Annotated in this window: 54 protein-coding genes and 1 pseudogene (1 of these 55 running past the window's edge); 37 read left to right on the top strand and 18 right to left on the bottom strand. The window is 40.3% G+C overall.

All coding sequences use genetic code 11. The features are described from left to right. From Aru01_RS01445 to Aru01_RS01460, 4 genes and pseudogenes are all read right to left on the bottom strand, one after another. Positions 1 to 316: ATP-binding cassette domain-containing protein (locus Aru01_RS01445; protein WP_042111065.1), on the bottom strand; the 316-nt coding region annotated here is incomplete at its 3' end. 13 nt (positions 317 to 329) lie between these two features. Next, positions 330 to 1,008, bottom strand: a pseudogene (locus Aru01_RS01450) (amino acid ABC transporter permease). A 1-nt stretch (position 1,009) separates the two neighbouring features. Next, positions 1,010 to 1,852: an amino acid ABC transporter permease gene (locus tag Aru01_RS01455; protein ID WP_016657388.1), complete on the bottom strand. Its 843-nt coding sequence runs from the start codon at positions 1,850 to 1,852 to the stop codon at positions 1,010 to 1,012. A gap of 89 nt (positions 1,853 to 1,941) precedes the next feature. Next, positions 1,942 to 2,838, bottom strand: a complete 897-nt coding sequence (locus Aru01_RS01460) for an amino acid ABC transporter substrate-binding protein (protein ID WP_016657387.1) — start codon at positions 2,836 to 2,838, stop codon at positions 1,942 to 1,944. 518 nt (positions 2,839 to 3,356) lie between these two features. On the opposite strand from Aru01_RS01460, the gene Aru01_RS01465 reads away from it, so the two are divergent. The 7 genes from Aru01_RS01465 (at position 3,357) to hisC (ending at position 10,481) form a co-directional block, all read left to right on the top strand. Then, positions 3,357 to 4,808: an RNA polymerase factor sigma-54 gene (locus Aru01_RS01465; protein WP_016657386.1), complete on the top strand. Its 1,452-nt coding sequence runs from the start codon at positions 3,357 to 3,359 to the stop codon at positions 4,806 to 4,808. Positions 4,809 to 4,939: 131 nt separating this feature from the next. Beyond that, positions 4,940 to 5,275 carry a ribosome hibernation-promoting factor, HPF/YfiA family gene (gene hpf, locus Aru01_RS01470; protein WP_016657385.1) on the top strand — a complete coding sequence of 112 codons (336 nt, stop codon included), beginning with the start codon at positions 4,940 to 4,942 and terminating at the stop codon, positions 5,273 to 5,275. Positions 5,276 to 5,498: 223 nt separating this feature from the next. After that, positions 5,499 to 5,750 carry a BolA family iron metabolism protein IbaG gene (gene ibaG / locus Aru01_RS01475; protein WP_016657384.1) on the top strand — a complete coding sequence of 84 codons (252 nt, stop codon included), beginning with the start codon at positions 5,499 to 5,501 and terminating at the stop codon, positions 5,748 to 5,750. Positions 5,751 to 5,756: 6 nt separating this feature from the next. Continuing rightward, complete coding sequence (gene murA, locus Aru01_RS01480) at positions 5,757 to 7,016, top strand: UDP-N-acetylglucosamine 1-carboxyvinyltransferase (RefSeq protein WP_016657383.1); 1,260 nt, start codon at positions 5,757 to 5,759, stop codon at positions 7,014 to 7,016. Continuing rightward, the gene (gene hisG, locus Aru01_RS01485; protein ID WP_016657382.1) at positions 7,013 to 7,717 is read left to right on the top strand and encodes an ATP phosphoribosyltransferase; all 705 of its coding nucleotides are present in this window, start codon (positions 7,013 to 7,015) and stop codon (positions 7,715 to 7,717) included. Before murA ends, hisG begins: the two co-directional genes overlap by 4 nt. A 222-nt stretch (positions 7,718 to 7,939) precedes the next feature. Next, entirely contained in the window at positions 7,940 to 9,238 is a 1,299-nt protein-coding gene (gene hisD / locus Aru01_RS01490) for a histidinol dehydrogenase (protein ID WP_162183595.1), read from the top strand. Positions 9,239 to 9,389: 151 nt separating this feature from the next. Beyond that, positions 9,390 to 10,481 carry a histidinol-phosphate transaminase gene (hisC, locus tag Aru01_RS01495; protein WP_016657380.1) on the top strand — a complete coding sequence of 364 codons (1,092 nt, stop codon included), beginning with the start codon at positions 9,390 to 9,392 and terminating at the stop codon, positions 10,479 to 10,481. Here hisC and Aru01_RS01500 read toward each other — a convergent pair. Then, the gene (locus tag Aru01_RS01500) at positions 10,478 to 11,851 is read right to left on the bottom strand and encodes an anthranilate synthase component I family protein (protein WP_016657379.1); all 1,374 of its coding nucleotides are present in this window, start codon (positions 11,849 to 11,851) and stop codon (positions 10,478 to 10,480) included. The genes hisC and Aru01_RS01500 overlap by 4 nt on opposite strands. A 256-nt stretch (positions 11,852 to 12,107) precedes the next feature. On the opposite strand from Aru01_RS01500, the gene filA reads away from it, so the two are divergent. The 6 genes from filA (at position 12,108) to filF (ending at position 20,269) form a co-directional block, all read left to right on the top strand. Further along, positions 12,108 to 12,995: a putative pilus system protein FilA gene (gene filA / locus Aru01_RS01505; RefSeq protein WP_016657378.1), complete on the top strand. Its 888-nt coding sequence runs from the start codon at positions 12,108 to 12,110 to the stop codon at positions 12,993 to 12,995. Between the two features lie 293 nt (positions 12,996 to 13,288). Next, positions 13,289 to 14,122, top strand: coding sequence for a putative pilus system C39 family peptidase FilB (gene filB, locus Aru01_RS01510; protein WP_016657377.1), 834 nt, complete (start codon positions 13,289 to 13,291; stop codon positions 14,120 to 14,122). A 41-nt stretch (positions 14,123 to 14,163) separates the two neighbouring features. Next, positions 14,164 to 15,228, top strand: coding sequence for a putative pilus system protein FilC (gene filC / locus Aru01_RS01515; RefSeq protein WP_016657376.1), 1,065 nt, complete (start codon positions 14,164 to 14,166; stop codon positions 15,226 to 15,228). A 12-nt stretch (positions 15,229 to 15,240) separates the two neighbouring features. After that, positions 15,241 to 16,905, top strand: a complete 1,665-nt coding sequence (gene filD / locus Aru01_RS01520) for a putative pilus system OmpP1/FadL family transporter FilD (RefSeq protein ID WP_016657375.1) — start codon at positions 15,241 to 15,243, stop codon at positions 16,903 to 16,905. A gap of 2 nt (positions 16,906 to 16,907) precedes the next feature. Further along, complete coding sequence (filE, locus tag Aru01_RS01525; RefSeq protein WP_016657374.1) at positions 16,908 to 18,275, top strand: putative pilus assembly protein FilE; 1,368 nt, start codon at positions 16,908 to 16,910, stop codon at positions 18,273 to 18,275. Between the two features lie 17 nt (positions 18,276 to 18,292). Then, positions 18,293 to 20,269, top strand: a complete 1,977-nt coding sequence (filF, locus tag Aru01_RS01530; RefSeq protein ID WP_016657373.1) for a putative pilus system protein FilF — start codon at positions 18,293 to 18,295, stop codon at positions 20,267 to 20,269. 80 nt (positions 20,270 to 20,349) lie between these two features. Here filF and Aru01_RS01535 read toward each other — a convergent pair whose 3' ends face one another. After that, positions 20,350 to 20,898 (bottom strand): NUDIX hydrolase, encoded by a 549-nt coding sequence (locus Aru01_RS01535; protein ID WP_016657372.1) that lies wholly within the window; start codon positions 20,896 to 20,898, stop codon positions 20,350 to 20,352. A 130-nt stretch (positions 20,899 to 21,028) separates the two neighbouring features. Here Aru01_RS01535 and Aru01_RS01540 point away from each other — a divergent pair, with 130 nt between their 5' ends. The 9 genes from Aru01_RS01540 (at position 21,029) to Aru01_RS01580 (ending at position 29,270) form a co-directional block, all read left to right on the top strand. Next, complete coding sequence (locus Aru01_RS01540; RefSeq protein ID WP_016657371.1) at positions 21,029 to 21,664, top strand: CoA pyrophosphatase; 636 nt, start codon at positions 21,029 to 21,031, stop codon at positions 21,662 to 21,664. A gap of 37 nt (positions 21,665 to 21,701) precedes the next feature. Next, positions 21,702 to 22,253, top strand: a complete 552-nt coding sequence (locus Aru01_RS01545) for a gamma carbonic anhydrase family protein (protein ID WP_016657370.1) — start codon at positions 21,702 to 21,704, stop codon at positions 22,251 to 22,253. Between the two features lie 115 nt (positions 22,254 to 22,368). Further along, complete coding sequence (gene tsaB, locus Aru01_RS01550) at positions 22,369 to 23,037, top strand: tRNA (adenosine(37)-N6)-threonylcarbamoyltransferase complex dimerization subunit type 1 TsaB (protein WP_016657369.1); 669 nt, start codon at positions 22,369 to 22,371, stop codon at positions 23,035 to 23,037. Between the two features lie 8 nt (positions 23,038 to 23,045). Then, positions 23,046 to 23,870, top strand: coding sequence for an undecaprenyl-diphosphate phosphatase (locus Aru01_RS01555; RefSeq protein ID WP_016657368.1), 825 nt, complete (start codon positions 23,046 to 23,048; stop codon positions 23,868 to 23,870). Then, positions 23,864 to 24,661 carry a class I SAM-dependent methyltransferase gene (locus Aru01_RS01560; protein ID WP_016657367.1) on the top strand — a complete coding sequence of 266 codons (798 nt, stop codon included), beginning with the start codon at positions 23,864 to 23,866 and terminating at the stop codon, positions 24,659 to 24,661. The genes Aru01_RS01555 and Aru01_RS01560 overlap by 7 nt, the downstream gene beginning before the upstream one ends. 131 nt (positions 24,662 to 24,792) lie before the next feature. Next, positions 24,793 to 26,217, top strand: a complete 1,425-nt coding sequence (locus Aru01_RS01565) for a C13 family peptidase (RefSeq protein WP_016657366.1) — start codon at positions 24,793 to 24,795, stop codon at positions 26,215 to 26,217. Positions 26,218 to 26,229: 12 nt separating this feature from the next. After that, on the top strand, positions 26,230 to 27,060 hold the full coding sequence (fghA, locus tag Aru01_RS01570) for an S-formylglutathione hydrolase (RefSeq protein WP_016657365.1): 831 nt from the start codon (positions 26,230 to 26,232) through the stop codon (positions 27,058 to 27,060). A gap of 54 nt (positions 27,061 to 27,114) precedes the next feature. Next, the gene (locus Aru01_RS01575) at positions 27,115 to 28,215 is read left to right on the top strand and encodes a YjgN family protein (protein WP_016657364.1); all 1,101 of its coding nucleotides are present in this window, start codon (positions 27,115 to 27,117) and stop codon (positions 28,213 to 28,215) included. A 17-nt stretch (positions 28,216 to 28,232) separates the two neighbouring features. Beyond that, positions 28,233 to 29,270 (top strand): M48 family metallopeptidase, encoded by a 1,038-nt coding sequence (locus Aru01_RS01580; RefSeq protein ID WP_016657363.1) that lies wholly within the window; start codon positions 28,233 to 28,235, stop codon positions 29,268 to 29,270. A 63-nt stretch (positions 29,271 to 29,333) separates the two neighbouring features. On the opposite strand, the gene Aru01_RS01585 is transcribed toward Aru01_RS01580, so the two are convergent. Continuing rightward, positions 29,334 to 29,636, bottom strand: a complete 303-nt coding sequence (locus Aru01_RS01585; protein WP_016657362.1) for a DUF2218 domain-containing protein — start codon at positions 29,634 to 29,636, stop codon at positions 29,334 to 29,336. 161 nt (positions 29,637 to 29,797) lie between these two features. Between Aru01_RS01585 and rpe the strand changes: the two genes are divergently transcribed. From rpe to Aru01_RS01620, 7 genes are all read left to right on the top strand, one after another. Beyond that, a complete protein-coding gene (rpe, locus tag Aru01_RS01590; RefSeq protein ID WP_016657361.1) occupies positions 29,798 to 30,484 on the top strand; it encodes a ribulose-phosphate 3-epimerase in 687 nt (228 codons plus the stop codon). A gap of 344 nt (positions 30,485 to 30,828) precedes the next feature. Continuing rightward, positions 30,829 to 31,302, top strand: coding sequence for a hypothetical protein (locus tag Aru01_RS01595; protein ID WP_016657360.1), 474 nt, complete (start codon positions 30,829 to 30,831; stop codon positions 31,300 to 31,302). Between the two features lie 49 nt (positions 31,303 to 31,351). Continuing rightward, positions 31,352 to 33,193 carry a copper resistance system multicopper oxidase gene (locus Aru01_RS01600; protein ID WP_016657359.1) on the top strand — a complete coding sequence of 614 codons (1,842 nt, stop codon included), beginning with the start codon at positions 31,352 to 31,354 and terminating at the stop codon, positions 33,191 to 33,193. After that, positions 33,183 to 33,998, top strand: coding sequence for a copper resistance protein B (locus tag Aru01_RS01605; protein ID WP_016657358.1), 816 nt, complete (start codon positions 33,183 to 33,185; stop codon positions 33,996 to 33,998). The genes Aru01_RS01600 and Aru01_RS01605 overlap by 11 nt, the downstream gene beginning before the upstream one ends. 193 nt (positions 33,999 to 34,191) lie before the next feature. Then, complete coding sequence (gene sugE, locus Aru01_RS01610; protein WP_016657357.1) at positions 34,192 to 34,509, top strand: quaternary ammonium compound efflux SMR transporter SugE; 318 nt, start codon at positions 34,192 to 34,194, stop codon at positions 34,507 to 34,509. A 30-nt stretch (positions 34,510 to 34,539) separates the two neighbouring features. Further along, positions 34,540 to 35,019: a methylated-DNA--[protein]-cysteine S-methyltransferase gene (locus Aru01_RS01615; protein WP_016657356.1), complete on the top strand. Its 480-nt coding sequence runs from the start codon at positions 34,540 to 34,542 to the stop codon at positions 35,017 to 35,019. A 235-nt stretch (positions 35,020 to 35,254) separates the two neighbouring features. Further along, positions 35,255 to 36,976, top strand: coding sequence for a ubiquinone-dependent pyruvate dehydrogenase (locus Aru01_RS01620; protein ID WP_016657355.1), 1,722 nt, complete (start codon positions 35,255 to 35,257; stop codon positions 36,974 to 36,976). A gap of 74 nt (positions 36,977 to 37,050) precedes the next feature. Here Aru01_RS01620 and Aru01_RS01625 read toward each other — a convergent pair whose 3' ends face one another. Beyond that, positions 37,051 to 37,818 (bottom strand): hydroxymethylpyrimidine/phosphomethylpyrimidine kinase, encoded by a 768-nt coding sequence (locus Aru01_RS01625; protein ID WP_040331403.1) that lies wholly within the window; start codon positions 37,816 to 37,818, stop codon positions 37,051 to 37,053. Between the two features lie 87 nt (positions 37,819 to 37,905). On the opposite strand from Aru01_RS01625, the gene Aru01_RS01630 reads away from it, so the two are divergent. The 4 genes from Aru01_RS01630 (at position 37,906) to Aru01_RS01645 (ending at position 42,597) form a co-directional block, all read left to right on the top strand. Further along, positions 37,906 to 38,550, top strand: coding sequence for an HAD-IA family hydrolase (locus Aru01_RS01630; RefSeq protein ID WP_016657353.1), 645 nt, complete (start codon positions 37,906 to 37,908; stop codon positions 38,548 to 38,550). A 205-nt stretch (positions 38,551 to 38,755) separates the two neighbouring features. Then, complete coding sequence (locus tag Aru01_RS01635) at positions 38,756 to 39,232, top strand: copper resistance protein NlpE N-terminal domain-containing protein (RefSeq protein WP_016657352.1); 477 nt, start codon at positions 38,756 to 38,758, stop codon at positions 39,230 to 39,232. 212 nt (positions 39,233 to 39,444) lie between these two features. After that, positions 39,445 to 40,545 carry an acyltransferase family protein gene (locus Aru01_RS01640; protein ID WP_016657351.1) on the top strand — a complete coding sequence of 367 codons (1,101 nt, stop codon included), beginning with the start codon at positions 39,445 to 39,447 and terminating at the stop codon, positions 40,543 to 40,545. Positions 40,546 to 41,262: 717 nt separating this feature from the next. Next, complete coding sequence (locus Aru01_RS01645) at positions 41,263 to 42,597, top strand: MFS transporter (RefSeq protein ID WP_016657350.1); 1,335 nt, start codon at positions 41,263 to 41,265, stop codon at positions 42,595 to 42,597. A 105-nt stretch (positions 42,598 to 42,702) separates the two neighbouring features. Here the strand turns inward: Aru01_RS01645 and Aru01_RS01650 are convergent, their stop codons facing one another. The 3 genes from Aru01_RS01650 to Aru01_RS01660 are packed head-to-tail and all read right to left on the bottom strand — an operon-like array spanning position 42,703 to position 43,419. Beyond that, positions 42,703 to 42,858, bottom strand: a complete 156-nt coding sequence (locus tag Aru01_RS01650; RefSeq protein WP_081407208.1) for a tautomerase family protein — start codon at positions 42,856 to 42,858, stop codon at positions 42,703 to 42,705. A 16-nt stretch (positions 42,859 to 42,874) separates the two neighbouring features. Beyond that, positions 42,875 to 43,111 (bottom strand): tautomerase family protein, encoded by a 237-nt coding sequence (locus tag Aru01_RS01655; RefSeq protein WP_016657349.1) that lies wholly within the window; start codon positions 43,109 to 43,111, stop codon positions 42,875 to 42,877. Beyond that, the gene (locus Aru01_RS01660; RefSeq protein ID WP_016657348.1) at positions 43,102 to 43,419 is read right to left on the bottom strand and encodes a carboxymuconolactone decarboxylase family protein; all 318 of its coding nucleotides are present in this window, start codon (positions 43,417 to 43,419) and stop codon (positions 43,102 to 43,104) included. Before Aru01_RS01660 ends, Aru01_RS01655 begins: the two co-directional genes overlap by 10 nt. A gap of 92 nt (positions 43,420 to 43,511) precedes the next feature. Between Aru01_RS01660 and Aru01_RS01665 the strand changes: the two genes are divergently transcribed. From Aru01_RS01665 to Aru01_RS01675, 3 genes are all read left to right on the top strand, one after another. Beyond that, the gene (locus Aru01_RS01665; RefSeq protein ID WP_016657347.1) at positions 43,512 to 44,402 is read left to right on the top strand and encodes a LysR substrate-binding domain-containing protein; all 891 of its coding nucleotides are present in this window, start codon (positions 43,512 to 43,514) and stop codon (positions 44,400 to 44,402) included. Between the two features lie 168 nt (positions 44,403 to 44,570). Then, on the top strand, positions 44,571 to 45,068 hold the full coding sequence (locus Aru01_RS01670) for a GNAT family N-acetyltransferase (RefSeq protein ID WP_016657346.1): 498 nt from the start codon (positions 44,571 to 44,573) through the stop codon (positions 45,066 to 45,068). 90 nt (positions 45,069 to 45,158) lie between these two features. Beyond that, positions 45,159 to 45,791, top strand: a complete 633-nt coding sequence (locus Aru01_RS01675; protein WP_155757991.1) for a hypothetical protein — start codon at positions 45,159 to 45,161, stop codon at positions 45,789 to 45,791. 185 nt (positions 45,792 to 45,976) lie between these two features. On the opposite strand, the gene hemJ is transcribed toward Aru01_RS01675, so the two are convergent. The 3 genes from hemJ to Aru01_RS01690 all read right to left on the bottom strand — a co-directional run bounded on the left by hemJ (position 45,977) and on the right by Aru01_RS01690 (position 48,677). Beyond that, positions 45,977 to 46,423 (bottom strand): protoporphyrinogen oxidase HemJ, encoded by a 447-nt coding sequence (hemJ, locus tag Aru01_RS01680; RefSeq protein ID WP_016657344.1) that lies wholly within the window; start codon positions 46,421 to 46,423, stop codon positions 45,977 to 45,979. A gap of 29 nt (positions 46,424 to 46,452) precedes the next feature. Further along, positions 46,453 to 47,688 (bottom strand): beta-ketoacyl synthase N-terminal-like domain-containing protein, encoded by a 1,236-nt coding sequence (locus Aru01_RS01685; protein ID WP_016657343.1) that lies wholly within the window; start codon positions 47,686 to 47,688, stop codon positions 46,453 to 46,455. 203 nt (positions 47,689 to 47,891) lie between these two features. Beyond that, positions 47,892 to 48,677 carry an AraC family transcriptional regulator gene (locus tag Aru01_RS01690; RefSeq protein WP_016657342.1) on the bottom strand — a complete coding sequence of 262 codons (786 nt, stop codon included), beginning with the start codon at positions 48,675 to 48,677 and terminating at the stop codon, positions 47,892 to 47,894. A 105-nt stretch (positions 48,678 to 48,782) separates the two neighbouring features. Here Aru01_RS01690 and Aru01_RS01695 point away from each other — a divergent pair, with 105 nt between their 5' ends. Continuing rightward, positions 48,783 to 49,919: an MFS transporter gene (locus tag Aru01_RS01695; RefSeq protein ID WP_016657341.1), complete on the top strand. Its 1,137-nt coding sequence runs from the start codon at positions 48,783 to 48,785 to the stop codon at positions 49,917 to 49,919. Between the two features lie 9 nt (positions 49,920 to 49,928). On the opposite strand, the gene Aru01_RS01700 is transcribed toward Aru01_RS01695, so the two are convergent. From Aru01_RS01700 to Aru01_RS01715, 4 genes are all read right to left on the bottom strand, one after another. Next, positions 49,929 to 53,678: a DUF4132 domain-containing protein gene (locus Aru01_RS01700; RefSeq protein ID WP_016657340.1), complete on the bottom strand. Its 3,750-nt coding sequence runs from the start codon at positions 53,676 to 53,678 to the stop codon at positions 49,929 to 49,931. Positions 53,679 to 53,775: 97 nt separating this feature from the next. Then, entirely contained in the window at positions 53,776 to 55,950 is a 2,175-nt protein-coding gene (locus Aru01_RS01705; protein ID WP_016657339.1) for a hypothetical protein, read from the bottom strand. Further along, the gene (locus Aru01_RS01710; RefSeq protein ID WP_042111073.1) at positions 55,947 to 57,035 is read right to left on the bottom strand and encodes a VWA domain-containing protein; all 1,089 of its coding nucleotides are present in this window, start codon (positions 57,033 to 57,035) and stop codon (positions 55,947 to 55,949) included. The genes Aru01_RS01705 and Aru01_RS01710 overlap by 4 nt, the downstream gene beginning before the upstream one ends. A gap of 82 nt (positions 57,036 to 57,117) precedes the next feature. Beyond that, on the bottom strand, positions 57,118 to 57,671 hold the end of the coding sequence (locus Aru01_RS01715; protein WP_016657337.1) for a DUF5682 family protein. It continues 2,014 nt past the right edge of the window; the window shows 554 of its 2,568 coding nt (coding positions 2,015–2,568); its start codon lies beyond the right edge, outside the window; it ends in the stop codon at positions 57,118 to 57,120.

Raw genomic sequence — 57,671 nt, forward strand, 5'->3', positions numbered from 1 at the left:
TAATTTGGGCAATCATAAGATTGTCTAATACTGTCATGTGAGGAAAAAGTTCAAAGTGTTGAAAGACCATGCCTACACGAGAGCGGAATTTGGCAAGCTGAGTTGAGCTGTCTTTGAGTGTTGTGCCATCGACAATAATATTGCCTTGTTGGAAAGGCTCTAAGGCATTGACGGTTTTAATTAGCGTTGATTTTCCTGAACCTGAAGGACCACAAACGACAACAACTTCTCCTTTTTCTATGGAGGTTGAGCAGTCATTGAGTACTTGAAAATCTCCATACCATTTTGAGATATGTTGTATTTCAATCATTGGCATTTCGATTCTCCTATTAACGTATGATCGCGATTTTTGGGGTGAGATATTTGATGAAGCGTGATAAGGAAAAAGAGATAAAGAAGTAAATCAATGCAACAATTAGATAAAAAGTTGCTTTGGTTTCAGAACCATAAGTGTTTGCAAGAGTGTTGGCGTTACCAAGAAAGTCTGGTGCACTAATAACATAAACCAATGAAATATCTTGGAATAAAACAATAGATTGTGTCAGTAAAATAGGTAGCATATTGCGAAATGCTTGAGGGAGTACAATATTGGACATGGTTTGCCCATAGGTTAGACCTAAAGCATAGCCTGCATTGCTTTGACCTTTTGAGATGGATTGAATGCCTGAGCGCACAAATTTCTGAAAAGAATGCAGCTTCAAAGATGGCAAAAGTCACAACGCTTGAAAATAAAGGTCCATAATATGTATCTGATTGGAATTCAAAAAATTTAGGGAGTAAAAAATAGAAAATAAAAATCACCTGAATTAAAGGAACACCACGGAAAAAATCCACATAAAATTTGGCAAACTGACTTGCAAACTTATTATTAGATAAGCGCATCATCGCCAGAGGTGTGCCTAATAAGATCCCACCAAAGATTGATAATAGCGTTACACTCATGGTGAATTTAAAGCCGCTCAATAGTGCAGTACTTACATCAGGATGAGTTAAGAGTGAAAAATCCATCTTATTGACCTCCTGAGCCAAGTCCAGGTACGGCCATACGTTTTTCAATCCAAACCATGACATATTTGATGCCATAAGTAATCATCAGATATACAGGAGTCGAAAGAATTAAAATGACAATATCTTGTGAGGTTTCTTCACGCATAGTTTTGGTATAAGCAAAGAAATTTAAAACACTCAGTGCATAGAGAACTGCTGAGTTTTTAAAGACGTTCATGGATTCGGACGTGATTGTTGGCCAAATAATACGGTAGGCAACGGGAAGTATGACGTAGCGATAACTTTGTTTTTGATTAAACCCAACAGCATATGCAGCATATTTTTGTCCACTCGACACCGTTTCAATACCTGCGCGGACTTGTTCAGCAATACGTGCAGCAGTATATAGTCCTAATGCAAATACGCCGACGCTTGCAGGATGATCATTTAAAATATTTTGCCACCACCCCCCATTTACAATTTCTCCACTTCCGGTGCTATAGCTAAGTGGGAGTAATTCTGGAAAGACAAATGCCCAGAAAAACAACTGTACTATTAATGGGATATTTCTAAAAATTTCAACATAAGTGGTGCCAATAGAGCTTAATGCTTTGATGGGTAAGGTTCGCATAATCCCAATGAGTGAACCAAGCGTAAACGCAATGATAAAGGCGAGAAATGCTGTCCAAAGCATGGTCCATACCCCAGAGGATAGGATTTGTAACCAAGTCGGTGCATCGGCAAATGAGGAGTAGCTTGCACCTCCAATACTTTGGCAAATTGATTCAGCCCAAGCAGCCTTATCGAGAGCATATTCATTTGAGGGTAGACAATAAGCGGTCCAATTGAGTGAGCCAATAGACATTTGTTTTCCTTTAGGATTGAAGACAATACTTGCCGATTAAAACGCTGTGCAAAAATAGGTTTTAATCGGTTTATTCACTATTAGATTGATTAAATGCCTTTGTCGTTTGGACTAGTTTTTAACTTGAGGTAAGAATTGCTCATTGGCATATTGATGTTGATATTTCGTGGAGCAATCGGGGATTGGAACCATTTTTTATATAAAGTAGCCATTTGACCACTATTCCACATGCCAGTTACGACTCGATCAGCAATGGCTTTATAGGCTGGGTCATTTTTGGGAAGCATAATCCCATAAGGTTCAGAAGCTAAAATTGGCCCTACAATTTTAAAGGCTTTGGGTGTAGATGATTTGGCGATTAAACCGGCCAAGATATTGTCATCCATAACAAAGGCAGCGGCACGACCAGAGGCCATCATGGCAAATGAGTCTGCATGATCCTTACCATATACATTATTGACCTGTACATTTTTACCCTTTGCGTTGACCTTAATGAATTTGTCAGAGGTTGTACCTTGAGTGGTGACAACTGCTTTGCCATTTAGATCACCAATGTTGGTAATTGCTGCATTGGCTTTGACAGCCATACGGATCTCAGAAACAAAATAGCTGGTAGAGAAGCTCACTTGCTGTTGGCGTTGCATTGAATTGGTTGTCGTACCGCATTCCATGTCAATGTTACCTGCAAGCATTTCAGGGATACGCGTTGAAGAGGTAACCGCTTTATATTCGACTTTTAGATTGGGCATCTTTAAGTCTTGTTTGAGTGCATTGGCAAAATTATTGCAAATATCAACTGCATAGCCTAGAGGTTTGCCATTAGCGATATAGGAGATAGGGTCTGAAGATTCACGATAACCAATCACGACTTTGCCGCTTTTTTTAATTTTTGCGATTGTATCGGCTGCTTGCGCCTGAGAGAGAGTGCTACCTAGCAGTAGTAAGCTGAGAGTTAAACTGCCTGCTCTTGTAATAGACTTCATCATTTAAGTAACTCCTTCGTTTTGTGTTGAGCAGTGCATGATCCTTTATGCATCTGCTTAAGTGTTGAATTCACAGCAGCATCGAACTTGAAGTGTTGTGTTTTTCCATCATATTTTTTAATAATAAAAACATTATTGTGATAGTAAATATTATTTAATTAAACTAAATAAAATGAAAAATCAAATTTTCTTTGTATTCTTTATTTTTGAGCACAACGATAGCCTCAATGCTTTTTTAATTAAAATTTTGAACAGAAAACACCAATTTAAGATCGAAAAAATATTATTTTATAGAAGTAGACTGATTATAAGTGTTGTAACTATTGCTCCATTGTTAAGTTAAAATGTAATTTAAGCTAAATTGAAAGCATCATGATTTTAGTGAACCAGAATTAATTGCTCAGTTTTAAATCATATGTACAAAGGATGTACTTTAAATTTATGCAATCCAAAAACGCTTATGTTATAAAAATAGTTCGGCATAATTATTGCTAGTAACTTGCTGCATAGAGGGAGATGCTATGAAGTTGTCAGTCGGATTAAAAGTTTCTAACTCGCTCGCATTGACGCCTCAACTACAACAGGCGATTCGCTTATTGCAGCTATCGAGTGTGGAGCTTGAGCAGGAAATAGAGCTACAACTTGAGACGAATCCATTACTTGAACGAGTTGATGATGATAGTGCTCAGTTGAGTTTAGAAGAGTTTCAGCAAGAACAGGGTGAAAAAGAACTCTCGGATTCACTAAATGCCGATTATTTGCCAGATGAATTGCCCGTGGATACACATTGGGATGATGTTTATAGTCATCAATCGACTAGCTTGGAGCGACCAGAATATGAAGAGCGAGAAGATATTCGTAGTGCGCAGGACACGCTTAAAAATCACATGCTGGGACAAATTAATTTATTAAAATTTTCTCAGTTAGATCAGTTGATTGCCTATTGCATAGTTGATGCCCTAGATGAAAAAGGCTACCTAGAAGCGACGATTGATGAAATTGTGCAGTCTGTACAGGGGTTGCTGCAGCAAATGCAGAGCGATGAGGAGGTTGAGGCTGATGAAGTTGTGGTGGTGCTTAAGCATATACAGCGCTTAGATCCTATTGGCATAGGGGCACGGCATTTACCTGAATGTCTGTCAATACAATTACAAATGCTACCTTTAGATACCACATCTAGGACTGAAGCTTTGCGTTTGATTGATAGTTATGAACTACTCATTGCGAATGATTTAAATAAATTGATGCGACAAGCCGACTTATGTACTGAGCAACTACAAGCAGCGGTGGCTTTGTTAAAAAGTTTAACACCCTATCCTGGATTGGTTTTTTCAGCGCAGGAGAGTGATTATCAAATTCCTGATGTCGTCGTCACCAAGAAAAATCAAGTTTGGCATGTGCAGCTGAACCCTGATGTGGTGCCTAAATTAAAAGTTAATCACTTTTATGCCAATATGATTCGTCGGGCAGATAATAGTACAGATAATCAATACCTAAAAAATCATCTGCTAGATGCGAAGAATTTTATTAAGAGTGTTGATGAACGGCATAAAACCTTATTGAAGGTGGCCAGTTGTATTGTTCAGCATCAGCGGCAGTTTCTAGAGATAGGTGCTGAAGGTATGATTCCGCTAATTTTACGTGACATTGCCGAAGAGGTGGGCTTGCATGAATCCACTGTTTCACGTGTGACGACCAATAAGTATTTACTCACACCTCGTGGTTTATTTGAACTGAAATACTTTTTTTCAAGTCATGTCGGAACGAGTGCTGGTGGTGAAATGTCATCTACGGCTATTCGCGCGAAGATAAAAAAACTCATCGCAGAAGAGAATCCTCGTAAGCCATTGTCAGATAATAGTATTGCATCGTTATTAAAGGAGCAGGGGATAGATGTAGCACGTAGAACTGTAGCGAAGTATCGTGAATCGTTACATATTGCCTCATCATCTGACAGAAAAATCTTGATCTGACTTTTGAGAACAATCTATGCTAGGGGTTCATTATGACAAAGTGATGAAACCGTAAATTAGCAATGGTTTAAATTGACTATGATTATGATTTAAGCCAGAACACTAGGCTTGAAAAATAAGAGGGATGGACTATGCAAATATCGATTCGTGGGCATCATCTAAGTATTACTCCAGCTATAGAAGAGACTGTACGTCAGAAATTTCAAGACATGACCAAGCATATTGATCACATTAGCAGTATGCAGATTAAACTGAGTAAAGATCATCAGGTTGATCAACGTTCAAAAAAAGGGAGCGATAACCATATTGCGGAAGCAATTGTGCGTTTACCAGGTGTAGAGTTTTTTGCACAGGCCTCGGCTGATGATATGTATCTCTCGATACGCAAGCTCATTGATAAAATTAAAAAGCAATTACAACGTTACCGTACAATGCAAAGTCATACCTCTATGATTTCATTAAACTAATTATTTTATTTTTATGAAGTGAAAAGGCCGTTATTTGGACGGCCTTTTTGCTTGTAACTAAAGTCGTTGCGAACTCTTTCTTGAGCTAAAATCAACTACAATGGGTAAAACAACATATATATTTGTTTTTATCAATAATATTTGTATGAATTAATGAATTGTTGCGGTGAGTTTAGTAAAATAGCCAACTTTTACACTGTCGCGCCTATGAGAGGTCTTTACAATGAATAGTGAGCAACTCACTGAAATACTAAAAACAGCTTTTCCTGAGGCGGAAGTGACTGTAAATGGGCAAGCAGGTAAATTTGATCTTCGTATCGTCGATGATCAATTTGAATCCAAAAGACAAGTAGCACGTCAGCAAGCAGTTTATGCACCATTAAACTCATATATTGCCAGCGGTGAAGTGCATGCTGTTACGATTCGAGCAATGACAAAAGAAGAATGGCGTAAAGCAAGTTTATTTGGAGTTTAAGCGTTCATGGATAAGTTTTTAATTACAGGTGGCGTAAAACTTCAAGGTGAGGTGCGGATTTCTGGTGCTAAAAATGCTGCATTACCATTATTAGCAGCAATGATTTTGCCAGACTCACCGATTACTTTAACCAATGTTCCTGATCTTAAGGATGTTGGGACATTAATTAAGCTCATTGAAGGTTTAGGTGTAACTGTTGAGCGTCAAGGTGACCGTGTAGTGGCCGACGCTTCTACTTTAAATAACCAATTTGCTCCATATGAGTTGGTTAAAACAATGCGTGCTTCAATTTTGGTACTGGGTCCATTATTGGCTCGTTATGGTCAAGCGCAGGTATCTTTACCTGGTGGTTGTGCTATTGGTTCACGTCCTGTAGATCAACATTTGAAAGCACTTGAAGCATTGGGTGCTGAAATTGAGGTTGAAGCAGGTTATGTTCATGCCAAAGTTGATGGTCGCCTTAAAGGTGGTGAAGTTGTCTTTGATATGGTGACTGTTGGTGGAACTGAAAATATTCTTTTGGCTGCCGTACTTGCTGAAGGTGTAACCACAATTCGTAATGCAGCACGAGAGCCTGAAATTTCCGATTTAATTAACTTATTAATTAAAATGGGAGCAAAAATTGAAGGCATCGATACCGATACACTGGTGGTTACCGGAGTAGAAAGCTTACACGGCTGTGAATATGCTGTAGTTGCAGACCGTATTGAAACCGGTTCGTATCTGGCAGCGGCTGCAATTACAGGTGGTCGAGTGAAGACCACACATACTGATCCTAACTTATTGGAATCTGTTCTAGAAAAGTTTGAGGAAATGGGTGCTGAAGTGACCCGTGGTGATGACTGGATTGAGTTGGATATGTTGGGTAAACGACCGAAAGCGGTCAGCTTTAGAACTTTACCTCATCCTGAGTTTCCAACAGATATGCAAGCACAAATCATGGCTGTAAATGCGATTGGTCGTGGTTTTGCAACGATTTCAGAAACGATTTTTGAAAATCGTTTTATGCATGTCCCTGAGTTATCACGCATGGGTGCAAATATTCAGGTAGATGGTAATGATGCTGTTGTTACGGGTGTTGAGACATTATCAGCAGCACCTGTAATGGCAACTGATTTGCGTGCTTCTTTTTCTTTGGTATTGGCAGCATTAGCGGCTGATGGTGAGACTTTGATTGATCGTATTTATCATATCGATCGAGGTTATGAAAATATTGAAGCGAAATTGCAAAGTTTAGGTGCAAATATTAAGCGAGTAAGTTCATGAGCGACATAAGAAACGATGATCCAAATTTTGATGTAATGGGAAGTTTTGATCATGGTTTGACTTTGGCTTTAAGTAAAGGGCGAATCTTAAAAGAAACGTTACCATTGCTTGAAACTGCAGGAATCAATTTATTGGAGGATCCAGAAAAATCACGTAAGTTGATTTTTCCAACCACCCATAAGCATGTCCGTATTTTGATTCTTCGTGCTTCAGATGTACCGACCTACGTGGAAAACGGTGCTGCTGATCTTGGTGTTGCAGGCAAAGATGTGTTGATGGAACATGGCGCGCAAAATGTCTATGAACCTTTGGATTTAAAAATTGCCAACTGCAAGTTGATGACTGCTGCAAAAGTTGGTATGCAACGTCCTAAAGGTCGTTTAAAAATTGCCACCAAGTATGTCAATCTTACTCGTGAGTATTATGCGAGTTTGGGTGAGCAAGTTGATGTGATTAAGCTTTACGGTTCTATGGAGCTAGCACCTTTAGTTGGTTTAGGTGATTATATTGTCGATGTTGTTGACACTGGTAATACCTTGCGTGCCAATGGTTTAGAGCCATTAGAAGAAATCTGTAAAGTATCTTCACGTCTGATTGTAAACAAAGCGAGCTTTAAACGTAAACAAGCATTGCTTGGACCGATTTTGGCACAGCTTGAGCAAGCTGTAGAGCAACGTCAAGCCGAAAGCGTGAGTGCTTAACTTATTGTTCCAATGTAAATAATACTTATATTGTGAGCTTTAAAAGAGGGGGTATAGATTTATACCCCTCTTTTTTTATGGGTGCGATTTGGACAAAAATGCGTTGGAATTAAATGGCTCAGGCAGTAAGACTAAAAAAATCGCTTTGTACAGAGAATCGGCACAATATCTTGCGCACATCAGAGTTGAAACAGGTTACACTTGGCTTTTCTCCTTAAACTGGTGGGTAAATTGATGCGACGTTTATCGACTCAAGATCAAAATTTTAAACAGGTTTTTGCTGATCTGTTGGCTTTTGAAACCGTGAGTGATCCTGAACTATTAAAAACTGTTGATCAAATCATTGCAGATGTACGTCAACATGGTGATTCACATGTCTTACATTTGACACAACAGTTCGATCGACATCCAGCGCATCAGTTTTCAGATCTAGAGCTTTCTCAACAACAATTAAAAGCAGCTTTTGACGGTTTAGAAACGGATGTTCGTGAGGCCTTACAGCTTGCCGCTGAACGTATTCGTGAGTTTCATCAAGCACAGAAACAAGATGGCTGGCAATATGTTGATGCTTTAGGCAATACCTTAGGGCAAAAGGTGACACCACTTGATCGTGTGGGAATTTATGTGCCAGGTGGTTTGGCCTCATATCCTTCTTCGGTATTAATGAATGCTATTCCTGCTCAGGTTGCTGGTGTGTTAGAGATCATTATGGTGGTACCTGCACCAGGCGGCGAGCTCAACCCATTGGTGTTGGCTGCTGCACATTTGGCAGGAGTACATCGAGTGTTTACCATCGGCGGTGCACAAGCTGTTGCTGCATTGGCTTATGGGACAAAGACGATTCCAGCAGTGGATAAAATTACTGGACCAGGCAACCGTTTCGTTGCTGCTGCAAAACGCGCCGTGTTTGGTCAGGTCGGTATTGATATGATTGCAGGCCCTTCTGAGATTTTGGTTTATGCTGAAGGGGATAACAACGCAGAATGGTTGGCAATGGATGTATTATCTCAAGCTGAACATGACACTGTGGCGCAAGCGATTTTCATTAGTCCCGATCCACAACTTTTAGATGATGTGGCAACTGCAATTGAACAGCATTTAGCTGCTTTGCCTAAAGCTGAAATTGCTCGTGAATCAATTGCTAATCGTGGCGCTTTAGTCTTAGTCAAAGATCGTCAAGAAGCGATAGACTTGATCAATCAAGTTGCTCCAGAACATTTAGAGCTTTGCTTAGATGAAGCTGAGCAAATGGCGCAAAGTATTCGCCATGCGGGTGCAATTTTTATGGGGCGTCATACACCTGAAGCGATTGGGGATTATTGTGCAGGGCCAAATCACGTGTTGCCAACCTCAGGTACAGCACGTTTTTCTTCGCCACTTGGGGTTTATGATTTCCAAAAACGCTCAAGCTTGATTATGTGTTCAGCAGAAGGAGTGAAAAGCTTGGCTAAAGCTGCTGACCTGTTGGCACAAAAAGAAGATTTAGATGCGCATGCGCGTTCTGCACGTTATCGTTATTAGTCTATCTAGCTGACTGTATAACCCATTGAATCAAAATGACTGCGAAGATCAGGTTTTTATATTTAAACCTGATCGCGCTATGCTGCTTTTTCTGTGTGTATGTAAAACCTAAGGAAAGGCTTAATAGGCAATAATTACAAAGGTTAATTCGATGTCTACTCAAATTAGTACGGAACAAAAGCAATTTTGGAGTCCTTCGGTACGTGCTTTAGAGCCTTATGTGCCAGGTGAACAGCCTAAGATCCAAAACCTACTTAAATTAAATACCAATGAAAATCCCTATCCGCCATCAGCTGCGGTCGTAGAAGCCGTACAAGCGGTGTTGCAAGAGGATGCAGATGTACTCCGCTTATACCCAGATCCAGATGCCAGTGCACTAAAACAGGCGATAGCATCGCAGCAACAGGTTGATGTGAGTCAGGTTTTTGTCGGAAATGGTTCAGATGAAGTACTCGCTCATGTTTTTAGAGCGTTTTTCGTCAAAGAGAAACCGATTTTATATCCAGATATTAGCTATAGTTTTTATCCTGTATATAGCCAATTTTTTGGACTAAAGACCCAATCTATTGCTTTAAATGATGCATTTGAAATCGTACCAGAGGATTATCAACTAGATAATGACGGTATCATTATCGCTAACCCCAATGCACCTACAGGTATTGCACTGGGTTTGGCTGAAATTGAACAGATTTTACAAGCCAATCCACATTCGGTTGTTGTGATCGATGAAGCTTATGTTGATTTTGGTGCAGAATCAGCTGTGGCATTAGTCGCAAAATATCAAAACTTGGTCGTTTGCCAAACAACATCTAAGTCACGTTCTTTGGCTGGACTTCGTGTTGGTTTTGCGATTGCACAAGCGCATTTAATCAGTGCATTAGAAGCGGTAAAAAATAGTTTTAACTCTTATCCTTTAGACCGTTTTGCTATTGCTGTTGCGGTTGCCTCATTTGGGGATCAAGCATATTTTGAGCAACAATGTGAAAAAGTCATTCAAAGCCGTGAGCTTTTAACCGAAGGCCTAACCCGTTTGGGATTCCAAGTTTTGCCTTCAAAAGCCAACTTTGTTTTTGCTCAGTTACCAGGACGTGAGGCAGCACAGCTAGCACAAGCTTTACGTGAGCAGGGGATTATCGTGCGTTATTTCAATAAAGCACGAATTGATCAACATCTTCGTATTACGGTTGGTACGGATGAACAGAATCAACGTTTGCTCGATAGCTTAAAAGCGATCCTCGCTTAGTGGTCTTGACTCTGCCATGTATTGATCAGTTCAATCATGGCAGATACCTTATCTAAACACTCCTGATATTCAGCATCACAATCAGACGCGATCGTGATGCCTCCACCTGCCCATATGCTTAATTGGTTTTGATACTTTTGGATCGAGCGAATGAGGATATTCCATGCGCCTGTTCCATCAAAGTTAAAATAACCCAAGCTTCCACAGTATGCACCCCGTGGGGCTGCTTCAAGTTCCTCAATGATTTGCATTGCTCGTATTTTGGGAGCACCTGTAATCGAACCACCAGGTAATGCTGAAAGTAATAGCTGTAATGGATTAATTTCAGTTTTGAGGGTCGCGTGGATTTCACTGACCATGTGGTGTACTTGATTAAAAGATTCAATGGCGAAGAGCTGAGGGGTTTTTACCGATCCAGTTTCTGCATAAACGCTAAGGTCATTACGCAGTAAATCGACAATCATTAAATTTTCGGCCTGATCTTTAGGTGAATCAATCAGCTTTTGTTTATTTAGTTGATCTTGTACTGGGTCAGTATCACGAGGCATTGTGCCTTTAATGGGCTTGGTAATAAGCTGTCGTTGAGCTGAAAATTCAATAAACAACTCAGGTGAACAACTGAGCAATTCAAAATCATCAACTTTTAAATATCCTGAGTAAGGGGCCTCTGTCAGTTGCCAAAATTGTTCTGCTGTATCAATCAGCGCACCTTCTGCTTTTGCAGTAAATGTTTGGGTCAAATTGATTTGATAGCAATCACCAGCAACAATATAGTCTTGAATACGTTGAAAGGCCTGTTGATATTCGGTCTTAGACCAGCGCGCTTGGCATGCTTGGGTTAAATGAAAGCCTGAGCTTTTTGCCATAGGATCAGGATCATATTGTTTGAGCAGGCGTTGTAATTGTAGTAAATCTTGTTGAGCCTGTGCAGGTTCATTGTGGCTATAAAATATCCACTGATCTTGTTCAAGTCGTAGATAGTTTTGATAACAACCTAGATAAACTTGTGGTTGATCAAGCCCAGGGCTGAGAGTGAATTGCGAGGCTGCAAAATTGTAGTCAATAAAACCAATATAACCACCTTGAAAACCTGAAGTTGCTGTACTTACAGTTGGGGTGGTGATTGGAAATAAAGTGCTGAGTTCAACAGCCTGAATAACCTCTTGATAGACATTAAAACCAGTTTTTTGAAAATTCTGCCATTTTCCACTTTTAAATAATACATAACGTTCAGGTAGGAAGCCAATACATGGTTGGTTGTTATCACTCAAGTAGACACAACCCTGTAGGGTGTTAAGTGTTTGTAAAATGAAAGAGGCACTGATTTCCGAATTGACAAAAAAATCATGAAATATTGGTTTAGTGGACATTGCAAACAACAAAATTTAGGTTACGCTATTTTACTACAGTTCATGCTGGGGTTGTGCATTTACCGTTTATCGGGTTTTGGTCAATTTATTGCCCTGAAATGTTGAACAGAAAACAACAAAAGGTTAAGTTGTTAAAGCTTGAACTAGTGTGCAAAAAATGTACTTTTTGCATTATGCTTAATTAAAAAACAAAAAACCGCAACAAGGACACTACGGATAGTAGTAAACAATGAAAAGGGTTTTTGGGAGAAAACGTATGAAATTGCTTTCGAATCTAACTTTAGTTGCTTCAGCTGTGTTAATCAGCACACATGCAATGGCGTTACAACAAATGGATGACGCTGCGTTAAGTGCGACCACTGGCCAGGATGGTATCAGTCTAGGGATCGGCATTTCTGAGATCAAAATAGATAAACTACATGTTTTTGATGGTGATGGTCTTAGTGATCAGGCAACTATGCCAGGTTCAACAGCAGTTATTACTGGTGGAACCAATGGCGCTGGTGCAATCACCATTTCAAATCTTAAACTGACTACAAATACAGCATCTGCACTTGCATCGGGTAATTTCGCTGATATCACGATTGATACAGATGGCGGTAAAGATGGAAAGTCACCATTTATTAATATTGGTGCGGCGGTAACAGGGTTAAACATCGAACTTGATGGCGTAAAAGTCAATAATGCGACTAAAGATGCGACGACAAGTTTAATGAAAGTTGGGGAAAGTGAAGCTGTAATTTTAGACCAACTATCTTTGAAAACTGGTGCAACAACTGCGAATATTCAATTGGGTAACACACCACAAGGTGCCATGATTAAACTTGATGGTTCTATGATTGGTGGTTTGGAAATCAACAACCTCAGCTTAAAAGATGCTTCTGCTGGTGGTGGCGGTTCGATTATCTTGGGTAAAATCAAAGTTAATGATACAGACTCAGGTGATCTTAGTTTGAAAACTGACGTTGCTGTAACGACGAATGGTTTGAAACTGACTGCGCTTCAAAATAAAACAGATGTATATGTTCAATCAGTGAAATTAGGCTCAACTGCGTCTAAATCAATTGGTGATATTCAAGTTAGCGGTTTACAAATTAGTAATGCTGCTGGCCCAGGTGCAACAATTACTGTTTCTGGTCACTAATACACCATCATCAAAAACGCGTGTTTTCGCACGCGTTTTATCTTTATCAAAAATAATAAAAATATAAACAAAATGATGGATTAAGTCACAAATATGTGTACATTAAGTATAGTGTAATTGTAGTTTTAATTTACACATCAAAGAAAACGCCAATTTGCTCACAATGCATACGGATACCTGCAGAGCTCACAACAAGGCGATTAAAAGACAATCTTAAGTCAGGGAGATTAAGGATTTAAACCAGTTGATGTATTCAATAAAACAATCATCGTCAGCAGTAGAATTTCACTTATATGATAGAAATAACTTTAGGATCGGCATTAATTTATTATTTTGCTAGTCATGCCCTTGAGGTTAAGCCTCAACCCACTGATGCAGTTCATTACACTGAAATTGCTGATCCTAGAGAAAAGTCTTTTGGTCGGCAACATCGTGAAGTGGTGAGTATTAAACCTGCAGTCGAAGACCAATTCCGCGGTATCGTGCGGCAAGCCTATGATTATAGCTGTGGTTCAGCAGCATTGACGACGCTATTGAATGGTCATGTTGGAACAAACTTAACTGAATTACAAACCATGGAGGGCTTGCTACGTTATGGTGAGTATGAGCGTATCGTTGAACGACGCAGTTTTTCTTTATTGGACATGAAAAGATTTGTCACCGCCATAGGTTTTGAAAGTGGTGGTTATCGTGGTGAATTCAAAGATCTAATTGAACAGACTCAACCCGCAATCGTTCCGATTAGTTATGCGGGTTTTAAGCATTTTGTAGTATTTAAAGCTTATAAAGATGGTCGTGTTTATGTCGCTGACCCTGCACTTGGTAATATTAGTTTTGACGAAGAACGTTTCAAAGAAGTTTGGGAAAATAACACGTTATTTTTAATTAATGTGCCGCTTGGTCAACAGAAGTCTCTTTTAGCACTTGATGAAAAGGACTTAAGGCATGTTGATGATGCAACAGTCAATCGTTTTGCCTTTGTCGATGCACAACTGAATACAGACTATGTCAACAAGATCGCAGATCGGGCTTCAACCATGCGTTTAATTATAGATAAAGATAAAAATTCGGATACCTATAATGAACCTGTAAGAAGCTATATGCGCCTTTATTATAAACGTAAATAATTCCTAAATATTTTTGAAATCAATCAGATGGAAGTAAGTGAATGATGAATCAATGGATGAAAAAAAGCCTAGTTGCACTTCATGTTTGTGCTGCAATATCAATGGTCCATGCAGCAGATGAACAAGAGAATTCAGCTGCAGAGACTGAGCCAAAGAAAGCAGTACAAGCAGATGATGTCAGTCAGGCACTGAATAAACAAGAAGGTGATGCGACCTCTGAAACGAATTTACAAGAGGTTTTTACTTCGAGTGAAAGACAATATTCATTGATCAAAAAAGGTGATATTTCAACTTACTACGATCTAGACTATACCTATTATCGCGATACCGTTATTGATGCCTCAATGGATGAGGGTCGCCTTTATCAATTGCGTGTTGAAGAAGATGCAACACATACCATTACCAACACCTTTACTGGTCAATATGGCTTAAGAGACAACTTAACGTTGACGGCATCTTTACCTTTGGTGGCCAAGTCTGATAGTCGTAAGGATACTACAGCTGCAGGTTTAGGCGACTTAAGTCTGGGTGCACGTTGGGAACCCTTTCCGTTAAAAGCAGGTCGTTTACCTTTAATTTTATCGGGAACTTTGTCAACGAAAACTGGTGACAGTCCTTATGAGATCAATCCTCAGAAAGATCTGTCTACGGGTAAAGGGTATTACTCGGTGGGTGTTGGTGCCAGCACACGTAAATATATTGACCCCGTTGTACTCTTTGCCTCAATGTCAGCAAACTATGGTTTTAAAGAAACTGGTTTAAATCAAGCACGTGGAACGCGTATTTTAGATACCTTTGAGCCTGGGATTACAGGCGGTTTTTCTTTTGGTTTTGCCTACTCGTTTAACTACGATGTTTCAATGACCATGTCTTATCAACAAAGCTTTAATACCAATACCAAATTTACCTATAAAAGCGGTGAATACTATAAAGCTGCCGATCAAAGTAGCGCAATGTTAGCCATTGCTTTGGGTGTACGTGTTTCACCTGAAACGATTGTCAATGGTACAGTGGGTATCGGTTTAACTGAGGACTCACCGGATATTTCTCTAGGTTTATCTTTCCCTCTAGACATTCTTGGTTTAGGTAAGAAAAAATCGAGATAAAGGCGGTGTGTGATGAAGTCTCTTGCTTTACGACCGCTGGTTGCTGCTTTGCTGTGTATGGGCAGTAGTGGCTCTGTTTTTGCTCAGTTAGGTCTAAATTTATCGGTTGATATTCGTTCTCTCACAATGGGAAATGCGGTCACCGCCGATCCACCGGGTATTAGTGCAATTCACTTTAACCCAGCGGGTTTAACGAAATTGAAAGGGCTGCAAACCGATGTACAAGGTATTGTGGCAAACTTTGATATTCAAAAGGAATTTTCAGCTCCTGCTGGATATAACGTATTCGGTTACTCCGACGATCCTTTAGTGTGTAATGATAGCCCTGATAATCCATCAGGTTTATGTACAGATTTTAAGGGGCCTGTACGCGGAGATGTCGAGTATGCAAGTTTATATCTGCCGTTCTTAAAGAAAATGGTGGACTTTGGTGAGGGGATTCCAGTTATTGCACCCGCAGGCGGTGTCTCTTATAACCCACCGGGTTCAAAATTAACTTATGCGACAGCCGTTTATGCGCCGATGGTGGCAGGTTTTGGTTCCAACGATGGTAATCCCGGTAACTATATGGGGCAAAAGGTTGCCATTGAGCGGATCACTTATTTATCGCCCTCGATTGCCTATCAGATTAATGACGAATTATCGATAGGTGCATCGATTGGTATGTCTTACCAAGCTGTGGCCTTGAAGACGGATTTACGTTTTCCCAATGAAATGATTGGGATGTTACGAATGGTTGACGAAGCAATTTGTGAGCCTTTTCGAGGTAACTCAAACTTTTTCACAGACTTATTGTTATTCGGTATCTGTAATACCCAAGAAGGCATGAATCCTTTTTCAAAGCAAGGTGGTATGGAAGTTGCCATGGAGCAGACTTTATCACCGAGCTATAACTTAGGTTTGTTGTGGGAACCTAATGATGACTTTGGCTTTGGTATCGTCTACCAAAGCGGTGCAAAAATGCGCTTAAAAGGAAAGTATTTCATTGATAATGGTAACTCGATCCGTGAGTTAATGAAGGGGATGAACTCTTCAGCCTCTGGACAGATTCTAGCTGCGATTATGGGTTTTCCTGGACGAGTTCCAGCGACTGAATCTGGGCTAATGTCGATGAATTTAGAATACCCTGCACACATTCAAGCCGGGATTAAATATAAGATTTTGCCTAAATTGCAAGTGAACGTCGATGTCGGGTGGACAGACTTTAAAGCGTGGGAAGATTTTCGTTTTGAGTTTGACCGTCAGATTACCATGTTACAAATTGCGAAGCTCTTATCAAATAATGTGACTGATACTACGATTGCCTTACCGCTTGGGTTTCAATCGCCATGGAACTGGGGGATTGGCTTAGAGTATTCTGCGACCGATCGTTTAAAACTACGTATGGGCTACGAGCCAAGAACCAGCTCTATTCCTGATGGTAAACGTAATCCAATGATTCCGATTAACAATGCTCAGTTATTTGGTATGGGAATGAGCTATCGCTGGGATGAAGATACTGATGTAGATCTATCAGTAGGCTTTTTAAGAAGCCGCGATAATATTCCAGCAAATACCAGTGATATGGCCAATCAAACAGGTGTGGGTAACATCATTTTAAATCCTTATGCGGGGATGGATATTAAAACCAATACCAAAGTAACTATTGTTGGTTTGAACTATAGAAAACGGTGGTAAGGATGCTCAGAAAAATACCGTGGTTGGCAAAACTGATGATGTTAGGAAGTGTTGGACTATATAGCTGGTCTGCTCCTAGTTTTGCTAACTTCTATACGGTTATAGGGCCTGATGGTCGACCAATCGTGATTCAGGATCAGCGTAAAACACAGCAGATGAAGGTCAGCCCCAATACAACTGCGCCTGCTCAAACTCAGGGTAATACCGGAGACTCTGCTCCTGATCCAGTGGTGATCGAAAAGTCGAGTATTGAAAAAACAAGCCATGCAGAACCAAGAGTTGAGAACACAAAGTTAACTGAAGCACCCAAGCTTCCCGTTGAGAAAGCAGCTATTTCTCAGCCTAAAGCTGAAATTAATCACGTGAAAACAGACACAGTTAAAGTGGTTCCACTCGAAAAAAATCAAGGCACAATCACTCAGCCTGAGCGATCTCAAATCGTGCCTGATCAGCTGCAACATTCGCCTCAAATTAAGTCTCATCAAATAGACAATAAAGCAAACCCACAACAGATGCTGCCTAGTGATGTGAAGTCAACAGCACCTATCACCACACAGCCCAAAATCGTTGAAGAAGCCCCCAAAGTGGCTCTACCGATCGGCACAACTCAAGAGTCAGTTGCTAAAGTGAGTCAGGCTGAGCCAGCAACGCAGCCCTCAGTTACGCCAGAAACACGCAGTGCTGTCGTTGAAATTGATGGTGTGCAGTATGTAAATAGCGAATATTTAGAAGAGCGTGAGTTTAACATTGAGGGCAAAAAGCGTTTTTATGTGATGCCTGAAGTAAGTTCTGGGGGTGGGCACAATATCCACACTGTAGAACGTGAAAAAGGGGTTTCTAAGTCATTCTTGGATCGTTTATGGAAAAAAACAGATGAGTCAGCGGAGGCTGTAGTCTTATCTGTAAATTATCAGCGTCTTGCACAAGAAGATGTGGTTGCTGCACTGGAACAAAGTTGTTTTCAAGGCAGTAAGCTGACAAAGGCAAAGACACTTGGAGCAAAAAATAGTGAGGTTGGCTATTGGCCGGTTGCACCGATTAAAGAAAAGTTTGCTTATGAGGTGGCCAAGCTTGAGCATTCTGTACATAACATTTTATTAACCTCATATGCTTCTTCAAAAAAATCACCACAGTACTATTGGCCCTTTGTTGTTTTTCTGGATGAAAAGGGCTGTGTGATTGAGGGAGTGAGTGGCTTTAAAACAGCAAAAGTTGAAGAGAATGCTATTCATCAAGCACATATGGAAGGCGTGCTGCGTAAACCAGAACATGCGGTTTATCTATTTATGACACCACTTGAAAGTGCATTAGATGTAGAAGGGATGGCTTTGTCAAATCAGGGACAAATTAAGCTAACTGTAATTGAATAAGTTATGACGAGTAAAATATGAACGTAAAGATAAAAAAGGTCGTACCCAGTGTTTTAAGTCTAGGCATATTGTCTTTACTCAGTGCATGTGGGGGTGATAGCGCCTCAATTAATGAAAGACCTGAACCAGAATTGGTGAATTATACCAATGGTTGTTATGACACGGATCAACGTTGCCAAAATTTTGTGATTGACTATCCAGTTGCTGGTCTAGATTTTGATTGTCAGAAAGATACGGTGAATCACTTTGAAACTGCACTTGATAAAAATGTGGCTTTAGGTGGTTGCCGCGCTGGTGATACTGTTAAATTTACTTTGCAATCGACAGCCAGTCAGCCCAAAATCATTTTAGGTGATATCGACCTATCTAAACTCAATCCTCGTTATGCACTTGGCCAACCGACTCAAATTAGCTTGATGCATATTGCAGCCGCTATGACGGGTAAAGATTTGGTTAAAACTGAGCAAAGCGATGAAACATTTAGAGTACTTGTTGCTTTAATCCGAATGTTTCAAGCACTTGGTGTAGAGCAAGGCGCTAACCAAATTGGCGATATTCAGCCGATTACACTTGATGCAGAACATAAGAAAAAGCTCGCTGATTTAACCGCATCAGTTGGGGTAAAAGATTTCCTCGATGGTAGTTATGTTTCGAAACTCCAGCCATGGGTCAATATTAGTCAGATCAGTGAAGCTCAAGCTGAAGCATCAGCTCTAGAACTGATGAATTTGACTAAAGTGAATATCTATTCAGCCAACATGGTACCGTTTATTATTGGTTCAATTGATGTAAGAGGGTTTCATGGTAAAAGTGAGACCAATCCAAATAAAGAAGCACTTGCGAATCTTTATTTGTTAAATACGCGCGATGGCCATACGCTGGGTTATACCGTGTTATGGGCTGGTACGCCAAAGGTACCTGAAGGTGTGACAGAGGAGCAGTTTAAACGTATATTGCTCATCTCGCAGTTTGCTCCTGAGAAACTCAGTGCTACGGCACAGCAGGGCTGGGTAAATACCTTTAGTAATAAGATCACACAGCCATTACGTTTTACACAAAGCAACAGACCTGATAATTATTTACAAATCAATCAAGGTCAGTTTTTCAACAATAATACTGTTCCAGGCAATGAATATGTTTATAAGCGTGCAACAGGGGATAGTAAACCACCTCAAGATCCAAAGGTATACGGGGCTTGGGATCAGGTTTTAAATGGAGAGCGCTTTAAAGGCCAGATCGATATCTTTAAATCTAACCCGGCGACTTATTTAGACAAACGCGTGTTTAAGAGTGAGGCTAAAGTAAAATCTGGTGAGGATTATATTTTCCCGCTTTATGCCACTTTATCTTTTTCTTTCGATGATGATAAAAGACGTCCACCTGTTAAGGTCGGTATCGTGATTGATGAAAATGGTGACATTCGTAGTAACCGCACAGCGAATGAACTGTATTCTGAGCAATGTCCAAGTATCAATACCAGTACCTATATCGATGATTACGGCGTGCAACAATACCGCATCGGGACAACAGGTGCTGCTAACTATGCTTTGACAGATAAATCATTAACACTTCGTATGATTCTCGCTGATCCAATTTTTGCTCCACTTGATGGTGCAATCATGGGCTTGAATGAAACCTTTATTCTTTCACCGAATAATAATTCTTCTCGTTCAAACACCTACAATAATACAGCGGCCACTAGAGAGAGTAATGACGGTAAGAATTCTATTGGTTTCACCTCGGGAGGACTGCGAATTAACTTACAAAACTTGCTGGTCAACCCAGATGTGAGTCGAGGTATTAATATTCATGGTTGGGGTCAAAATGGTTCTACTGAAGCAACTTGGGGCAATATGTATGCCACAATGCAATTGGTTTATAACAACAATAATAAAGATCAAGTGACCGAGGCACAAAAAGAGTTGGTGAAAAATATGGGGGGTGGGCTGAGTATTAATCTGGCAAGCTGTTATCAGATCAAGAAAAAGCGTTAAGTTGACTTAAGCCCTAAATTAAAAAGCTGAATGAGTCATCATTCAGCTTTTTTGTATCAGCCATGCGCAGCTCAGGAAACTTAGCCGGTATGATCCAAACGAGTACCAATGGTTTCTAGATGCATTGGAAAGTTATTGTGTGGTCGATCAGCAAAATAGTGTCGCAAAGTACGTTCTACACTTGGGAAGGCCAGTTGATCCCAAGGTATTTCTTCTTCGCTAAAAAGGCGAGATTCAATTGTTTCTGGGCCTGCACCAAATTTTCCATCAGCTAAATGCGCTTTGAATAAAACATAGATTTGTCCAATACGCGGAATATTATACATACAGTAAAGTTGTTCGATCGCGACTTCAGCTTCAGCTTCTTCTTGAGTTTCACGTGCAGCACCTTGTTCCATGGTCTCAAAAAGCTCCATATAACCTGCCGGTAATGTCCATAAACCATAACGTGGTTCAATTGCGCGGCGGCATAACAAGACTTTATTTTGGTGTAAAACTAAGGCACCGCAAATGACTTTAGGATTTACATAATGAACAGTGCCACAATGATTACACACCGCCCTAAGTTGGTGATCACCTAATGGAATTTGTTCTTGTGTTTTTTGACCGCAGGCAGTACAGAAGCTCATAAGTATCGACAAAAATGAGAGGTGAACTTGAGCATAACTGAATTTTGTCTTTGACGCATCAATTCTCCCTCTCTGTCTGGTTTTTCATATATATTAGAGCTAAAACAAATAGGAAAATAATTGAATTAAAATGGAAAATCCAAAGTTGATACAGCAACTCGAACAACAGTTGCGTTTTGCGAAGCGTAAGCAAGATGCGCAAGCAGCTGTATTGATTGCGATTACGCAAGAAGAAGATCCCAAAGTATTACTTACCCGACGCGCGCTCAATATGAACTCTCATGCAGGAGAGGTTGCTTTCCCTGGTGGAAAACGTGACCCTACTGATACCAGTGATATTGCAGCCGCCTTACGCGAGGCTTGGGAAGAAACGGCATTGAATCCTTTTGATGTAAAAGTCGTGGGCGATCTGCCTATGGAAAAAGTGCGTAATGGTCTTACAGTGAAACCAATCGTTGGGATTATTCCAGCTGAAATTCAACTTGTGCCGCAACCTACAGAGATTGATCGTATCTTCTTTGCATCCCTACAACAGCTTATGGTGACTCAACCTGAACCGCATAAGGTACAGTATGCACAGCAGTCTTTGTACTTCCCAAGTTTTCAAATTGAAAATGAGGTGATTTGGGGATTAACTGCACGGATTTTAATTTCGCTATTCCAGTATGGGTTTAATGTGCAAAAATCATGGCCTATGCTGATCGACGCGACAACTATTGAAACAGCAAAAATTGATGCAACACAGATTAATCTACTTCCAAAGTAATAAGCTTTAACGTGCAAGTAATGAGGATGTTATCACCATGATGTATACATTTAAGGGCCATTCACCCCGTACACGGGTGCAACCATGGGATGGTTGGATTGCAGATAATGCGACAGTGATTGGGCAAGTTGAATTGGGCAGTAAAGTCAGTATTTGGTTTGGCGCCGTGGTTAGGGGTGACAATAGTCTGATCCAAATTGGTGATTATAGTAATGTCCAAGAAAATGCAGTAATTCATACTGATGCTGGAATCGATGTGCGTATTGGCGATTATGTCACTATAGGCCATCAAGCAACGATACATGGCTGTAGTATTGGGGATAACAGTCTCATTGGCATTAATGCGGTGATACTTAACAATGCGGTAATTGGTAAAAACTGTATTATTGGAGCCAATGCTTTGGTGCCTGAGGGTAAAGTGATTCCAGATAACTCACTTGTTGTGGGCTCTCCTGCCAAGGTTATTCGTACCTTAGATGCAGATGCGGAAGTAAAATTGAAACAAAGCGCACTACATTATGCAGAACATTTTCCTCATTTTGTCGCATTAGTCCCTTATCGTTTTGATGAGAGCGAACAGATTAAGTAAATTAAGCTCATTGTTTATAAATCGTGATTTGGACTAGATTTACTATAGATCTGCTCTCGCGATCTGCATAGCAGTGGAGTAGAATAGTCGCAAATTTACATAGGGTAGCTTGTGCATGAAATTGCTGGCATTGGAAACCGCCAATGAGCAATGTTCTGTGGCATTGGTCGATGCAACACAGACATTATTTTTTCAACTAGATCAGCGTGCTAAAGCTCAAACGCAGACAATACTTCCCATGATCGATCAAGCTTTGAATGAGGCGGGTGTGGATTGTGCTGCTTTGACAGCAATTGCATTTAGTCGTGGTCCAGGCTCATTTAGTGGCGTGCGAATCAATGCTGCAGTTTGTCAGGCTTTGGCGTGGGCAAACGATACTCCTGTAATTGCGGTATCGACTTTACAGGCCCTTGCACAAGCAGCTTATCGTCATTTAGGTTTAACTGAAGTGACTGCGGTACTCGATGCTCGTATGAATGAAGTGTACATTGCCAGTTTTAAACTTGAGCAAGAGATCATGCAAGCCGTTGATGACGAGCGTATGCTGAGTTATGACCAAGCCGCAAGCTATAAAAAATATACAGCAGTGGGGTCTGGTGCACATTTACTAGAAGCCCAAGCCAATACTGATTTAGTGATTCATGCTGATGCTTTAGATATTGCGGCAATTGCTCGAGTGATGGCAGAACAACAACTATGGGTTGATGCAGAACATGCATTACCTGTTTATTTACGTGAAAATGCTTGGAAAAAAATTTCAGAACAAGGCAAAGCATCTAAATAGGAAAAATCATGGATTTTTTATTGTTCATTCAAGCCGCTGTAATGGGTATCGTAGAAGGTATTACAGAATTTCTACCCATTTCAAGCACCGGACATTTGATCTTAGCTTCGGAGTTAATGAATTTCTGGACTAAAGAAAAAAGTGATGTTTTTGTTGTTGCAATTCAGGTTGGTGCAATTGCAGCAGTCATATATGAATACTGGGGCAAGCTTTGGGGCGCAGCAACAGGCTTAGTCACTGGAGAGAAGAAAGGGCGGCATTTGGGTATTAGCCTGATCTTGGCATCGATTCCAATTATGTTGGTCGGGTTGACCTTTGGTCAAACTGTCAAGGGACTATTGTTTAATGATATTTCAGTTGCTATTGGCTTGATTGTCGGCGGTTTGATTATTTGGTGGGTGGAAAAAAATCCACGTCAAATTCATGCTGAAGAAGTTGATAATATTACAATTAAAGAAGCGATTTATATTGGTTTAATTCAAGTTTTGGCATTGATTCCGGGAACATCACGTTCGGGCGCTACGATTATTGGCGCAATGATGCTTGGCGTATCACGTAAAGCGGCAACTGAGTTTTCTTTTTTCTTGGGTATTCCTGTCATTGTTGGGGCGGGCTTGCTTGATCTTTACCAAAGTTACCATGTGTTTACAACTGAGCAAGACTGGATGGTTTTGGCCTTTGGTACTTTAGTCTCTTTTGTGTCTGCGCTGGTGCTGATTCGTGTATTAGTTGCCTATGTGGCAAAACGTGACTTTATGGTGTTTGCCTGGTACCGCATTGTATCTGGGTTGATTATTTTATTATTTGCATTAACAGGCTGGAAATTATGGTAAGCGAAATTCGCTTATTTGCTACAGCTGAATATACCACGCAAGCACAGTCTTATCAGACGGTATTGGCTGAGCGTGGTGTATCCACTGAATGTGTTGAAATCGAGCAGTTGAATGCTCGATTTTTACGTCAACACCCAGAACTGGCTTTGTGTTTAGATCATGAAGGTTTGTGGTTGTCTGCTGAAGGCATGAAGATGCAGCCAGATTGGCGCGGTGAAACGTCTCGTTTAAAACGCGCCAGTTTAAAGTCAGAGTTATTGGCTCGTGCTTGTCAGTTGGCTGAAAAACCCAAGTTGATTGATGCAACTGCAGGTTTGGGGCACGACAGTTTGTTGATGGCACATTTGGGGGCTGAGGTAATTTTGGTGGAACGTCATCCGATTTTACTGACTCTACTCGAAGCTGCTCAGGCACAGGCTGCTCAAGATCCATATTTGGCAGAGACAGCAGCTCGAATGAGTCTGGTTTTTGCAGATTCACAAGAGTATTTAGAACAGTGTGTGAGCGAACAAATACAGGTTGATGTGGTTTATCTTGATCCGATGTTCCCTCAGCGCGATCAAAATAGTAATAAAAAGCAAGCCTTAGTAAAAAAACAAATGCAGTTGTTGCATTTGTTGCTCGCAGATGATGGGCATATGGATCTAGGAGATAGCCTTTTAGAACCTGCACGTCAGATTGCCAAGCGTGTTGTTGTTAAACGTCCACGATTAGCAGTGAATTTGGCAGATGTTACACCAGATCATCAATGGTTAGGTGATGCGTGTCGTTTTGATGCATACTTTAAGTAAAGTACATAATGTCATTAAATGCTTCAAAATCTTCTGAAAAATTGTTATATAGTAGATGCATTGTGTGTTTCGGTTCATGTTTACATGAGTCAAAATATGAAGAGAAGCCTTAGGCCTTAACTGAAAAATCTATGATCGATCTCAAACCCTCAATTAATTTTTGGCATGATTTAAACAGTAACCAACGTGCTGGTTTATGGTTATTTTTAGGCTCAAGAAAATCACTGCAAATTGTGCGACCGTCTATCGTACAGTTATTGTTTTGGGGGATTTTGGGGGGCGCAGCCAATACATTATTTAGTTGGCTGTCTACAGGTACTCAAGGTTATTTTAACCAACAAGGTTTAGTCAGTTATGCATTGTGGCCGTTTATTGCTCTGATTGTTGGGATATTTTTATCACAACGTGTCAATAACGCACGGCTTATGTTAGTCCCTGCAATACTCTGGCTTGTGCTTGATACACACATTGCGATACTGCAAAGCATTATTCAATATCTCTTGGTTTTAGACCTCCTTCCTGAGTTTTTTTACGATTATTTACCACTGGTCTTTATGCTGTTCTTTGTTTGGCAGAGTTTGGCCGTAGTTTGGGTATTTGCACGTGAATTACAATGGCCGTGGTGGGAGCGTGCGCTGATCATGGTGGGTACTTTGATTACCTTGATGGTGTGGCAAACCTCAGCGCGGGATCAACCAATTTTTAAAACAATCACTACACAACCGAGTATTTCAGAAAAAGCTTTTTATGCGCAAAGCAGGTTGTTAAATACTGAATTGGAACAAGTACAGTTAGGTGAGTTCGCACAAACTAAATGGTATTTTCTTGGTGTAGCAGGAGCTGGCTATCAGGATGTTTTTAAAATAGAAATTGAACGAATCAAACAACAATTTGATACACGTTTTGCCACTTTAGGGCGTTCTGTTGAATTGGTAAATAATCCCGATACATGGACTGAAGCACCTATTGCCTCCAAGACCAGCATTGAACAGGCATTAAATCGTATTGGCCAACAAATGAATCCAGAAAGTGATGTGCTCTTTTTATATATGACATCGCATGGTTTGGCCAATCAGTTTGAACTGAGCAATGACCCGATTGATCTTGATGATGTTGATCCAAAATGGTTGCGTGATGTGCTTGATAAGTCACGCATTCGTTGGAAAGTTATTGTAATTTCTGCATGTTATTCAGGAAGTTTTATACCTGCATTACAGTCACCAGATACATTGATTATTACTGCTTCAGCAGCAGACCGTGCTTCATTTGGCTGTTCAAATGAAGCGGATTATACGTATTTTGGCCGTGCGCTTTTTGAAATGGCGATGCGAGATAATACCTCACTCAAAGCCAGTTTCAAGCAAGCGTCTGAAACTGTGGCGAAATGGGAAAGTGCACAAGGTTTTGAACCCTCAGAGCCACAGTGGGTGATTGGTAAAAATATGGAGTTAATGTTGCCTCAGTTAGAGCAACATCTCTTTCCTCAAAAAACAGCAATCACTACAGCAACAGAACAAATAACACCAGTGCAAACTATACAGACAGCACAGCCATAAGAGATGAGAGCAATGGAAAAAATTGAACAACATAACTGCTTTTCAGGTGTACAGCTGGTGTATAAACATCTGTCGGAAGTATTGAAATGTTCAATGAATTTTTCAATCTTTGTACCCGCACATGAAGAACATGAAAAGTTACCAGTCATCTACTGGCTTTCGGGTTTGACCTGTAATGAACAAAATTTTATAACCAAGGCCGGTGCACAAAAATATGCTTCTGAGCATAAGGTGATCATTGTTGCGCCAGATACCAGTCCACGTGGTGCTGATGTCGCTGACGATGCTGCTTATGATTTAGGACAAGGGGCCGGTTTTTATCTCAACGCGACGCAAGCACCATGGTCTAAGCATTATCAGATGTACGACTATATTGTGCATGAGCTGAGACAATTGATTGATCAGCATTTTTCTACAAATGGTAAACAGAGCATTATGGGCCATAGTATGGGTGGTCATGGTGCTTTGGTTATTGGATTAAAAAATCCTGAACTATATCACAGCATTTCTGCATTTTCTCCAATTGTATCGCCAAGCCAAGTACCATGGGGCATACAGGCATTTACAGCCTATTTAGGTGCAGATCAACAGACTTGGAAAGCATATGATGCTGTTGAATTGGTGAAAACTTGTCAAGTACAATTGCCGCTCTTGATTGATCAAGGTACTGCAGATAGCTTTTTACAAGAACAACTTAAACCTGAATTACTTCATCAGGTTTGCGTAGAAAAAAACTATCCACTCACACTCAATATGCGTGAGGGCTTTGACCATAGTTATTACTTTATAGCGAGCTATATTGAAAGTCATATTGCCTTTCATGCTCGAATTTTACGGGGATAAATCCAGTAACGTGTTGATCAGCAACGGTTGTACTGGGTTTATACAGGACACTGCATGCAGCAACACATACATGATCAGGCGGCAACACAGCCGCCCAATTTACCTTCAGCACTACCCCCTTTGGGGATGAGTCCTTTCGGTTCTCCTTCAGCACCACCTGTCTATCGTTTTAAATTTCATGGCAATGCTTCAGAGTATTTTGGAATTTGGATCGTCAATATTATCTTAACCATTATCACGTTGAGCCTTTACTCACCTTGGGCAAAAGTACGACGTTTACGTTATTTTTATCAAAATACTGAATTTGCTCAACGTCGTTTTGACTTTACCGGTATTCCCAAAAAAATCTTGGTGGGGCGTTTAATTGCAATCGGTGTTTGGCTGGGTGCGAGCTCATTAGGCTATTGGTCACCTCGACTTGCTCCTTATGGTGTGGTGATTCTTTATTTGGCTATGCCTTGGCTACTACGCGCTACCATGCGTTTTACGGCACGTAATAGTAAATTGGGGAATAGTCGTTTTTATTTTTCAGGTACTACACGTCGTGTCTATGGACAATTTGTCCTCGCAATCTTGATTACCATAGTTACATTAGGCTTATTTGCACCCGTCACTATTTGGTTATATAAGCGCTACTGTTTTGATCATCTTTATGCGGGGCAACTGCAATTTAAACTGGATAATGATTGGTTTCATTATATGAGTGCAGTCTATGTACCACTGGGCATTGCTATCGTGATGTTCGTTGTTCTGATCTTTTTTGGGATTGGCGCAAGTTTTAGTGGTATGAATGAAGATGTCATCACGATGATGGTCCTGATTTATTTTGCTTTTATTGTGATTGTAGGACCACTGATATTGGCACGAATTTATATTGCGACTTGGAATCATATAAAGGTGGGCAATAGTCGCTTTAAAACCGAATGTAATCAGTGGCGCTATAGTTGGATTTTAGCGACCAACTGGGTGGCACGGATGCTAAGCTTTGGCTTATTAACACCTTGGGCAGCCATCCGTTTACATCGTTATCAAGTAGAGTCACTGTGTTTATATTTAGAAGATGATCCAGACCAAATGTTGAATATGGTACAAAAAGATCATAATGCGATAGCTGAAGAAATCTCAGATATCTTTGATCTTGATATTTCACTTTAACTGTAGGATTTAAGCTGATGCAAATTGTTCAAGTGATATTTTATGATGGTATTGTGGCCAAACCACATCAGGCTCAACTATTACTGATTGATCCTGAACAATTTGAAATACACTATATGGTGGAGGGGCGTAAAGTCATCCACCGTATACGTCGTGAAGAGATGGAACTCCTAGGTGCAATTGGTGATAATCATCCCGCAATCGAGCTAAATAACGATGCTCGTATTGAGTTTTTAAGTCGTGACCTGCCTGAGATGTTTAAGCTTAAACAACAAAAACTACAGCAGAAGATATGGCATTTAGAACGCAGCCCAAGTTTGATTGCTTTCAGTTTAATTTTTATGGTGGGCTTTATCTTTGTCCTCGTACGCTGGGGAGTGCCATTTGCCGCATATCATATTGCCATGCAATTGCCTGCATCCACACTCAATGAGATCGGGGGGCAATCTGAGCAGTATGTCTTTGAACAGACTCAACCAAGTCAGCTTTCTACTGCAAGGCAGTCACAACTCAAGCAGGCTTATGCAGCACTCATTCAACCCGATCAACCTGCTAAATTGTTATTTAGAAAGGGCGATGCGCTGTCTGCCAATGCCTTAGCCTTACCGAATAACACGATTATTGTGACTGATGAGCTAGTGGCCTTGGCGAAAGATGATCAAGAGATTTTAGGCGTGCTTGCACATGAACAAGGCCACTTAAAACATCGCCATAGTTTACAACAAGCGATTGCAGGTTTAGGTGTAGGTGCAGTCATCATGATGATTAGTGGTGACGGCTCCGATTTATTAAACAGCATACCTATGCTTTTGGCTGGAGCAAAGTTTTCACGTAATTTTGAGCAAGACGCTGACTTATACGCACTCAATCAAATGCAACAACGTAAAATAGATGTCATGCATTATGCGAATTTCTTAAAACGCCTTGAAGAGCAGAGTGCAGAAGACTCTAAAGGCAGTAATTGGACACAGATACTTTCCACCCATCCAATCACTCAGGATCGGATTCAGATGGTTTTGGACTTTAAGGCGAAGCAAGCTCAGTCGCCAAAGTAGAAATCAAGATTTCTAGTCGGTCACAATGACATGAGCATTTTAAATTCGCTATCAAATATGTGCTTAGCCGTCTTGGCGTTGCCACTCAACTTGAAACTCTTGGTGGGCCATACGGTTAAGATGATCCAATACCACTCGTTCAAGCTTAGCGTAATCTTCTGTTTGAGTTTCAATCGTCACATGAAGGCCACTTTGTAGTGCTTGAAGGCTAACACTGGCTTCAGGCATATGAATTATTTGTTGGTATTCATTTGTTTGTTCAATTTGGAATTTATGCTTCCAATGGTTAACTAGGCGTTTGGCAATGCGCTGAGCCTCTTGTTGTATATCGGAATGTTCTAAGTGAATCTGCGTGCTTGTTTTCATGCCATGTACTCTGTAGGACAATAACTTTTTAGCCTAACAAATTAACCTATTATTATATATAGAATTTCTGAAACACAGCATTGCAGTTTATGGAGTAGGGCTGCACAAAGAGAGTGAAAAGTTTTATACTGAGGCACTTTTATACATACGCCAGGAAAACCATGTCCAAGCCTTATCTCATTGCACCTTCTATCTTATCTGCAGACTTTGCTCGTTTAGGTGAGGATGTCGAACGTGTACTTGAAGCTGGAGCTGATGTTGTGCATTTTGACGTCATGGATAATCACTATGTGCCAAATTTAACTTTTGGTGCACATATTTGTACAGCATTAAAAAAATATGGCATTAAAGCACCAATTGATGTGCATTTAATGGTGAGCCCTGTTGATCGTATCATTGGGGATTTCCTTGATGCAGGTGCAGATATTATTACTTTCCATCCTGAGGCGAGTCATCATATCGATCGTTCATTACAATTGATTAAATCTGGTGGGGCAAAAGCGGGTTTGGTGTTTAACCCTGCGACACCTTTACATCATTTAGACTACGTGTTGGATAAAGTAGATCAAATCTTGATTATGAGCGTCAACCCAGGTTTTGGTGGACAGAAATTTATTCCTGGTACTTTAGAAAAATTGCGTCAAGCACGAAAAATTATCGATGCTTCGGGTCGTGATATTCGTTTAGAAGTTGATGGGGGGGTAGGTCCTGCCAATATTCGCGAGATCGCAGAAGCGGGTGCAGACATGTTTGTTGCTGGATCGGCAATTTTTAATCAGCCAGATTATCAAGTTGTGATTGATCAAATGCGTGCAGAATTAGCTCAAGTGGGTCAACTGAATACCTGATCATTTGAACTAAAAAGTTCTCAAATTTTTAAAAAATGAGTCAAAAATAATACCCGAAATATTTCGGGTATTTTTTATAGGAGACATATCCATAATGCCCTGTGGATAACTTTGACGATAACTATGTGGGTAACTGTGTTGATAAGCCTATGTATAACTTGTTCATAACTTAAACAACTCGTGAATCTTGTAAAACCCATAAAATTTTTAGCTGTCAATGTTTAAACTAATTTATTGTTTGCTTTATTTTACATTTTCCCAAAAAAGTTGAGAGTTAAAATAGTTTTGTTTAGTATGGGGGCAGATCTTATTGATCTATCCAGATTAACGTTATTGGATGTCTGATGAATTTCACACAATACTGCAAACACACTTGGTTTGTTGTGCTTATGGTTTTTGCCATAGGCTGCAGTGCTGTGTCTCATGCATTTTCTCAACCCATGCATGCGCTTATGGGAAATGCTCTAGATCAATCTGCTCACTGTATGCAGATGAGTGGTTCAGTACATCATTCAGATGATCAGAAGGCCCACGGCGAACATAATAATACTCAACATCAGGATCATAACGCCGTTAAACATGCTGTAAGTCAACTCAGTATTTGCCAAGCAGGTGATACAAGTTTTAGCTCTGCTATGCAAAGCTGTGCTGATTGTAGTGCGGCCTATTGTCAAGTGAGTAATTTGGCTGTCACTCAGCAAGCAGTTGCTTTAGCTGTGCCAATTTTTTCTCCGATGACTCATCATCTGTTGGGTAGATATAAGGCCCAACATCTCGTCGGTTTTAATCAAGAGATTCTCCGTCCACCACGTGCTTAATCCGTTCATTTAATATTTTTAACCTTTTTAAATATTTACGGATTAAGTTATGTCTATATCTATACCTAGAGCCCTGGTCTTGGGCGTATGTCTATTCAGTTCAAACTGGGTTGTTGCAGCAGTACGTGAATATCAGCTGACGATTGATAAAAACATGGTCAACGTCACAGGTAAACCTTTATTAAGAATGACTGTGAATGGTCAAATGCCTGCGCCTTTACTTGAATTTGAAGAAGGTGATGAGGCGGTTATTCGAGTACGCAACAACCTGAAAAATGAAGATACTTCTGTACATTGGCATGGTTTGTTATTGCCTGGAATTATGGATGGTGTTCCTGGTTTCAATGGCTTTAATGGTATTAAACCGCAGTCAGAATTTGTCTACCGTTTTAAAGTACGGCAAAGCGGTACCTATTGGTATCATTCGCATTCTAAAGGCCAAGAACAAGATGGCTTATATGGACCATTGGTGATTTATCCGAAAGGAAAAATGCCACTTGCTCAGCATGAAGCTGCACAGCGTGATTATGTGGTGATGCTCTCTGATTTTCATGAGTCCACCAGTGCACAGATCATGAAGAACCTGAAAAAATCTGCTGAATATTATCAAGATCAGCGTGAAACTTTGTCTGATGTCTACCGTCAGTTTAAGCAACAGGGTTTTAAAAGTGCTTGGCAAGATCGAAGTATGTGGAACAAGATGCGCATGCTGAAAACGGATATGTCTGATGTCACAGGTTATACCTTCTTAGTCAATGGTAAAACTCCAGAACAAAACTGGACAGGAAGTTTTGCCAGTAATGAAAAGGTTCGATTACGCTTTATTAATGCTTCTGCAATGTCTTTCTTTGATGTCAATATTCCAAATCTGAAAATGACAGTGGTTGCAGCAGATGGTCAGCCTGTTAAACCAGTGAGTGTTGATGAATTCCGTATTGGTACAGCAGAAACATATGATGTGTTGGTTGAGCCAACAGCTGAGCGTTATCAGATTGAAGCAGAATCGATTGACCGTAGTGGTTTTGCCATTGGAACTCTGCAAAACCAAAAGCTTCAAACAATACAGCCGATCCAAATGCCTGTAGCACGTCCTCGTTCTGTCTTGACCATGGAAGATATGGGCGGACATGCAGGTATGGATCACTCTAAGATGAGTGGAATGGATCACTCTAAGATGGGTGGAATGGATCACTCTAAGATGAGTGGCATGGATCATTCAAACATGAATGATATGGATCATTCTAAAATGAGTGGCATGGATCATTCTAAGATGAATGATATGGATCACTCTAAGATGAGTGGCATGGATCATTCTAAGATGAGTGGTATGGCTGCTGCTCAGAATACGACTGCAACTGTGTTGCCACCACAAGGATGGGCAAATGCTTCTACACCAGTAGGGCATAAGGCTTTGCAATATAGTGATTTAAAATCATTAACCCCACAAAAAGATCAACGTGCGGCAGAGCGGGAATTAGTGGTGCATTTGGGCGGAACCATGGAGCGCTATATTTGGACCATTAATGGTAAAAAGTTTACCGATATGGAACCTTTAGAAGTGAAATATGGTGAGCGAATCCGACTCAAATTTGTCAACGACAGTATGATGGCGCACCCTATGCATTTACATGGCATGTTTATGCAGCTTGAAAATGGCCAATCGAGCGAAGATATGCCGAATAAACATACCTTGATTGTTCCACCGGGTAAAACCGTGACAGCGCTTTTGACTGCTGATGAAATCGGAGAATGGGCAATCCATTGCCATTTGCTGTATCACATGAGTGCAGGGATGATGAGTAAATTGGTTGTTGCCAAAGTTGACGACCAGGCAACTGTAACGCCTGTAACTCAGGCTGTAGCGGAGCAAGGAGCCCATCATGCGCACTAATACTTTTTATTTTGCTTTTGTAGCAAGTACAAGCTTGATGTGGAGTACATCGAGTTTTGCTCAAGATATGGATCTTCATCAGCAACATGACGTCATCGCAAATACCCAGATCGATCAGTCCGTTGAGGCTTTTGATCATAAAGCGCATGCAAAAGAACACGGTGGACAAAACTATCAATTGACCACGATTGAAAGTAAATGGACGCAAAACAAGTCAGGTCATGGGGCGGTACAATCAGAGTTAGAAACTTGGTTTGGTGGTGATATCCATAAAATTTTTTTTAGAGCAGCGCATGAAAAGGCCGAGTCAGAACAATCTAGTTATAGCAGCGAACTATTATATAGCCGAAATATAGCTGATTTTTGGGATATGCAGGCGGGTGTGCGTTATCGATATGACGATGCAAAAACCACAGATAAAGATCAGGTTGATGCCGTAGTTGGGCTTTATGGTATGGCGCAGTATTTCTTTGAAACAGAAGCATACCTTTATGCAGGCCAAGACCAGCGCTGGAGTATGAGTTTACATAGTGAACGTGATATTTTATTAACGCAAAAACTCATCGTACAACCTTATGTTGGGGCTGATATTGTACTGCGTGACCAATCAAAATTTGCTGAAAAATCAGGTTTAAGCTCTGTTGAAGCAGGACTTGAAACGCGATATGAAATAAGTAAGAAATTTATGCCTTTTATTGATGTATCTTATCAATATAAAAAGGGTGTAAAAGAAACACCTTGGCAGGCGGCAACAGCGACTGATAAAGATTGGTACTATGGAGCAGGATTACGGGTAAAGTTTTAATCCTACAGACTGCCTTCTTCACGATGTGAAGAGGGCAGTGTAAGGTAAAAACACTTGTCTTATGTGACAATCGACACTAAAATTAATTAAAATTTAATCAATACTTAAATTTTCTCATCAGGAGGAACGACCTCCCCCAAACTGGGAAAAATCGTCAGGACGACCTGACTTCATAAACAGAAGGAAAGGTATCATGGCCTGGATCGTACTTATTTTTGCGGGTATTTTTGAAATCGTTTGGGCATACTCCATGAAACTCTCAGATGGGTTTAGCAAGCTCACCCCGAGCGTGGTCACCATCTTTTTCATGATTTTAAGTTTTGCATTGTTGGCTTATGCCATGAAGACTTTACCTTTAGGTACGGCTTATACCATCTGGACAGGTATTGGTGCTATTGGTTCATTTCTGGTGGGTATATTTATTTTAGGTGAACCAGCTTCAGCAATGCGTATGCTTGCAGCAGTGTTGATTATCTCTGGTTTGCTGTTGATGAAATTGTCTTCATCATAACTGTTTAAGATCAGTCAAAAGCGAGCACTCATGCAGCTATATTTTAAATATATGGACTCACCTGTCGGGCAACTACAAATAGTTGCCCACAATCAAGCTTTAGTTGCAGTGAAATGGGACACTGAAGATCCTAAACGATTGCGTCTTGCAAGTTTACTTGAACACCCAACTCATCCGATTTTATTAAAAGTTGAACAGCAGTTGCATGAATATTTTCAAGGCCAACGTCAGGTTTTTGATTTGCCTTTAGATCTTGCTGGGACTGCATTTCAACAACAAGTTTGGCAAGCTTTACAAACTATTCCATATGGTGAAACACGTAGTTATAAAGAGATAGCTGAACAAATTGGCAATATAAAAGCAGTTCGTGCTGTTGGTGCTGCTAATGGTAAAAATCCAATTTCAATCATTGTACCTTGTCATCGAGTGATTGGTGCCAGCGGGCAATTGGTCGGTTTTGCTGGAGGTTTAGGTTATAAACAGACTTTACTTAGCATAGAGTCTAAATAAGACACTGTATTTATCGAGATTAATGTTGATTTCGATAAAATATGTTTACAAAAAATCACAGAGCGACTGTATGGGTTCGCCAATGATTCCATCACTATTTCTAGTGAGTTGTTTTGGATGAGTCACTTTACTTATTCAACGATTTCAATTCATCCATTATTCAATAAACACTCAAATTCATTATTAAAAAGACCATTCAATTGCAATAACACAAACTAAGTACAGGATAAATAAAATGCTGACGAAGAATGTAACCGATATTATGGTTGAAGTATTAGAACAAGCGGGTGTAAGACATTGTTATGGTATCGTCGGAGATACACTCAATCATTTTACCGATTCAATAGCGAAGAGTAATATTGCTTGGGTGCATGTCAGGCATGAAGAAGTGGGTGGTTTTGCAGCAGGTGCTGATGCCATGATGAGTGGTCACCTTACTGCTTGTGCTGGCTCATGTGGTCCTGGAAGTTTACATTTTATTAATGGTTTATTTGAATCACATCGCAACCGCTCTCCAGTAGTTCTGATCGCAAGCCAGTTGGCTACAGATCAAGCAGGTTATATCGATTTCCCACAATACGTCGATTTTAAAAGTATTTATAAGCAGTGTTCTGTATTTTGTGAAGAAATCACAGACGCCAACCAAACCCAACATATTATGACATTGGCTTGTCAGAGTGCGATCAGTAAACGTGGTGTAGCGGTTGTGATTATGCCAGTCAATGTGAGTCGGCAACAGGTAAAAAGTGGTTTAGCCTACCAATTACAACTGGCCCAACCTGTTTGTACCCCATCACAGCAAGAGCTCAATCGTATTAAAGAGTTACTTAATCAGCATAGTAAAGTGACGATCTATGCAGGGATTGGTTGTGAACATGCACATGATCAAGTCGTGCGATTGGCGGAACAACTCAATGCACCTGTTGTCCATACATCAAGAGCAAAAGATTTTATTGAATACGCAAATCCTTTCAATATGGGTATGAATGGTATGTTTGGCAACAAAGCAGGATTACATGCCATTATGGAATGTGAAGTCTTGTTGTTGTTAGGTGCCGACTTTGCTTGGCCTGAGTATTATCCTAAACAGGCAAAGATCATTCAAATTGATATTGATATGATGCATTTGGGTCGACGCCATCCGATAGCATTTGGTGCTGTGGGAGATATTAAACCCAGTTTAGATGCGTTACTGCCGTTGCTAGAGAAAAAATCATCAAGCAGTTTCTTAGAAAAATGTTTGGTATTAAAAGAAGAAAGTGATGTAGCAAGACGTAAAGAAGAGCGAGTCGGTAAAGAGGGCTTGATTCATCCGCAATACTTAGTCTCCCTAATTAATCAGTATGCTGATGACGATGCTTTTTTTACAGCAGATGGCGGTTCACCGATTATTTGGTTATTACGACATATTGATGTAAATGGCCAGCGCCGTACATTAACCAGCTTATTACATGGAACAATGGCCAATGCAATGCCACAAGCTTTAGGGATTCAAAAAGCATTTCCACAGCGACAGGTCATTGCGATTTGTGGTGATGGTGGTCTAGCGATGTTACTCGGCGACTTACTGACCTGTATTCAAGAAAAATTACCGATCAAAATAGTCGTTATCAATAACAGTTCACTGAACTTTGTCGAATTAGAGCAGAAAGTAGAGGGGTTATTGGATAATTTTACTTATCTACAAAACCCTGATTTTGGGCATGTGGCTGAGGCCATTGGTTTAAAAGGTATGACTCAAACACACGGCGAAGGTTTGGAGCAGGCAGTACAAACATGGTTAGCCCATGATGGTCCTGCCTTATTGGATGTACATACCAACCCAATGGAGTTAGTGATGCCACCAGATCCAAACATAGGTCAAGTGACTTCAACATCAAAGTATGCGGTTAAAGCACTCTTGGCTGGTCGAGTGGATGATGTGAAAAGCTTATTGGTGAATAATTTTATTAAATAAAACCTTTCTCCATAAATATATATTTCATCCTTAAGTTGTTTGAGCGGGTGTAGATGCCTGAGTTCGCTCGGGCTCTAAAAGCGTTTTGGCATCTTTTGGCCATTTTCCACAGGGCTTTCAGCTTGCTGCAATACACCAAACAACCACGTTTCAGCATGTTGTACAGCAGTTTTTAATGCATCACCTTGAGCTAAACGTCCAGCGATAAAACTTGCTAAAGAGCAGCCAGAGCCATGGTATTCACCCGCTAAACGTGGACAACGTGATTCTGCAACTAATTCACCTGCAATATAAAGCGCATTACGAATATAGTCAGGGGTATCTTCATGACCGCCTTTGACTAATATTGCTTGAGCACCCATAGCGAATAGTTTTTGTGTGGCAAGCTCCAGATCATCTTCACCTGTTAAAGCACGCAGTTCTACAGTGTTAGGCGTTATCACAGTCGCTAAAGGAATGAGTTCAGCAAAGGCCTTGACAAAAGTGGCTTGATTGCCAAGTGAACCACCGCTATTGGCAACCAATACAGGGTCAAGCACGTATTGATAGTCTGGATGTTCAGCTAAAAATTCTGCCAAGGCAGCGATATTTTCAGTGGTGCCAAGCATTCCAGATTTGACACAGCGAATCGGTAAGTCTTTGACTACGGCATTGGCTTGGGCCAAAAGCAGTTGCTTGGATGCAGCTTCAAAACCAAAAACCTGTTGAGAGTTTTGAATGGTGAGGGCGGTACAGGCAATAGCAGCATGCGCACCACTTTGTCCAATGGATTCAATATCAGCTTGAATACCTGCACCACCAGAAGGGTCTAAACCAGAAAAACAAAGTACTGTTGCGCGCACCATGGTATCCTTATCGAAATTTAACTTGCTCTAGTATAAGCAAAGTTTGCATTACACTCGAGTAGTTCATTATTTTTGGATGTTGTCGTGATTAAAAATATTCTGATTGACCTAGATGGCACACTCACTGACCCTAAAGTGGGGATTACCACTTCGGCACGTTATGGCTTAAACAAAGTTGGATATTCATTACCAGCCGAAACCAATATCGACTGGATTATCGGCCCACCACTGAAAGCTTCATTGGCAAAAATTTTAAATGTTGCTGTTGATGATGATCGTGCTGAACAGGCTCTCTTGGGCTATCGAGAGCGCTTTGCTATAACAGGTTTATTTGAAAATACAGTGTTTCCAGATGTACAAACCACACTTGCTGTATTGCAGCATCAAGGCTTTCAATTATTTCTAGCGACAGCGAAACCGATCATTTATGCCCGACAAATCATGCAGCATTTCGAGCTAGATCAGTTTTTTACCGAACTCTATGGTAGTGAGCTTAATGGTGATCGTACCAATAAAGGTGATTTGATCGCTTATATTTTGGAGCAGCAACAACTTAAATCGACAGAGTGTTTAATGGTTGGTGATCGTGAACATGATATTTTGGGTGCAAGACGTCATGGTATTGAGACCATTGCTGTTGAATACGGGTATGGATCTCCCGAGGAATTAGATGAAGCTCAGCCAAAGGTACGAATTCAACAATTCTCACAGTTACTTGAGCATGTATGATTGTTTAAGCTGTTTGATATTGATTTTTAAGCAGACTCAAATCGTTTAGTACTGTCCCATGTTTGAGCATAATTTGTGCTCAAATTTTTCAGTAATTTTCGTTATAAATTTTCTATGAAAAATCGTATAGTGTGCGACGCAAACTGTGGCGATGAAGCTTCAGCTGATCTCTTTACAATATCTTGATTTAAGTGCATTAATTTAAATGAAAAATAAACCATTATTGACCTCATTATTGTGTGTCAGTCTAAACGTTGCTTGCTCAAAATCAGAATCAGAGCAAACACAAACTGTTCAATCTCAGAAAAACAATGATGCTTTGGCTACTCAAAAAGCCAGTCTTCGCCCAGAACTTCAGCCTTGGGTGGGACACTATCAAGCCGATACTCCTTGCAAAACGTGTATTACTCGTTGTGAGGGCTGTGAAGGTACACATGTCGATTTAAAACTTTATGCAGATCAAAGTTATCGCTTGGTGCGTGAGCGCAATGCTCAAGATGAACCTGCTGAACATCTTGCTGGGCGTTTCGTATTTTTGGATGCTGCTCAAGATAAAATCCAATTGGTCGGGACTTCACAGCGTGGACTGATAGTGAGGGCTGGTGATTTTACTGAGATATATAATCAAGACACTGGGCTGGCCTATGACAGTAGTGATGAGTTTATTTTAGAAAAAAGCTAATTTCGAATGAGTCAATCATTGATGCATTCAGCACCAATGAAATCAGCATAACGCTCAGTTGATCATAATGACCAATTGATCTTGCAATTGGACTCTGTACATTAGAAAGTTTGATCAATCTAACTCTATGAATAACTAAAGTTAAAAGATTGGTTGAAAGCTATTTCGTAAATCGTATTTAATAGCGGATCAATATATACACAGCTGATACGATGCGAAATTATAAAATTGATATTTTACGCGGAATCGCAATTGTTCTGGTGTTATTACACCACTTTAATATTCCTTATAAGTTGCACGATACACTGTTTGGTGTGCAAATTTTTGGGGAGAGCATTACGACATTGTTGGCACGTAATGGTAACTATGGTGTCACACTATTTTTTGTAATCTCTGGCTTTTTAATTACCCAACATAGTTTGCGCCGTGATAAACACCTAGCCAATATACGGATTAAGCCTTTTTATGTGCGGCGGATTGCGCGAATAATCCCGTGCTTATTATTGCTGATCAGTATGGTGACCATACTAGGAAGTTTTGGGTTAAAACCCTTTATCAATCAAGCTCCCAATGGTGTTGAAGTCTCTTATGCTTTAACTGTTTTTTCTGCACTGACCTTTTGGATGAATCTGCTGATCATTGAATATGGTTGGGTTAATTATGCCTATGGCGTACTTTGGTCATTGTCAGTTGAAGAAGTATTCTATGTGGTATTTCCGCTATTATGTCTTTTGCTTGGACGTGGTAAAGGGCTGATTTTATTGATGCTTGCAGTGATTGCTTATGCACCATATTTTCGTCACTTGCATTTTGGGCAAGAGAGTGGGGCTTATCTTTACCATTATTTTTCAAGTTTTGATGGTATTGCGATCGGCTGCCTGACTGCGTTGTTGTTACAACGCAAGTCAATTAGTGCCATGACGCAAAAGTTGTTGATTGTGGTGAGTTCTTTATTGATGGTGGTTTTATATCTCTATGCACCGATTATTGAAGTCAGTACATGGAGTATTAGCGTCTTTGCTTTATTGTCCGCAGTATTGATTTTTGCAGTGGCTCAAAAACCTGTCGCAACTGCTCCAGGACCAATGCGTGCAGCATGGGTATGGCTTGGACAACGTAGTTATGAGTTATATTTATTTCATTTAATTGTACTGGGTCTTATCAAGGTATTTTATTTTCCAAAAACAACGTTACCAGCAGAAAAGTTGATGTTGTTAGCGTTATTTTTTATTGCCAGTATTGTACTCAGTTGGGCGATTGAAAAATATTATTCTACCCCGCTAAATCGCTGGATTAGGCAGCGCTGGGAATAGAGAGCTATTATCATTCGCTTAAGATTTGATTAAAAAATAGTCTAATTTGTGCGCTTAAGCGCACATGAAATTGTGGTTTTAGCGGATTGGCAACCATGTCCATATTTTTTATGATGGCTACATACAGGAACAGGATGTTCCGGAACATAAAACAACAACAATAAGTTTTAGCATCAGGATGTGAGGCGCGACAGGAGTCATGCTTAACCCACAGATACAAAAAAGCCCAGATAGGATGTCTGGGCTTTTTTGTGTTTGTCATTTTGTTGATCTTTTACAGGTGTTTTTCTGTGAAAGGTTTTGAATGTCTTAATCGATTTCACCCCCCCTTAAAGCCCAGCACTCAGCATAGGTTTTAGATGCGAATTGATGTTTTATTCTTCTCGTCATGGGTGATGCCAAACTGATTGATATTGAGATAGTGATGAACATTTGCACAACTGCATCGCAAGCATCATCTGCTGGTTGATCTAAGTACATTGTCCAATGCACTGGATTGCAATGAGTAATTTTCATGTTTTGGTGAGGAAAGTTCGTTTTTATTCATGTATTTGATCGGGTATAAATGACAGCACATCTTAAGCTTATTGGGGTTATCGGATACTTAAGTCCTGATTTTGCCCAATACAAAGATAAGAGTTGAGTGCGAGTCTAAGAAATTTAATCTCTTTTATTTGCCTATATCGATCATTCTCCCTTACATATTACGGTTTCCCCATGGAATATACTGCTCACGCGACTGCATCGGCTAATCCAAACTCTAAGACCCGTGTCTTGTTGGCGAGTTTGATCGGTACGACCATCGAGTTTTTTGATTTTTATATTTACGCTACAGCTGCTGTTCTGGTCTTTCCACATTTATTTTTCCCAGAAAGTAGTGGGAGTGCGGCATTACTACAATCTCTTGCAACCTTTTCTATTGCATTCGTTGCACGTCCTATTGGTGCTGCGGTATTTGGACATTTGGGTGATCGGATTGGGCGTAAAGCAACGCTTGTCGCTGCGCTTTTATTAATGGGGATCTCGACAGTTTGTATTGGTCTATTACCAACTTATGCACAAATTGGCGTTCTTGCTCCGATCCTATTGGCCTTATGTCGTTTGGGACAAGGTTTAGGGCTTAGTGGTGAGTGGAGTGGTGCAGTATTGTTAGCAACAGAAAATGCACCAGAAGGAAAGCGTGCTTGGTATGGCATGTTCCCACAACTTGGTGCACCAATTGGTTTTATTTTAGCAGCTGGTTCTTTTCTATTGTTGGGCGCATTGATGTCTAATGAAGACTTTTTGGCTTGGGGATGGCGTATTCCTTTTATTGCCAGTGCCTTGCTCGTATTTTTGGGTTTATATATACGTTTGAAACTACATGAATCTCCAGCCTTTCAAAAAGTTTTGGATAAGCAAAAGGCATCTAAAGCACCTTTTAAGGAAGTGATTTCATTACACATTCCAAAGTTAATACTTGGAACTTTGGCAACAGTATGTACCTTAGTGCTATTTTATTTGATGACGGTATTTGCTTTGAATTGGGGCACAACAGCACTTGGTTATACACGTGATGCATTCTTGAAAATGCAATTGGTGGCTACGGTGTGTTTTGCTATATGTATTCCTATTTCTGCTCAATTCGCCGAGAAATTTGGTCGAAAAAATACATCTATTTTTATCTGTATCATCGTGATGATATTTGGATTGTCTTTTTCTACTTTATTTGTAGCAAATAACCCAATTTCTGTACTGATCTTTTTATGTTTAGGTCTGAGCATCATGGGCTTAACCTATGGCCCAATTGGTACGATTTTATCTGAAATCTTCCCAATTTCAGTGCGCTATACAGGATCAGCTTTAGCCTATAACTTAGCAAGCATCTTAGGTGCATCATTTGCTCCGCTAATTGCCACCACACTTGCACAAAGTTATGGTATTGGGGCTGTGGGCTATTATTTGTGTGGTGCAGCAGTACTGTCTTTATTGGCCTTTGTCTGTATTCGTGAGACTAAAGAAGAAGAATTCATCAAAGTATCGCTAAACAGCCACTTATCAGTTGAAAAGTGATATGAGCGAAGTGTAGGTGATGCTTTGTTGTACCTTGGCGCTTGAACATGCGCGTCTAACAGCCAGACTTACCTCCGTTTAGGGAGGTGATGGGTGCTGGAGTCGTCATGATGTGGAATGGGTGATTGATTCTAAGTAAAGATCTGCACGTTGAGCATGACCAAAACACCAATCTTCTATTTTATTCTGCACAATCACGAACATAATATCTTGTTCAGGTATATCAAATATTTGATTTAACTGCTTGCTTACATGAAGCATTAAATTTGATTTTTGCTCAGCTGTCCTTACCCGAAGTAATGTATAGCAAAATAAATCGTTCAGTGCGAGCGGTCTTCACCCAATAATCAGGATCCACTAGGATTTGTCCTTGATTAAAGTGTTCAAAGATATGGAAACGATCATTTTTAGGTGTATCAAAAAATTGCTCCATAGCATTTTGCACAATTTTTGACATTTGTAATTTCTGAGCATTGTCATAGGTATAACTGGTAATAAAACGAATCATGGGCATGACCATATCTCCTCAGGCATATGTTCAAGTGCTGAAATGGCTGTTGGTAATCCAACATAAAGAGCAAGATGAGTAATGAGTTCTAAAATTTTTTCTTTAGCAACTCCTTTGTTTAGTGCATTTCTAATATGCCAGTCCAGTTGTGAATAACGTCCCTGTGTGACCAATGTCGAAATCGTGATCAAACATCGAGTTTGTGTATCCAGTGTTTCTCTTTGCCAGATATCATCAAACAAATAGTTTTTACTTAATTCATAAAGTTTGGGGGAAACTTCAAGTAAATTGTTCATATCAATCTTTCTAAACATTTTAAAACTCATATCAAAGGATGTTGTCGTGACTATGAACTCTTGTTATATTTTATAAAATCAAAACTTTTCGAAGTAATAGTTAGGAATTTATGAATAATATAGCAACAGTACCCATAAATCTTGACATGGATGCTTTACGAGCATTTGTAAAAGGAATTGAGTTAGGCAATTTTAATTTAGCAGCACAATATTTGTGTCGTTCTCCAGCAGCAATTAGCGCGCAATTGAAAAAATTAGAACAACAAACAGGCTGCAAATTATTAAGAAAGCAAGGTAGATCATTAGAACTGACTCCAAATGGAGAATTATTATTGAGTTATGCTAAAAATATATTGGAGAACAATGACACTGTGCTTTTAAAACTTAAACAGAACGTGGCGAGTGGAATCATAAAATTTGGCTTACAAGAAGATTTTTCTGAAAGCACATTACAGCAACTTATAGCGCAATTTATGCTGCAGCATCCAAATATTCAATTTCAAATCCAAGTTGATCGTAATTTTAATCTTATTGATAAAGTGAATAAGCAGGAGCTTGATTTAGCTTTAGTTTGGAATCACGGCAGTATGATAAATAACTTTGAGGATTTACAAACACTGAAAACCCAATGGCTGTATTGTCCGAAAGAGAATATTGAAAAAATCCTGAAAGCAAAGACATCAATTCCATTAATATTATTGCAACAGCCATGCCTTCTTAGACAGATGGCCTTACAATTACTCGAAGAAAATGGCATCCCTTGGCATATTGCTTATGAATGTAATTCTGCCCAAGCACTTTGGCCCGCAGTAAGGGCAGGTATAGGTATTAGTTTAAGATCAGTCTTTAATATCCCTTCAGATATCGAGATCTTAGAAGATGAATATTTACCTAAACTGAATCCTTTAACTTATGGCTTATATCTATCAACAGTGAATAAGAAATCAAGTATTGTGCAGAGTTTTCAGAACTATATAAAAGAAAATCTTAAACTAAAATAATCAAGCTGATGATTTCATCCCATCTTTGCGAGGTGGAATGACTTATCCACTCATGTTTAACTATGAACATGTTATATTTTGATTAATCTTTTTAATTTTTAATTGATCTAAACCTTCACTCGTTTGACTGTTATATTGCTCAGCGGAGCAATGAGGAAAATATAAAATATGTTAGACATTGATATTAAAATTTTAAGTGTAAATGAGCTTGAAGATTTTAAAGCAATCAGACTTTCAGCTTTGGAAAAATCTCCAAAAATGTTTGGATCTACATATAGCGCAGAGGTTGGAAAACCACTCATTTTTTTTGAAGCTTGCTTATTAAACTCAACTGTATTTGCAGTTTATCATCAAAATATAATTATAGGCTTAGCTACATTAACACAAGAACTTGGTGCAAAATTTTCACATAAAGTATATCTATCGAGTGTGTTTATTGAGCCTGAATTTCAGCAAAAAGGTGTTGCAAGTAGACTACTTAAAGCGGTCATCGAATATAGCCAAAAACACGTTGAACAAATTTTACTAACAGTTGCTAGTGATAATGAGCCAGCAATTCATCTTTATAAAAAACTTGGGTTTCAAATCTACGGCCTTGAACAAAAAGCCTTGAAAGATGGGAGTGAATATATTGACGAAGTTTTGATGAAGCTTTTTGTGTCTTAGCATTTTATTATATTTATGTAAGTTAAAAAAGTGGAGATGTAGTGAGTTGTTTGCTATACAATTATTTTAACTTTAAGGACATTTTATACAGTGATGCAAAAAAAAATTAATATTTTTAGTTTGATTGTTCTATCTTTTTTTATCTCTCAAACATCTCAGGCTAGTCGCTATAGCGAAGATATGATTGATATATTTGCGACATATTGTAAACCCGTTGAAAGATATAATAATTACGCGTTTAATTCTGATCAATCTAATTGTAATTTACCAAAAGAGTTGCAGCAGGAAGTACTGTATTTAAGCAATTTTGAAAAAGATAATATTTTAATGCTTAAAATTAGAAAAACCTTAAAAGAATGGAACATGACACCGAGTGATATAAAATTTACTTTGGGAAGTTTATATCCACAAGATATTTTTTGGGGGGATGTAATTAGTTCATCAATTGAATTTAATCATAATGGTGAGCGCAAGTTTGTGAGTGTTTTTTATGCTGTATCTACCAACCAATTAGTATTAGGTGAAGCGAAGTGGGTTAAAAAAGGTAATCAGGAAGTTTTTGAACATAAATGGGCAGGTGACTTAGACAATCAGAAAATAATAAATACGATTATCTATTCAGAGTACTTTGGTCGTACAGCTTTACTTTCTCGAGCAATGCCGACGAATTCAAAAGAAAAGATTGATATTCCTAAACTCAAAAAATACTTAAATCTAAATTAGGCATGAGACATTGCTGGAAAAATTTATCATTGACAGGGTATGTAGGCCGTAAATTTTTGAAAGCTACTCCAGAAAGAGGCGAGATAAACTTTGATCAGCTATTTCAGAACAGGACAAACACCTCATAAAAAAAGCCCAAAATGAGTCTGGGCTTTTTTTATGAATTTTAAGCTGATATATCACGATCAAAACTGCGGTTTAACCACTACCAAAATCACAATGGCTAATAAAAGTAAGGTTGGCATCTCATTGAAGAAGCGCCAAAACTTGTGTGACTTGTAATGTGCATTACCAATCAGTTTCTTACGATAGTAGCCACAAACAAAATGATAAATCACCAATAGGCCGACCAAAGCAACTTTAATATAAAACCATGTTGCTTCATGATAGTGCTGAGTTGCATCACCCCAATCGACTAAGAAATGTGCTGTGATCAGGGTTGCAATCATTGCTGGCCACATAATGCCGCGATAGAGCTTGCGCTCCATCACTTCAAAACGTTGGTGGCTGGCGAGGTCATCGCTCATTGCGTGATAAACATAAAGCCGTGGTAAGTAGAACAGTGCAGCAAACCAACAAACCACAGCAATAATATGTAAAGCTTTAACCCAAAGAAAGGCTTCTGAAACCATGGATGAACCTCATGGGGTTCAGCCTATCCTTAAGCATTCGCCCATTTTTTGAAAACGAGACAGGTGTTCACACCGCCAAAACCAAAACTGTTACTCATTACAGTATTCAGTTTTGCATCACGTTTTTCAAGCACAATATCAAAACCTTGAGTACCTTCATCAAGTTCAGTGACATTAATGTTTGGCGCAATAAAGTCATTTTGCATCATGAGGACAGAGTAAATTGCTTCTTGTACACCAGCTGCACCAAGACTATGACCAGTCATTGATTTAGTTGAACTTACTGGAGGTACTTGACCTTCACCAAATGCGCGGCCCATAGCTTTAAGCTCAGTTACATCACCTGCTGGTGTAGAAGTACCATGTGTATTTACATAATCAATTTTTTCTACGCCATGCTGTTTGGCTTCTTCAAGTGCCATCAAGATACAACGTGTTGCACCTTCACCACTTGGAGCAACCATGTCTGCACCATCGCTATTTGCTGCATAAGCAACAACTTCAGCTAGAATATTTGCACCACGTGCTTGTGCATGTTCTAAAGATTCCAGTACAACAAAACCACCACCACCAGCAATCACAAAACCATCACGGTCAGCTGAGTAAGGACGTGAAGCGGTTTCAGGTGCATCATTGTATTTTGAGCTGAGCGCACCCATCGCATCAAACAACAAGCTTTGTGACCAGTGATCTTCTTCACCGCCACCTGCAAGCATAAGGTCTTGCTTGCCAAGTTGAATCATGTTGTACGCATAACCAATTGCATCAGCAGAAGTTGCGCATGCGCTGGTAATTGAGTGAGCGATCCCTTGTAGTTTAAAAGCTACACCAAGGTTTGCTGTAATAGTGTTTGACATATTGCGTGGTACAAAGAATGGGCCTACTTTACGAGCACCTTTTTCTTCAAGTAGTTTAATCATTTCAGCAACAGAAGCTGTTGAGTTACCACCTGATCCCCCAGCGATACCGTAACGTGGGTTACCAGCAAGTTGTTCCGTAGTTAGACCTGCATGTTCAACGGCAGCAGCAGCAGCGTTGTATGCATACATCGCACAGACGCCCATGAAGCGTTTGAGTTTACGGTCAATATGGTCGAATTGTTGTTCTGCTGCAGCACTAACATGACTTTTAAAGTTGAGCTCGGCATAAGTCGGGTTGTGATGTGTACCTGAAATACCATTTTGTAATGAGTGGGTCACATCTTCAAGTGAGTTCCCGATACACGAGTTAATACCCATACCTGTAATAACGACACGACGATTCATGCAAAGTCCTTTATTTTGAAAATTAATAACAGAATTGATGCCATTTAAACGCGTTTTAACATTGACCGCAATGGCGAAAGGTATTGTTTCTATGGTCAATGAGTATGAATGAATATTCTAGCTAAAACCAAAGCCAGCACTGTGTTTGAGGGTGAAATATCTGCCTAAATGATTACCCGTAAATGCACATATTTCTCCAATTTTTAGGGCAGGACTGCTTGTGAACTAGTGCCATGCAGATAGGCTGAAGGGGTAATCCCCGTGATCGATTTAAAAAAATGAATAAATGCACTATCACTAGAAAATTGCAATGCCTCTGCCACAGGACTCACCTTGTTATACAAGGGAAGCAGTTCAAGAGCACGTAAATAACGCCATTGTTTGCGCCATTGTTGAAAACTAAGCCCTGTTTCACGTAAAAAAATCCGGGCGATAGTCTTTTCACTTGCACCTACCTGTTGCGCTAATTGTTTTAATGTTAACAAATACGCCTCTTCTGTGAGTTGGCTTAAGCGCCTGTCTTGTGGGAACTTAAGTGTAACTAATTTGCGCTGTGCGACTGACAACTCATTTAGGCAGACTTGCAGCAAATGATAGAGAACACCTTCCCCCCAATCACTATCAAAAGCACTATAGGAAATACGCTCAAGCAGCTCAATAAGCAAGGTTGTTGCTGCAAATACAGTGATATGTTTAGGAAGACCTGTGATTTGTTCAGTATCAAAGTATACAGAGCGATAGCCTGTTACTTTTTGCATTTCTGCACGGTGCGGTGTATGGGGGGGAATCCATGCAATACATCCAGCGGGAAGAAAGCACAATTGGTCCGTTAAAGTGATTTTAATACTGCCACGTTGAGCATAGAGCAGTTGGCCTTTTTGATGTTGATGTATCCCTGAATCATGCTCTGAGAGTCTGGCCGCAATGCCTATGACCGCGGTATCGAGTTGATCCGGATTAAAAACTGCATCTGCTTCTAACCATGCCATTGCTTGTCCGTTTTTTGATATTTTATGGCTTTAATTATGATATGAATACAATTTATTTTCTACTAAGCTGCCGCTCATTGATATCATGAGGAGAGCAAAGCAGACATGTTGTGGAATAGAACAAGCCTATTGCTTTGTATGCTGTTGATGATGCCGCAGTGGGTTGAGACGATGTATAGTCCGATCTTGACCGAAATTGCTGTGTATTACCAAGTGAGTGCTGAACAAAGTAGTCTAACGTTATCTTTGTATTTTGTGGCATTTGCATTTGGCGTAGTGTTTTGGGGCTATTGTTGTGACCGTTTTGGGCGGCGAACCTCGCTGTTAAATGGCCTATGTGTGTATCTATTGGCTACACTATGGGCTTATTTTAGCAATGAATTTAATCAGTTATTAGCGGCACGCCTACTCGCTGCCTTTTCAATCGCTGTTGCATCGATTGGTACACAAACCATTATTCGTGATCGTTTTAGTGGAAAAGCGTTGGCTCAATTTTTTGCAGTTATCGGTGTATTGATGGCGCTTAGTCCAGGTTTAGGAATGTTTGTCGCAGCACAGCTCACTGAACTTTATGACTACCGTGCTGTGTTTAGCTGTTTAAGTCTTGTTGCGGCAATACTGTTGTTCTGGAGTGCTGTGGACTTAAAAGAGAGTCGGCCCGCAGTGCAAAGTACGGTTGCTTTTACCTCGATACTGGCTCGAATGCTTAGAGATCGACGATTGCTCAATACCGCATTATTGATTGCATTGTTTAACCTAAATTTATTTGCCTACTATCAATTTGCACCTTTTCATTTCCAGCAAATGCAACTCTCAGTTCAGCAGTTTGGTCAAAGCGGCATATTGTTGAGCTTAGGTATTGCTGCTGGAGCATGTTTAAATCACTACTTACTGGCAAAAGGCCGTAGTGAGCGTTTTTTGCTTTATTTGGCCAGTTTTATTTCTTTGGTAGCAGCTTTACTGACACTAATCTTTATACAGATAAAGCATCCTTGGTTTGCATTTGCTGCATTGTTGACTTTAATGGGGTATGCCATTGCGATTCCTAATTTACTGGCAAGTGCTTTGACCGATTATAAAGACTGTGCAGGGCGAGCTGGGGCTTTATTGGGTCTGTTGTACTATAGTTTGTTAGGACTAGGGCTTGTCTTGGCGGGATGGGGACAGCATTTAGGTTGGACTTTATTACTCAGTACGTTCCTTATATTAACCTTCTCCTTGAAAAGGAGAAGGTTAGGTTGAGGATTGTAATTACCAAGGGGTTTTCTTTTCCCACTCTGGGTCAAAGCCGCTACAAGCATCTGCTAACTTGAGATAGTCCGCATAACATTCAGCAAGCAAAATTTTTGGCACATCTTCAAGTAAGATATCAGTACGGTTCCAGTAGCTCTGTCCTGGGCGTGCAAAACGTAGGTCATACACGACAGCCGGAATATTTTCTTCTGGGACATAGCTACCACTAAAACCAATCTGTACCTCTAAGTTGAGGGATTTAAAAGGTTTACTATAGCTATCAAAAGACCCTGCATCTTCGATCGATGTACGCTGATAGCCCATTTTGTTGACTACACCACGTAGTGTAAATGTATCTGTTAACCAACCCTTACGGTCTTCAATTACATCCGCTTTTGGGTGACTAAGTACTGGTAAACGGCGGTCCATTTGCTCAAATAGCGGTTTAACTTTGTAATCCTTGAAGTGCTCAGTCCATTGCTCAGCTTGTTCAGGACCCACCAAAACTGCATGTGAAATTTGTACTTTGCTATCAGCTGCTAGTTCAATTTCATCATCATCTAAGTTGAGTAAACTTCCATCGTCACTCGGGCGGAAATGCTGAATGGAACCATCTGCTGCAAGTTCTAACCAGACTAGACGTTGAATGAGGCGATTCATGATTGGATGAGCAAATAAATACTCCTGCCAATCTGCCACCGACCACTGACGTTCACCACACATGGATTCGTACAGTCGTAGTGTTTGTAAATCAATGACTTGCTTTAATTCTTTTTTACTATTGCTCAATAATGCCTTGGCTTCTTTGATTAGAGCAGGATCATCATTCTGACGTGCAGCAGGTAGGGCTTTAACAACTTTACCTTCTTCATTTTTCAGCACAAACTTATCTTTGTCATCGACATAAGCAGTGAAATGACGGGTGCCATATTCAATCTGTAAAATTCCTTGCTCATCTAGGCCAGCGGTTGGAATAGTCCGATCAGCCAGTTCATCGCTGGTCCAATGGTTACGTTCTGCAATTTCAGCGACGAGCTCACCAGCTAAGCTTTGTACCGATGCAGTGCGATAACGACGAGAGAGTGATAACAGCAATTGAATCATCAAAGGATCATTACTGATGGATAGTGCATGAATCATCGCCTCAATTTGTGCGCGGCGCTGATAATGCTGTTTCATATAATCTTGCAGTTGCTTCACAGCCATACTGCCTTGTGCTGCAAAAGTCAGTGCAAGCATGCCTTTGCTTTTAATCGCAGAGCCAAGATAAGTGGCTAGGTGTTCACGTTTAAGCTCGTCGATCACTTGTTCTAAGGTGATATTGGCATATTCTTCATAGTACTGCGGATAGCGCTTATACCAGTCCTGATAGTTGCTCAGACGGCCTGGGCCTTCTTTGACTGCAAGTTCAGTCGCTTCTTCTAAGCTTGGGCCACGTGTGTCTTGATGAATAAAGCTTTGCAATAAGTGATTGGCCAATTGTTGTTGGCTTTTTTCACTTAAGAGCTGCATATAGCGCTGCAGCAAAGCATTTGGTTTAGGGTCTTTGAGCTTTTCAGCCAAGATCACCCACCATTGAATAATCTCGGGATTTACAGCTTTACCATCTTGCCAAGTACATGCAGGTAATGAACTGAGGTCAAACCAAGTAAAGCTTGCAGATAAACGGCCTTTTAAACCTTGCTCGGCTTCCTTGAGCAAAACTTTGGGTGCAAGATATGCACTGATATCTTGGCCTAATTGCTCAAGCGCAGTCAGTAGTGCAGCACGAACAATTTCTTTTTTCTCTTTTTTAAGTAAGGCATTGAGCGGTTTTACTGCATCTTGAACGTTTAGACGTGCTAACCATTCGATTGCGGTAATACGAATTTCTTGTTTGCCAGAATCAAGCGCTTCAATTGCACGTAAGTGAATACCTGCTAAGCGTTCAAGTGCGCGCTGTGCATCAAAGCGTAAGCGTTTGTTTTCACCTAAAGCCAATTCAAGTAAGCGAGGTACAAACTGCTGTGGGAGTACGGGGAAAGTATTGAGTACTTTAATTGCACTTGATGGCTCTAATTCACGATATTTATTGTCAGAGTTAGACGGTGCAAGTCCCATTGCCTCAGTTAAGAAGTTGATGTTTTCAGCGAAGAATGGCCAGATTTTGTCAGCATCTTGAATATAGTCGTTCAGATCGTTCCAAGCATCCATCAACATCCCTTCAGCAATCATACGCTTACTATTAGGGAAGTTGTTGTTGGCAAGCGCTTGTTCGATATGACGCAATTCAAGCCCCGCCAATTCCTCAGGTTTTAGCAAAGCAAATAATGAGTCCCAGTTGAGGTAATTACGACCATTGAGACCAAATAAGCGTATAGCGTGGTTGAGGTTGAATTGCTCTAGGTTTTTTAGTGAGTTTTGATAAGTAATGATTTTAAAGTCACTATCAAAAGATTTTAGACCTTGTACACCATTGAGATAGCTGACGACACGGGCCAATGAATCAGGCTTAACTTTTTGTAGGTCTTTGTAGTTACGTTGTGCCCAAGTTGACTTGTAGCTACTTTTATCTGATTTATTTTCTTCGATTTCACGTTCTGCTGACTCTCGTGATTTTTCTAAGACCAATTGATAGTTTTGAGCAACGGTTTCAGAGAAACTTTCCGGAATGGTTGCTGTAACTAAAGGTGTACAAGCTGGAATCACCAGTTCTTCTTGTTCAGACGCTGTATCAGCAGATTTTAAGCGCTGCAGGGCAGACATAATGACCTGTTGCACAGATTTTAATTTTTCTTCAGCATGTGCTTGCTCTAAAATCTCGACACAGTTTGGTGAGAAGCGTGCCAGTAGGTCAGCGGAATTACTCCGTTGTTTACTATTGCCCACAGTAAGATAATGAGCAAGATGCTGTTGAATTTCAGCTTCAGGTAATAGACTGAGCATACTGGTTGCTGTATCGCGCGTTCTTTTTGAACTACAGATACTTAGCTGTACCATCAGCTCAGCACTTTGTGCCAAGAGTTCTTTGTGTTTTTTTAGGTACTGCAAGACATTTTCTTGACCTTCAACACCATAATTAGGTGCAGCTTGGTGCAGTTGTGTTAAATGCGTTTTAATATACTCATTACAGTCAGACAGTTTATAGATCACTTCAAGATCATCATGATAGTAGCTACGACTGCTGCGACGTTCAAAAATAAAATCTAAAAGATAAGGGATAAGAGCAGGGTCTTCTTCGGCCAATACTGCCTCAAGTTTAGCCATACTCCAATGTTGTAATAATGTTTTTGATTGGTCTTTTTCACTAAATGAGCGGTTAGACAGTGACGTCACTAAACCATCAATAGCAAAGTAGTGGAACCATTCTGGAAGTGTTGGACAGATGTGGTCTAAATTGCGCTGTTGGGTTGCTGCTGTCATCCACTTACCCATACGAATGATCTGTTCGTTGCTTAGGGTATCAAAGATTTTTTCATATAAAGTTTTTCGTGCGCGATTTGAGCTTTTGGCCAAAGCTTCTTCAGCTTTGCTTAAATTGGCCTGTCCCCAGTAGTAGCCAAAAGTCCCCGGTTTGCCAAGTATTAACCCTGCTTTATCGTCAGGAAGTTGTTGTAAACGCATCAATACATCGACATGCTCACCATTAACAATAAAAGCCATACTGTCTTCAGCAAGGGTTTCATCAATTTTGGCTAGCGGCTCAACAATCTGTTGTAATAATTTACCTTGTGGTTCAGTAAAGTTTTTAAATAAATTGACGATCGATGTAAATAACGTATTTGACATATAGGGTCCTTGTAAGTAGCTGGGGCAAGCGCTTGTAGTTTTTCAAAAGTAAATTAATTTTAAATGAATCCACGTCGATGCCTAGGGCAAAAATAGTCTAGAACGACATGGTTTGACTTTCTAACTCAAAACGATACTGTAAGCGTTGTAGCTGAATGAGCAGATGTCGGCATTGCAGTAAATAATGCGCTAAGTTATTGGTTTTGAGTAATAGATCACATTGCTGTGCAATCAGACTTAAACCCAAATCCTCATACTGTTGGCGATAATGCATCAGTTTTTCTTGATCAAGAGGATCAAGCTGAGCTCGGCCAATATTGGCATAAAATGCCAGCAATCCTTGGCTATGTTGTAACAGTAGTTCAAGTGGTGTGTAGTGAAGACCTGCTTGCCATTGCTTTTTCTGTTTGAGCATTTTTTCAATGCGTCCAGCAATAAGTTCAAAGACATTGGCTTTGGGTGGGCGCGGTGGATAGTGAAAGTCCAAGCTAAAAATACTCAGGCCATCTTTTTTCTCTAAGATTAGACTACATGGGATCAAACGCGCACGTTGTTGACTAAGGTCAATACGAACTAAGGTTGCTACTGGTTTTGAATTAAAGATCAGACTGTTAAAATGTCTTAAGCGATTTTCATAGTTTTTTTCTACAGGCATGCTCAATTTTAAACTCTGCCCATGGCTGTCTATGACTCGACATTCAAAACACTGTTCAAGCTCATTGAGTTCTGGTTTTTCAATTTCCTGATGACGCAGTAAAACATAGCGCTGCGTATTACGGCTTACACTGGAGCTTGGACGGATTAAGGCGTCTAGTTGTTGCCAGTCATTGATGGCCAGACCAGGCTGATCCAGTTGTTCTAAACTAAGTTGTTTAAATTCAGATTTTTCAACAAACCGTGTTTCACTACTCGCACTTAAGCGAGAGTTATCACTCATTTTTGCCTGAGTGAGTTCCAGTTGATGTTGCAGTAAATAATCGACATTACTGCCCCAGATGCCACTTTGAGCAGCACTGTTTTTATCAAAAGTTGTATCTAAATGATTTGCTCGAGCCTGAGTCACTTCATAATGCTGTTTTTGTTCAGCATCCCAATAATAAAGACTCAATCCACGGGCACCACTGTCAAGTTGCCACCATTCACAGCCCAGTGGAATTAAGTGAGCAAATTGTTGCTGTTGATAATCACGCTGTGTACTACCTTTGAGCTGTTTGAGTACTTCAGGCTGTTGCTGATTAGTAATAAGCGCAGCTAAATATGCATAAAAATAAGCGAGTTGATCAAAGACTTGATGTTCATCAACTTGATGATCATCTTCACTTAAAAATTGACGCATGATGCCATGCAGTTGACGTAGTTCAGAAGCAAGACGGGGTAAGTTTTGTGCACGTGCCTGCATATTTAAAATATGTAAGGCAAGGACGGATTCATGTGCAATATGCGAGAGACCCTGACGCATAAAGTGTTGAGTAATCTGTTGTAGCTCACCAATTAAAGCCAGATCTTCGACTTCAAGTTGTACGGGTGCACTTTGTTCTGCTTCTGTCTGAACAAGATCTTCAGGCCAAGACCAAGTTATTGCATGTTGTTGGAACAACTGTGCCAGACAAGCCAAATGTACCGCGGCCTGTTGTTTGCTGGGCAGATCAGAAAGCATACCTGCAAAACCTACAGCAGGGAAAAGTTGAATTTTATGCGGGCTAAATTCAGTTAAGAAGCTGATTTTATCGGCTTGAATCTCAATCTGACAGTGTTCAGGCTGTTGCTGCCAAGCCAAGAAAAATTGATAGGCTAGACGACGTGTAGCTTTTGTGGTTTTTTTTAAAATCGCAGCACTATCCAAAGCTAGAGCGGCATTAAGTGTTTGCTGCTGTGCCTGTACAGGATCAATCGTCGGCTGAACAGGTGCTGCAGCAGGTAGTGTATCTGGGTTGGATGAATCTTCAGTTGTGATATCTGTTGCTACAACAGACGCTGCACTGCCATTAAATTGCTCAGGGTTTTGTTGCATCCATAAGATACTACTCAATATATGTTTACAGCAGCCCTGTGCTGAGCAACTACATTCAGCAGTGGCAATGCCTTGTTGATTTAAATGAACTAGATCCTCTTCAACTTGAAAACTTAATCGTTGTTGTTGATTGATATCTGTATCCAAGAGGCTTTGATATTGAACTTGGTCGAGTGCTTTTTTGGTACGACGAATCAGGCCTGCATTACTATGTAGAGCCAAACTGTCTTCATCATAGTGTAAATAAATCAACCAACTCATTGCATTACCTCGGCAAACCATGTGGCCAAATGTTCTGGGGTCATGGCTGCGATCTCCATACCGCGTTGTTGTAGTTGTCCTGCCATATTATGGTCATAGCAAGGGTTAGCATGTTGGTCGAGTGCAGCAAGACCCAATAATTTACAGCCTTGTTGATGTAAGCTTGCAGTCGTATTCAACATATTTTGCACAGATCCACCTTCTTCAAAGTCACTGATCAGAACTAAAATACTGCGCTGTGGCTGCTTGATTTTGGTTGCACAGTATTGCAAGGCCTGTGCGATATGTGTGCCGCCACCCAATTGAATGGTCAATAAGATTTCAACTGGATCGTGCGCCATATGACTCAGGTCAACGATTTGTGTATCAAATAACACTAAACTCACTTGAACAGCTGGAAGTGCAGCTAAGATGCTGGCGCAAATTGCAGCATACATAATCGAATCCATCATCGAACCACTTTGGTCGACACAGAGCACGATTTCCCAAGGTAAATGCTTTTGTACTCGCGCATTAAAATAAGGCGTTTGAATAATCAGTTTTTGTAAATCAGCTTGGTAATGTTTGAGGTTTTCGCGAATAGTCCGACGCCAATCGAAGTTTTGTGCTTGTTTAATGGGTGAGCGGCGAAAGCGATGACGTCGACCTTGTAATGCTTGCAAAAAGTTAGGACGGATCTTTTCTAACATTTCCGCCACAACTTGAGCAATTAAAGTGCGTATAGCATCTTTCATTTCAGCACTCATATGACCACGCAGGCTCAGTAAAGCCTTTGCTACATTCGGGCTAGGGTCGAGTTGCTGGATATGTTCTGGACGTTTTAATAAGTCTGACATTTGATAGCGTTCAAGTGCATGTTTTTGCATACGCTCAAAAGTCGATTTTGGAAATAACTTACGACCTTGATCGAGCCAGTTAATGGCCGTCAATTGAGAAGCATCTAAACTACCGTGACGGTTCTGTTGTTGAATACCGCGGCGTTTATATTCCTCACGATACAGATAGTCCAGTTGTCGTTCGATTTTTAGTTCTTGGCCTGAGAGCTGGGCCTCAGCTAGATTTTGATCGGCATATCGACCCAGCATCAAACGCCAACGACGTGCTTGATCGAGAGGATCTTGACTCAGCTTTTCATCAGCACCTTGGTCTAGGACAGTCGGGTGTAAATCATGCGTCATGATGAGTTTCCTGTAGCGGAGCTATATGGCTCTCTTGTTTTAACCAGTCGAGTAGATGGTCATCTGCCAGTATTTGTTGGAGCTGTTGATTAAGCGCAACGCCTTCGAGTACTTGTTGTTCACTCAAATGACTAAATACCTGATCCAAAATCACTTCTTGGCTAAGACCTGAAAGCTCTGCAATGCGCTCTGCAATTTGTCGCGTTTGCTTCGGATTGAACTGACTAAAGGCAAAACGTAAGTCTGGCAGAATGCGAATAAAGAGGTCATCAGACCATTGGTTCACCAGTTGGAACAGCGCATCAATGGCAATATGAGATTGCACAAAAATCTCAGGGGCAATGTGCAACATCCCTTGCAAATACTGCACAGCCTCTTCTGCATCACTGCCAGTTGCGAAGCTCAGCTGTAATTCATCGGTGAGCTCTTGCTGTTGAATGTACTGATCTAAAAAACGAAGTACATCTACAGCACCTTTAAGTTTACTGAGATGGTTCTGACGCAGTTGATCAAGATCAATCTGTTGATACATCAAAGGTAGTA

Origin of the sequence: Acinetobacter rudis (genome assembly GCF_000829675.1) — a bacterium.
Classification (GTDB): domain Bacteria; phylum Pseudomonadota; class Gammaproteobacteria; order Pseudomonadales; family Moraxellaceae; genus Acinetobacter; species Acinetobacter rudis.

What these genes read in the sequence shown, in the direction of transcription:
- Aru01_RS01455 (WP_016657388.1), bottom strand. Translation starts at nt 1,852, where the DNA reads ATGTCTATTGGCTCACTCAATTGGACCGCTTATTGTCTACCCTCAAAT.
- Aru01_RS01460 (WP_016657387.1), bottom strand. Translation starts at nt 2,838, where the DNA reads ATGATGAAGTCTATTACAAGAGCAGGCAGTTTAACTCTCAGCTTACTA.
- Aru01_RS01465 (WP_016657386.1), top strand. Translation starts at nt 3,357, where the DNA reads ATGAAGTTGTCAGTCGGATTAAAAGTTTCTAACTCGCTCGCATTGACG.
- hpf (WP_016657385.1), top strand. Translation starts at nt 4,940, where the DNA reads ATGCAAATATCGATTCGTGGGCATCATCTAAGTATTACTCCAGCTATA.
- ibaG (WP_016657384.1), top strand. Translation starts at nt 5,499, where the DNA reads ATGAATAGTGAGCAACTCACTGAAATACTAAAAACAGCTTTTCCTGAG.
- murA (WP_016657383.1), top strand. Translation starts at nt 5,757, where the DNA reads ATGGATAAGTTTTTAATTACAGGTGGCGTAAAACTTCAAGGTGAGGTG.
- hisG (WP_016657382.1), top strand. Translation starts at nt 7,013, where the DNA reads ATGAGCGACATAAGAAACGATGATCCAAATTTTGATGTAATGGGAAGT.
- hisC (WP_016657380.1), top strand. Translation starts at nt 9,390, where the DNA reads ATGTCTACTCAAATTAGTACGGAACAAAAGCAATTTTGGAGTCCTTCG.
- Aru01_RS01500 (WP_016657379.1), bottom strand. Translation starts at nt 11,851, where the DNA reads ATGTCCACTAAACCAATATTTCATGATTTTTTTGTCAATTCGGAAATC.
- filA (WP_016657378.1), top strand. Translation starts at nt 12,108, where the DNA reads ATGAAATTGCTTTCGAATCTAACTTTAGTTGCTTCAGCTGTGTTAATC.
- filB (WP_016657377.1), top strand. Translation starts at nt 13,289, where the DNA reads ATGATAGAAATAACTTTAGGATCGGCATTAATTTATTATTTTGCTAGT.
- filC (WP_016657376.1), top strand. Translation starts at nt 14,164, where the DNA reads ATGATGAATCAATGGATGAAAAAAAGCCTAGTTGCACTTCATGTTTGT.
- filD (WP_016657375.1), top strand. Translation starts at nt 15,241, where the DNA reads ATGAAGTCTCTTGCTTTACGACCGCTGGTTGCTGCTTTGCTGTGTATG.
- filE (WP_016657374.1), top strand. Translation starts at nt 16,908, where the DNA reads ATGCTCAGAAAAATACCGTGGTTGGCAAAACTGATGATGTTAGGAAGT.
- filF (WP_016657373.1), top strand. Translation starts at nt 18,293, where the DNA reads ATGAACGTAAAGATAAAAAAGGTCGTACCCAGTGTTTTAAGTCTAGGC.
- Aru01_RS01535 (WP_016657372.1), bottom strand. Translation starts at nt 20,898, where the DNA reads ATGAGCTTCTGTACTGCCTGCGGTCAAAAAACACAAGAACAAATTCCA.
- Aru01_RS01540 (WP_016657371.1), top strand. Translation starts at nt 21,029, where the DNA reads ATGGAAAATCCAAAGTTGATACAGCAACTCGAACAACAGTTGCGTTTT.
- Aru01_RS01545 (WP_016657370.1), top strand. Translation starts at nt 21,702, where the DNA reads ATGATGTATACATTTAAGGGCCATTCACCCCGTACACGGGTGCAACCA.
- tsaB (WP_016657369.1), top strand. Translation starts at nt 22,369, where the DNA reads ATGAAATTGCTGGCATTGGAAACCGCCAATGAGCAATGTTCTGTGGCA.
- Aru01_RS01555 (WP_016657368.1), top strand. Translation starts at nt 23,046, where the DNA reads ATGGATTTTTTATTGTTCATTCAAGCCGCTGTAATGGGTATCGTAGAA.
- Aru01_RS01560 (WP_016657367.1), top strand. Translation starts at nt 23,864, where the DNA reads ATGGTAAGCGAAATTCGCTTATTTGCTACAGCTGAATATACCACGCAA.
- Aru01_RS01565 (WP_016657366.1), top strand. Translation starts at nt 24,793, where the DNA reads ATGATCGATCTCAAACCCTCAATTAATTTTTGGCATGATTTAAACAGT.
- fghA (WP_016657365.1), top strand. Translation starts at nt 26,230, where the DNA reads ATGGAAAAAATTGAACAACATAACTGCTTTTCAGGTGTACAGCTGGTG.
- Aru01_RS01575 (WP_016657364.1), top strand. Translation starts at nt 27,115, where the DNA reads ATGCAGCAACACATACATGATCAGGCGGCAACACAGCCGCCCAATTTA.
- Aru01_RS01580 (WP_016657363.1), top strand. Translation starts at nt 28,233, where the DNA reads ATGCAAATTGTTCAAGTGATATTTTATGATGGTATTGTGGCCAAACCA.
- Aru01_RS01585 (WP_016657362.1), bottom strand. Translation starts at nt 29,636, where the DNA reads ATGAAAACAAGCACGCAGATTCACTTAGAACATTCCGATATACAACAA.
- rpe (WP_016657361.1), top strand. Translation starts at nt 29,798, where the DNA reads ATGTCCAAGCCTTATCTCATTGCACCTTCTATCTTATCTGCAGACTTT.
- Aru01_RS01595 (WP_016657360.1), top strand. Translation starts at nt 30,829, where the DNA reads ATGAATTTCACACAATACTGCAAACACACTTGGTTTGTTGTGCTTATG.
- Aru01_RS01600 (WP_016657359.1), top strand. Translation starts at nt 31,352, where the DNA reads ATGTCTATATCTATACCTAGAGCCCTGGTCTTGGGCGTATGTCTATTC.
- Aru01_RS01605 (WP_016657358.1), top strand. Translation starts at nt 33,183, where the DNA reads ATGCGCACTAATACTTTTTATTTTGCTTTTGTAGCAAGTACAAGCTTG.
- sugE (WP_016657357.1), top strand. Translation starts at nt 34,192, where the DNA reads ATGGCCTGGATCGTACTTATTTTTGCGGGTATTTTTGAAATCGTTTGG.
- Aru01_RS01615 (WP_016657356.1), top strand. Translation starts at nt 34,540, where the DNA reads ATGCAGCTATATTTTAAATATATGGACTCACCTGTCGGGCAACTACAA.
- Aru01_RS01620 (WP_016657355.1), top strand. Translation starts at nt 35,255, where the DNA reads ATGCTGACGAAGAATGTAACCGATATTATGGTTGAAGTATTAGAACAA.
- Aru01_RS01635 (WP_016657352.1), top strand. Translation starts at nt 38,756, where the DNA reads ATGAAAAATAAACCATTATTGACCTCATTATTGTGTGTCAGTCTAAAC.
- Aru01_RS01640 (WP_016657351.1), top strand. Translation starts at nt 39,445, where the DNA reads ATGCGAAATTATAAAATTGATATTTTACGCGGAATCGCAATTGTTCTG.
- Aru01_RS01645 (WP_016657350.1), top strand. Translation starts at nt 41,263, where the DNA reads ATGGAATATACTGCTCACGCGACTGCATCGGCTAATCCAAACTCTAAG.
- Aru01_RS01650 (WP_081407208.1), bottom strand. Translation starts at nt 42,858, where the DNA reads ATGCTTCATGTAAGCAAGCAGTTAAATCAAATATTTGATATACCTGAA.
- Aru01_RS01655 (WP_016657349.1), bottom strand. Translation starts at nt 43,111, where the DNA reads ATGCCCATGATTCGTTTTATTACCAGTTATACCTATGACAATGCTCAG.
- Aru01_RS01660 (WP_016657348.1), bottom strand. Translation starts at nt 43,419, where the DNA reads ATGTTTAGAAAGATTGATATGAACAATTTACTTGAAGTTTCCCCCAAA.
- Aru01_RS01665 (WP_016657347.1), top strand. Translation starts at nt 43,512, where the DNA reads ATGAATAATATAGCAACAGTACCCATAAATCTTGACATGGATGCTTTA.
- Aru01_RS01670 (WP_016657346.1), top strand. Translation starts at nt 44,571, where the DNA reads ATGTTAGACATTGATATTAAAATTTTAAGTGTAAATGAGCTTGAAGAT.
- hemJ (WP_016657344.1), bottom strand. Translation starts at nt 46,423, where the DNA reads ATGGTTTCAGAAGCCTTTCTTTGGGTTAAAGCTTTACATATTATTGCT.
- Aru01_RS01685 (WP_016657343.1), bottom strand. Translation starts at nt 47,688, where the DNA reads ATGAATCGTCGTGTCGTTATTACAGGTATGGGTATTAACTCGTGTATC.
- Aru01_RS01690 (WP_016657342.1), bottom strand. Translation starts at nt 48,677, where the DNA reads ATGGCATGGTTAGAAGCAGATGCAGTTTTTAATCCGGATCAACTCGAT.
- Aru01_RS01695 (WP_016657341.1), top strand. Translation starts at nt 48,783, where the DNA reads ATGTTGTGGAATAGAACAAGCCTATTGCTTTGTATGCTGTTGATGATG.
- Aru01_RS01700 (WP_016657340.1), bottom strand. Translation starts at nt 53,678, where the DNA reads ATGTCAAATACGTTATTTACATCGATCGTCAATTTATTTAAAAACTTT.
- Aru01_RS01705 (WP_016657339.1), bottom strand. Translation starts at nt 55,950, where the DNA reads ATGAGTTGGTTGATTTATTTACACTATGATGAAGACAGTTTGGCTCTA.
- Aru01_RS01710 (WP_042111073.1), bottom strand. Translation starts at nt 57,035, where the DNA reads ATGCTGGGTCGATATGCCGATCAAAATCTAGCTGAGGCCCAGCTCTCA.